Here is a 57,671-nt window from a genome sequence, read left to right as displayed (position 1 = left end):
TCCATCGACGAAAGAAGCGGCGGGCGCTCACGGTGATTGTTCCTTTACACATAATGAACGTGTGTTATTGCAAACCGAGATTGAAAAACCGGGACAGATGCAACGTATCTGGATGCGGGTTATGGGGCTGGATAATCCGGCGGCGACCGCAGTTAAATTTCAAGGATTTGCCAAGGGTGCTCGGGTTGAATTTCGTATGGCTAAAAAACTGGTCAGGGGCGGCCCTGTTTATGAAACCTATACCGGGCAGGGGGTATCTCAGAGCGATCAAACGTTTCACGATGCGCTGGCCGTGATGAAAAAGGCGTTGTCCCGATTGAATATAGAATCCCAATATCCTTTGGCTCCTATGCTAAACCAAACCGGGCATGAGATGCCGAGACGTCCAGCTTTGCATCTGTTTCGCTCTTGAAGCTTCAGGGGCAGTCCAGAAGCGGGCCTTGTCTGACTCCGTTGGCCTGATTTTGACAACGCGTTGCTTTCAAATGTTCTTCTCGTTGTTGCCTTAACTTTGCGGCTTTTTCTACCAGTTCATCCCGGCTTTGATGCTGGTTATTGATGCCGACAAAGACCTTGGTCATGTTGTCGCGGCATTTTTCTGTGCTGAGTCCCATTTTTTCCTGGGTTTGTTTCTGCTCTTCCGACAGGGTACTGTCGTTGCATATTGTTTCACGGATTTTTTTTTGCTCTTCTGATAATCCGTCGTCGCTGCACCCCGATAAAAGGGGGCCGCCTATGACCGAAAAAAGAGAGGCAATCGTCAAACGTTGCCATCCTGTCAGTTTTAAATGGTTCATCCCGTAAATCCCGATTGATTGTGCTGGTCAGTTTAAATGAACGTTTACGTTATGTCAAAATGCGGGGTTGTCGCCGGTGTAAATCCTGTAATTTCCTGTCGCATGCCGGGGAAATATGGAGTAAAACGAAACTTATGAGAGCAAAAATTCTGACATTGATGGTCTGTACGTGTTTAAGCGCCCCGGCTTGGGCGGAAGATCCGGTTTTGCCGGTTGGTCTGGGCGGGGGATCGCAGGTTACTCCGGTTGCCGATAGTGGCGGGCCGTCTCTTCCGGCGGGGCTGGGGGGTGATTCGTCCGCGTCTTTGCCGGCGGGGCTGGAGGACGACGGGCCTTCATTGCCAGATGGACTGGTTATGGATGAGGTTGCTGCGGATGGGGCCGATTCGGATTTCGATGATGAAAGCTGGATGGATGATCTGCCGTTTGAACTGTCCGGTTTTTGGGAAGTGCGTGCCGGTCACCGCCTTGGTGATGATCCGCATGAAAAAGAGGTCAGCCTTGGTGAAACCCGTCTGCAGTTACAGGCGGATAAATATTTTGGTCCTGTCGCGGGGCGTGTGACGGCTGATCTTTTATATGATCCGGTGTTGGACCGGCATGCTATTGATCTGGATAAGGGGGAAGGCTGGCTTGATCTGCGCGAAGCTTGGCTGTCTTTTAGTCCGCTCGATTTTGTCGATATGAAGGCCGGGCGCCAGATTTTAACCTGGGGGACGGGTGACCTGATTTTTATCAACGATTTGTTTCCCAAAGACTGGAATGCCTTTTTTATCGGGCGGGATACCGAGTATTTGAAGGCGCCGTCGGATGCTCTGAAGACATCGTTCTTTAGTGATTTTGCCAATCTGGATGTTGTTTATACGCCGCAATTCGACTCGGATCGCTATATCGACGGACGTCGGATTTCTTTTTATAACGGTAATCTGGGGCGGCGTTCGGGCACCGATTCTCCGGTTGTGCCGGACGGGCGTGTGGACTGGTTTAGCGAAGATGAGTGGGCTTTGCGCCTGTACCGTAATTTCGAGGCTTTTGAGGCCGCGCTTTACTATTATGACGGTTACTGGAAATCACCGAACGGCCAGACGGCTCTCGGTGTGGCGACCTTTCCCCGTTTGAGGGTGATTGGCGGTTCCATCCGCGGTCCTGTTTACAAGGGGATTATGAATGTCGAAGCAGGACATTATGAAAGCCCGGATGATCCTGACGGGACCAATCCCCTGGTTCGTAATGCGGAAGAGCGTTTTCTAGCCGGGTACGAGCAAGAGATTGCCACTGAATTGACGGCGGGCATTCAATATTATCTTGAGCGCATGAGTAATTATGACGATTACCGGGCCAACTTGCCGGCTGGCGCGTTCCAGAAGGATAAAAACCGGCACCTTTTGACGCTGCGTCTGACCAAGATGGCGATGGACCAGAATTTAACGTTGTCCTTGTTTACATTCTGGAGTCCCTCGGATGAGGACGGCTATGTGCGTCCCAAAGCCAGCTATAAGCTCACGGATGAATGGACGGTTGAAGCGGGTGGAAATATCTTTTTCGGTGACGATCAAAGAACTTTCTTCGATCAATTCGAGGAAAATTCCAATGCTTACGTGAGTGTGCGTTACAGTTTTTAATCAACAGGAGACTTGAAGCGTGGAGTTTTTGGCGCATTGTGCGGCAGCCATAAATCTGGAAGACGGACTGTATCTAAGCCTGTTTCTGGCGGGTCTGGTTGGCGGCTTCACACATTGTGCCGGGATGTGCGGCCCATTTGTTGTGGCGCAGGCTTGTGCCCGCGCAGAAAGCTGCGAATCCGATAATGAGAATCGTTCACATATAAGGCACTGGAAATATTCAGATTTTTTTATGAAACGGCTTGCGAACGGACTTTTGTTGCCGTATCATTTGGGACGAGTCACGACTTATGTTGGTCTTGCTATGATCGCCGCAGGTGTGACGAATATAGCTTTTATGTATTCACCTTATAAAGACGTTATGGCCGCTTTTTTATTGTGTATAGCCGGTTTTATGTTTGTGGTAAGTGCTTTGCCGGCGCTTGCCCGTTATACGTCTTTTAAAGGGATTTCTTTTCCGTTTTTGTCTCAAGGGCTGGCGCAACTGGCGCGGCCCTTTTTTATCGATCCGCGCGGCTGGCGTGGATATGTGATCGGTTTGCTGCTGGGCTTCCTGCCGTGTGGTCTGGTGATGGCGGCTTTGATGGCGGTGTCGGCCAGTGGTGATGTGATGACGGCGGCCGGGGCGATGGTTTTTTTTGGGCTGGGAACGATCCCGGCCCTGTTTTTGGTGGGGATGTTTAGTCAGGGAGCTTCCCGGCGATGGCCGCACGTTCTCAAACCACTATCAAGGGGCGTGATGGCCCTGAATGGAATAGGCTTGTTTGCCCTGGCGGGTAGACTGGTTTTATAGAATCTTTGTTGAAGAGAGGTTAAAAGCTATGACAACGGATGTAGCCAAGCAAAATTACAATGACGACATCATCAGGATGTTCATTATTGCCGCCGTTTTTTGGGGCGTTGTCGGGTTCGCCGCAGGGGTTTTTATTGCCCTGCAGCTGGCCTTCCCGCACCTGAATGTGGAGCCCTTTTTGAATTTCGGACGTCTTCGCCCGGTTCATACCTCGGCGGTTATCTTCGCTTTTGGCGGGAATGCGCTGCTAGGGACCAGTTATTATGTGGTCCAGCGGACCTGCGGCGTTAGGCTGTGGGGTGATGCACTGGCGAAATTTACCTTTTGGGGGTATCAGCTCTTTATCGTTCTTGCGGCGTCCGGCTATGTCATGGGGATTACGCAAGGCAAGGAATATGCCGAGCCTGAATGGTATGTTGATCTGTGGCTGACCTTGGTATGGGTGGCTTATTTCGTCGTGTTTTTGATGACTTTGGTGACCCGGAAAGAAAAGCATATCTATGTGGCAAACTGGTTCTACCTGTCTTTCATTGTGACGATTGCTGTACTGCATCTGGGGAATAACGTGATTATTCCGGTCGATCTGTTTGGCACTAAAAGTTATTCTGTAGCCTCTGGTGTTCAAAGTGCGATGATCCAGTGGTGGTATGGTCACAATGCGGTGGGCTTCTTCCTGACGGCCGGCTTTTTGGGGATGATGTACTATTTCATTCCCAAACGGGCAGAACGTCCGGTTTACTCTTACCGTTTGTCTATTTTGCACTTCTGGTCTTTGATCTTTATCTATATCTGGGCCGGTCCGCACCATTTGCACTACACGGCATTGCCTGACTGGGCACAGACGCTGGGGATGACGTTCTCCATCATTTTGTGGATGCCGAGCTGGGGCGGGATGATCAACGGGATGATGACCCTGTCCGGGGCGTGGAACAAACTGCGCGAAGACCCGGTTCTGCGGTTCATGATTATCGCTGTGGCGTTCTACGGGATGAGCACGTTCGAAGGACCGTTGATGTCTATTCGTGCGGTGAATGCCTTGTCCCACTACACAGACTGGACGGTTGGGCACGTACACTCCGGTGCGCTTGGCTGGGTTGCCTTTATCAGTTTCGGTGCTTTGTACTACCTCGTGCCGAAATTGTGGGGCAAGCAAGAGATGTATTCTCTGAAGCTTGTGAACACGCACTTGTGGCTGGCAACGATCGGGATTGTTCTCTACATCACGGCGATGTGGGTGTCCGGGATCATGCAAGGTCTGATGTGGCGTTCATACGATGAAATGGGCTTCCTGGAATATTCCTTTGTGGAAACGGTTATGGCTATGCACCCGTTCTATGTGATCCGGGCGCTGGGTGGTCTGCTGTTCCTCGCAGGGGCTCTTATCATGGTTTACAATATGGTTAAAACTGTCAAAGGGGATAGTGTTCCTGACAGTAAAGCGAAGGAGGTGCTGGCATGAGCTGGTCACAAAAACACGAAATCTTTGAGAAAAACTCCATTATCCTGACGGTCGGTATTCTGGTCGTTGTCCTGATCGGTGGTCTGGTCGAGATTGTACCGCTGTTCCGGATGGAGACGACGATCGAAAAGGTTGACGGGGTGCGTCCTTACACACCTCTGGAGCTGGCCGGGTACAATATCTATATCCGTGAAGGGTGCTATAACTGTCACTCTCAGCAGATTCGTCCTTTGCGGGATGAGGTTGCCCGTTACGGTCACTACTCTCTGGCGGCGGAAAGCATGTATGACCATCCGTTCCAGTGGGGATCCAAGCGGACCGGGCCGGATCTGGCTCGTCTGGGTGGTAAATATTCCGACGAATGGCATGTCGCGCATATGAAAAACCCGCGCGATGTTGTGCCGGAGTCGATTATGCCGACCTATGCGTTCTTATCCAAACGGGAAGCAAAGCTTTCGGATATGGATAAACACATGAAGACACTCAGAATGACGGGTGTTCCTTATACCGATGAACAAATCGAAAACGCTTACAGCGATGCCATGGCGCAGGCCGGGGCAAACGAGGACGGCGTGGACGGTTTGGCCGAACGCTATGGTGAGACGGTTAATGCCCGTAATTTTGACGGTCAGGAAGAAATTGTATCTGATCTGGATGCGCTGATCGCCTATTTGCAGGTTTTAGGAACCATGGTTGATTTTACGGACTATCGTGCCGGTAAAAGCGCGAGTGCAGAATGATTGACTGGATAGCTGAGCATGCCGGGGTAATCGGCCTTCTGTTTTTTGTGACCTTCTTTTCGGGGGTCGTTATATGGGTATTCCGTCCCGGGTCTACGGAGCAATATAAGGCGGATAGCCAGATTCCTTTGAAGGAGAATGAAGATGACAGCAAATGACAAAAAGAAAATTGATGAGACAAGCGGCGTCGAAACGACAGGCCATTCCTGGGATAATGGTAGTCTTGAAGAGCTGAACAACCCTGCACCGCGTTGGTGGGTATGGGTTTATATCCTGTGCACTATTTGGGCTATTGGCTACTGGGTGATCTACCCGGCATGGCCGGTTCCCGGCGGTCAGGAGCGTGGGGGGACTGTGGGTTCTGCCGGTTATAACCAGTATAAGGAACTTGAAAAGTCTCAGGAAGCTATTGCTGTGCGTCAGGCTGCTTATCTGGAAGATTTCCAGAAGGCGTCTTACGATCAGATCATGGCGAATGATGAGCTGTATGCTTTTGCTGTGGCTGGTGGTAAAGCTGCGTTCAAGGATAACTGCGCGACTTGCCATGGTTCCGGTGGATCCGGTGGTCCGGGCTTTCCCAACCTGAACGATGATGACTGGCTTTGGGGCGGGGCGATCGAGGATATCGAGCAAACCATTAAGTACGGGATTCGCTCTGAGCACGATGAAACGCGTTACAACATGATGAGTGCTTTTGGGAAGGACGAGATTCTGGAGCCGGAAGATATTGAAAATGTTGTGACGTACGTTATGGCGTTGTCTGAGGGGGGGATGGAAGCTGCTAATGCCAAATATCCGGCCGGCGCTGAAGTGTTTGCTGATAATTGCACAGCTTGTCACGGCGAAGATGCCAAAGGTCTGCGCGAAATGGGTGCGCCGAACCTGACCGATTCGATCTGGCTGTATGGCGGTGATAAAGACACGATCCACGAAACCGTTTACGGCGGCCGGAGCGGTGTGATGCAGGCCTGGGTTGATCGTCTGGATGAGAATACGATTCGGCAATTGGCTGTGTATGTCCACTCTCTGGGTGGCGGCGAGTAAGAATCTCTTGTAGTTGATAAAAACCGCCCCAAGTGACATTTGTTGCCGGGGCGGTTTTTTGTAAATGTAGCTAGGTATGTTAGGATAATTTAATGTATCCTGAATATCTTTAGAAAAGACGATCATGAAGGGTCAGATTAATGGCAGATTCAAGCAGTGAAGATATCCAGTTTTTCGCCAAGCGTGAGAAAATCTATCCGCGGGCGGTTAAGGGACGTTTTCGCACGCTCAAATGGAGCATCCTTACGATTTGTCTGGCGATTTACTATCTGGCCCCGTTTTTGCGCTGGGATCGCGGTGATAATGCGCCGGGGCAGGCTATTTTGATTGATCTGCCGGCGCGGCGGGCCTATTTCTTTTTCATCGAAATCTGGCCGCAGGAAGTCTATATCCTGACGGGCGTTTTGATTCTTGCGGCGGTAACGCTGTTCTTTGCGACAGCCTTGTTTGGCCGGGTGTGGTGTGGCTATTTCTGCTTTCAGACCGTTTGGACCGATTTGTTTATGCTGGTGGAGCGCCTGTTTCAGGGGGACCGGAATGCCCGCATTAAGCTTGATCAGGAAAAATGGTCGTTTAACAGGCTCTGGAGAAAAGCGGCTACTCATATTGTCTGGGTGCTTATCGGGCTGGTTACGGCGGGAACGTTTGTTTTCTATTTTACCGACGCGCCTACTTTATGGGGGCAGCTTATTCATGGTCAGGCCAGCACAACCGTTCTTGGTTTTATGGCCGGGTTGACGTTCTCGACTTATCTGATGGCCGGGATTGCGCGCGAACAGGTTTGTACCTTTATGTGCCCCTATGCCCGGTTCCAGTCGGCGATGTTTGATGAAGATTCCCTTATTATTACCTATGATCCGGATCGTGGGGAGCCGCGCGGGAAAAAGACAAAAGATCAAAATTGGGAAGATCGCGGTCACTGTATTGATTGCGAGCGTTGTGTGCAGGTATGTCCGACCGGTATTGATATTCGTGACGGTTTGCAGATCCAATGCATTGCTTGCGGCCTGTGTGTCGATGCTTGCGATGATGTGATGGACAAGCTCGGTCTGCCGCGCGGGTTGGTGCGCTATGATACAGAGCGTCATATGAAGCTCAAACGTGAAGGGCGGCATGATGAAATGTTGTCTCATCTGGCACGGCCACGGACTTACTGGTACATGCTGATTTTGGCGTTTGTTAGTGCTGTGATGATTTATGCGCTGGCCAGCCGTGTAACGACGGAACTGCACGTTTTACATGACCGTAACCCCTTGCTGGTCCAGCTCTCCGACGGTTCTATTCGTAATGGTTATAATGTTAAAATCTTGAACAAGACCCATTATGATCGTCATTTTGTTTTGACCCAAAACGGACTTGAAAATGCGGAATTGTCTCTGAAGGGGGCTGGCATGCGCCATCTGGATGATTTGCTGGTTCCTGCGGATACGGTCGGGAATTTCAAGGTTTTTGTGACGGCGCCAAAGCAAGGTGTTGCCCAAAAAGACTTTCAGTTTATTATCGATGAAGTTGATGGCGAGGCGCATGATCTTTACGAAAGCGTCTTTATCAGTGAAAAACCATAAGGAATAAAAAACAATGGCTGGTTATATAGATCCCGGTATGCGCCCTGCGGATAAACTGATCCCGTGGTACTTCGTGGCTTTTTTTGCGCTTGTTTTCGCGGTCAACGGTATTTTCATTTACGTTGCCACGACCAGCTTGCCGGGGGTGATTGAGGAAAACCACTATGAAGTCGGTTTGGCCTATGATAAGCGGATTGCCGCTCATAAAGCTCAGGAAGCACTGGGGTGGAATGCTGCCGCCGATTTTTCCGGCAAGACGCTGTCTGTTGAGCTCGCCGATCATGACGGCAAGCCGCTGAAGGGGGCGAGTATCCAGGCTACGATGGTGCGTACGGTGCAGGAAGGCCATGATTTTGACGTGTTCTTGTCTGAAATTGCCGCCGGACAATATGCGACAGATATAGATTTTCCCTTGCCGGGGCAGTGGGATGCGTACATATATGTGACATGGGACGGTCAGCCTTATCAAATCACAAAGAAGATTGTCGTGCAGAAGTGAGTACCTGCCGTCATTGCGAGCAGCCTTGTGATCCTGATCGAGGTTTTTGCTGTGAGGGCTGTGAAAGTGCTTATAACCTGAAAGCCGATCTCACCAAGGATTCCCAACCTTTGCCAATGCCTCCCGATCCGGAGGCTTCCTATGTTTTTGATGCTTTTGTGAAAACTGATGACAAGGACGTAAACAGCCTTGTTTTGGGTGTGGAAGGCGTACATTGCGCGGCGTGCATTCAGAAAATTGAATCGGCGCTTAACCGGGAGCCGGACGTTAAAACCGGGCGCTTGAATTTTTCAACCCGGCGTCTGACCGTTGAATGGATGGGGCCGCGTGCGCGGGGCAATGAACTGGCGGCGATTGTCGGGCGGCTAGGATACCGGGTGCGGCCCTTTGATCCGGCGGCGTTGCGCGAAGGGTCGGCTGCAGAGGAAAGATTCTTGCTGATTTGTCTGGCTGTGGCCGGATTTGCCGCCGGGAATATCATGATGATTTCTGTCGGGCTATGGGCCAGCAGTCAGGAAATCATGGGCATGGCGATGCGTGATTTTATGCACTGGATGGCCGCCGTGATTGCCCTGCCGGCCATCAGTTATGCGGGACAGCCGTTTTTCCGTTCGGCGTGGGGAGCCTTGAAACAGGGGCGGACCAACATGGACGTGCCGATTTCCTTGGCTGTGATTCTGGCCTGCGGGATGAGCTTGTATGAAACTATCCATCACGGGGCGCATGCTTATTTCGACTCGGCAACAATGCTGATGTTTTTTTTGTTGATCGGGCGTTATCTGGATTTCCGTGCCCGGCGTTCAGCCCGCAGCAGCGCGACCGACCTTCTGGGGATGTTGTCTGGGACGGCCACCGTGATCGAAGACGGCCAGCGCCCGCGTGTTATCCCGATCAAGGATGTGCGGGAAGATATGATCCTGCAGGTTGCCGTCGGAGAAAAAATGCCGGCTGACGGTATATTACTGGAAGGGTCGACCGAGGTTGATGCCAGCTTGATTACCGGTGAAAGTTTGCCGCAAACGGTTAAGGCCGGGGACGCTGTCTTTGCTGGGACGATGAATTTATCCGTTCCTGTACGCGTACGGGTATCGAAGGCCAGTGATGACTCCCTGCTTAGCGATATTGTGCGCCTGATGGAAAAGGCCGAGCAGGGACAGGCACAATATGTCCGGTTGGCTGATAAGGCCGCCCGGCTTTATACGCCCGTGGTCCATACGCTGGCGGCGGCGACATTTCTGGGCTGGTGGTTGCTTGGCGGGCTTGTCTGGCAGGAAGCTTTGATGATCGCGGTGACCGTTTTGATTATCACTTGTCCGTGTGCGCTGGGGCTGGCCGTTCCCGTGGTACAGGTTCTGGCAACCGGGCGTTTGATGAAGCGGGGCGTTTTGGTAAAATCGGGCGATGCGCTGGAGCGGCTTGCCGGGATTGATATGGCCTTATTTGATAAAACGGGGACATTGACGTTGGGGCGCCCAGCGCTTGAAAACTCGGATTCCTATGAAGATGAGGACTTAAAATATGCGGCGTCGCTGGCCGCTCATAGCCGTCATCCTTTGTCGAAGGCGGTTGTCTCTGCGTATGACGATGGGGCGTTTTTGGATGTGGCGGTGCAGGATTATCCCGGAAAAGGGCTTGAGAGCACATACAAGGGACAGACCATTCGTTTGGGCAGCCGGGTATGGTGCGGTGATGAAAAAGCGCCACACGACCCATCAAAGCTGGAATTATGGTTGAGTGTTAGCGGCAGAGCGCCTGTCCGGTTTTTGTTCAGCGATCCGTTACGCGCGGATGCCCGGACGGTTTTGGATGAGTTAAAGGATGAAGGGTTGTCTTTGGTTTTGTTGTCAGGTGACCGGAAAGAGGCTGTGGCGGCGGTTGCGACCGATCTGGGCATTGATAATGCCCAAGGGGGATTGTCGCCTGTCGATAAATTTGCTGCTTTGGAGACCTTGCAAAAGCAAGGGCATAAGTTGCTGATGGTCGGGGATGGGTTGAACGATGCGCCGGTTCTTGCCGGGGCGGATGTGTCGATGTCACCTTCTACGGCGATTGATATTGCCCAGAACACCGCCGATATCGTCTTTATGGGTGATAAATTATATCCGATACGTGAGGCGTGGTACGTATCTCGAAAAACCCAAAAGCTGGTGAAGCAGAATTTTGCGCTGGCCGTGCTTTATAATATGATTGCCGTGCCGTTGGCTGTGACCGGACTGGTTACCCCTTTGATTGCGGCGTTGGCCATGAGTGGTTCGTCCCTGATCGTTGTCGCCAACTCGTTCCGTTTGCATACGCGAAAAGGAGCCGTATCATGAGTGTTGTTTTATATTTGTTGCCGCTGGCATTATTGCTGGGTTTTATAGGTTTGATCGCTTTTATCTGGTCCTTGAAAAGCGGCCAATATGATGATCTGGAGGGGGCGGCCAACCGCATTTTGTTTCAAGATGACGATCATCCGATGCCGGACAAGTCCGACAAAAATCCTTCTTCCTCTTCTGACGTATAACAAACCTTTACGCGGCGCCGGAAAAGCTCTATAAAATTCCTCTCACAAAACAACGACGATATAGAGCGGATAATGAGCAAAAACATGTTCCCGGAACTGGACAAGAATATTGATACCCAAGCGGTCGAAGAGCGCTGTCTTTCGCTTTGGGAAGAGTCAAAGATTTACGATTACGATCCGGACTCTGACAAACCTCTGTTTTCCGTTGATACGCCGCCGCCTTACGTATCCGCTGCGCACCTTCATGCCGGGCATGCTGCGTCCTATACGCAGGCTGAAATCCTGATCCGTTACAAGCGGATGATGGGCCATAACATTTACTACCCGATGGGGTTTGATGATAACGGTCTGCCGACCGAACGCTATGTCGAGCAAACTCACAAGGTGAACAAAAAGAAAATATCACGCAGCGATTTCCGGGCGCTGTGTATCGCGGAAACCCAGAAAGGGGCAAAGACCTATGAGAAGCTCTGGCGTTCTCTGGGCTTGTCGGTGGACTGGAGCACGCGTTATTCGACGATTGATGACCTGTCCCGTCACACGGCACAGAAGTCGTTTCTTGATCTGTACAGCAAAGGCCTGATTTACCGGGCGAATGAGCCGGTTTTGTGGGACACCCACTTCGAAACGGCGCTGGCGCAAGCCGATCTGGAGACCATGGATCGTAAGGGCAAGATGTATGACATCCAGTTTGCCAGCGAAGATGGCCAGCCGCTGGTGATTTCAACGACGCGTCCCGAGCTGATCCCGGCTTGTGTGGCGATGTACTTCAATCCGAACGATACGCGCTATCAACATCTGGAGGGCAAGAATGCCGTTGTGCCGCTGTTCGGTCATAGCGTGCCGATTAAAACCTCTGGAGAGGTGGATATGGAATTCGGGACGGGGCTGATGCAGGTCTGTACGTTCGGGGATGGTGAAGACGTCAAGAAATGGAAAGAAGACAAGCTGGAAACGCGTCTGGCTTTGTCACCGGACGGCAAAATGACGGCGCTGGCCGGGAAGTATGAAGGGCTGGAACCTGCCGCCGCGCGTAAGCGTATTGTCGAGGATTTGACGGCGGAAGGGCTGATTGTCGGTGAGCAGGTTGTTGACCAGAGTGTATCCGTGGGCGAGCGTTCCGGTGTTCCTGTTGAATTCATCATGGAGCCGCAATGGTTCATCAATATCCTTGAGCATAAGGACCGCTTCCGCAAGCGTGCCGAGGAACTGAACTGGTTCCCGGACTGGATGAAAGTGCGGCTCGATCACTGGATTGACGGGCTGAAATATGACTGGAATATCTCGCGCCAGCGTTTTTACGGCGTGCCGTTCCCGGTCTGGTATGTTCAGGAAACCGGCGATGTGATTTTAGCGGATGAGGCCGATTTGCCGGTCGACCCGATTGAGAACGAACCGCCGCAATGGGCGAAGGATAAGTATGCCGGTATGACGATCGTGCCGGAAACCGATGTGATGGAAACGTGGATGACGTCGTCCCTGACGCCCCTGATTAACGCGAACTGGGCCGGGTGTCCGGATCGCAAAGGTTCCATGGATATTTATCCGATGGATCTGCGCGTACAGGCGTTCGAAATCATACGTACATGGCTGTTTTATACGCTGATTAAATCCGAATACCACACCGATAGCCTGCCATGGAAAAACGTGATGATTTCCGGCTGGGGGCTGAACGAGCAAGGTAAGAAAATTTCCAAACGTGATCTGGAGAAATTTACCGATAAGGACGGTTTTAACCGTTATGATCCTTATTCCCTGATCCAGAAATATGGTGCGGACGGGTTGCGCTGGTGGGCGGCGAGCGCCCAACTGGGCAAGGATTTGCGCTTCCATGAGCGTGAGGTCAAAGATGGCCGCAAGATTGTTGTTAAACTCTGGAACGTGGCGCGGATGGCGTTCATGTATATGGAGGATTTCGATCCGGCGGCGCCGCGCGTTCCCTATAATGAGCGCCCGATCGAAGATCAATGGCTTTTGAATGAGCTGAACGACGTTGCCAAAAAAGCCAAGGCGTCCTTCGAGGTTTACGATTACGCCACGGCGCGCGAAGCGCTGCATAAGTTCTTCTGGATGACCTATTGTGATGATTATCTGGAACTGGTGAAAACCCGGTTCTGGGAAAATTCCAACTGGAGCGAGCAAGACCGGAAAGCGGCGCAGGCGACCCTTTTCGAATCGCTGCGGACGTTGCTGGGCTTGCTGGCCCCGTACTTGCCGTTTGTGACGGAAGAGCTTTATACGCAGGCCGGGAAATTTGGCGAAGATTACGTCTCCTTGCATGTCAGCTCATGGCCGGAAGCCGATGGAAACCTGAACTTCGAACATGCCCGCGAGATGGAAATTATCCGCTCGACTCTCTATGGCGTTCGGAAACTGCGTTCCGAGCGGCAAATCGGGCAAGGGAAAAATCTGGAAAAACTGGTTTTACATGTCGACCCGGCGAACGATGCCTTGGTCAATACGGTCAAAACACTGGAAAATTCCTTGCAGAGCGCGGCGCGGGCTGATGCGGTTCAATATGCGCAGGCTGATAACGAAACAGGCGTTGAGGGATTGATGCTTGATATCGTGGCCGGTCTGGCGGAGTAATCCGCATACGCAGGCATTCTTTGGCTTGCTTTCATGCCGTAAAAGCAGTTTATTTGATGTGATGTATTTCAAAAGTAAAAAAGCGGGGGTGCCTGATGGATTATAATGCGTTTTATGCCGAGAAACTGCAAGATCTGAAGGATGAAGGCCGCTACCGCATTTTTGCGACGATGGAACCTCTGGTCGGAAAATTCCCGCAGGCCCTTTATCATGCACAGGATGGCACCAGCCGGGAAGTTACGGTCTGGTGTTCGAATAACTATCTGGGCATGGGCCAAAACCTGAAAGTTCTGGCGGCGATGAAAGCGGCTGTTGATCGCTCAGGCGCCGGGGCGGGCGGGACGCGTAATATTTCCGGGACCACGATTTATCATACGCAGCTTGAAGCCACTATGGCGCGTCTGCACCAGAAGGAAGCGGCGCTGGTCTTTTCATCGGGCTATGTTGCGAATGAAGGAGCGCTGAGTACTTTGGCGAAGCTGTTGCCGGAATGCCATATTTTTTCGGACGAGCTTAACCATGCCTCTATGATTCACGGGATGCGGGGATCGCGCCGGGAAAAACACGTTTATCGTCATCTGGATATGGAGCAGCTTGAATCGATGCTTCGTGCAGCGCCGGTGAATGTGCCCAAAATCATTGCGACTGAGTCGGTGTACTCTATGGAGGGCGATATTGCGCCTCTGGATGTGATTTGTGATTTGGCCGAAAAATACGGCGCAATGACGTACGTTGATGAAGTACATGCTGTCGGCATGTATGGCGCGCATGGCGCGGGCGTGGCCGAACGAATGGGTCTGATGGACCGGATTGATATCATCGAGGGTACGTTTGGAAAGGCGTACGGTCTGATGGGCGGGTATATTGCCGGCAGCGCGGCTATGATTGACGCTGTACGTTCGTACGCTCCCGGATTTATTTTTACCACGGCCATGCCACCGGCGGTGCTGGCAGGGTGTAAGGCCAGTGTTGAGCATTTAATGGAATCGCGTGTTGAGCGCGAACAGCAACGCCGGAACGTGGCTTATCTGAAGGCGCGTCTCGATGCTGAAGGGATGCCGTGGATGCCGGGCGAAAGCCACATTGTGCCGCTGGTGGTCGGCGAGGCAACGTGCTGTAAGCAGGTTAGCGATATTTTGATGGATCAATACGATATCTATGTTCAGCCGATTAATTACCCGACGGTTCCCCGCGGAACCGAGCGTTTGCGCCTGACGGCAACCGGGGCACATTCCATTGCGCAAATTGATGCGCTGTGCGATGCGTTGGGTGAATTGTGGCGCGAGCATCAGGTTTTCCAGCACGCCGTTGCATAAAGGCTTGAAAAGCGCTTCCGGGAACGCCATATTGCGCGGTATGAATTTTCCCGCTGGCATATCTCTCACAAGAGTCCTCAAATTTGCGTCCCGTACGGACGTTTTTTCCTATGCCTTGATGTGGTTGATGGTGTTGCTGGTGATCGGAACGGTCAGTCAGAAATATATCGGCCTTTATCAGGCGCAGGAAAAATACTTCGGTTCCTGGTTTGTCTGGGTTGGGGGAATGGTGCCGTTGCCCGGCGGCGCTTTTGTCCTGACGGTTATTTTTATCGGTCTGGTTTCCAAACTGGCGATACAGACATGGACAAAAGAAAAGATCGGGACTTTGATCGTTCACCTCGGGGCTGTTTTGTTGCTGTTTGGCGGGTTTTTGACGGCGCAGTTCAGTTATGAAGGCAATATGATGGTCGCCGAGGGGCAGGAAATAAATTTTGTTTCTGACTATCACGAATCCGAGCTGGCCGTAGTAGAAGTGGTTGATGGTGTTGAAAAAGAAGCTGTTCTTTTTCCGCAATCGGCTTTGCAAAGCGGCGCTGTTTTAAAGGATGCGTCTTTGCCGTTTTCTATCAAGTTGCTGACATATTGCTATAACTGCGAAATTGTCCGGCTGGATGAATCACGGGAAAAAGGTGATGCGCACGGGATGGCTTTGAACTTTGATCTGGTGGACAAACCGCGCGATAAACAGGATGAGAGCAATCGCACCGGTGTGACGTTTGAACTGCAGGGGGCGGGGGAAGCGGATGGCCGTTATTCTCTTTTTAAATTCATGCCCATTCGGCAAAGCCTGACGGTTGGGGATCGCCATTTCTTTGTCGATATACGCGCCCGGCGGACGTATCTGCCGTTTTCAATTTACCTGATTGATTTCAAAAAGGATGTCCATCCCGGAACGATGATGGCGCGCAGCTATCAAGCTGAGGTGAATTTGCGGGATGGTGATCTGGAGTGGCATAGTCTGATCGAGATGAACCAGCCGCTACGCTACAAGGGCTATACATTTTATCAGTCTTCATTCATGTCCGGTCCGGCGGGTGAGGAAGAGGTGACGGTTTTGGCCGTGGTGAAGAATGCCGGGCGAATGTTCCCCTATATCTCCAGCATTATTATCTGTATCGGGTTGCTGATCCATTTGTTTATGCGTTTGCCGCCGATGTTCGCCCGGAAAGAGGAACGTCCATGAGGTTTATGGCTTTGATATTGCTGTTTCTTGTGGCGTTGCCGGTGACGGCACGGGCGCAGGAACCGTTGGCTTTGCCGCCGGTCTTTGATTACGAAGATTTTGTCCGCCTGCCGATTTTGCATGAAGGCCGGATTAAACCACTGGATACTTTCGCCCGCGTTATGCTGACAGGGTTCTACGGTAAAGATTCTATGCCGGATATAAGCGCTGCGGCGTGGCTGGCTGAGATGTTATTCAATCAATCACAGGCTTATCAGCGGCCGGTATTTAATATTGCCAATCCGGATGTTTTGAATGCGATTGGCCTGACATACCGCCTCCACCACCGTTATTCCTTTGTCGAGGTGTCTCAGGCGCTGGCACCGCATATTGCTATGATCCGAGCTTTGCGGACGCGTGACGAGAAAGATTTGTCGGTGGCGCAAAGCCAGCTTTTGGAGCTGTATGCCAAAACCATGTGGTACTTCGAAATCAGCCGTTCACTCTCTCTGGTGTTGCCCAAGTTGTCCGTCGATGATCCGGGGCTGGCTGAAAAAATGGGTATCGCGCCGGGCGCAGAGCTGACCTATTTTGAAATGATGGCGCATCGCCCGGCTTTTCTGGAGCTTGCCGAAAAAGCTGTTGCAAAAGATCCGGTGGATATGACGGCAGCGGATGAGGAAATTCTGCGGATCGGGCATGGGCTGCAAAGGCTGACGCAGGATCAGCAAAGCCGTATCTTGCGGATCGTGCCGCCGCAATGGGCAGAAGACGGCGATGAGTGGTTTGCACCGTGGGCTGTGCTGGAAAGCGGCAAGGGATCGCCTGAAACGGCGACCTTCTTCGGACAGTTAACCGCTTTGGCGCAGGCCTATCTGGACCGCGATAGCGCAGAGTGGGGCCGTCTCAGCAAGGACATCCATGAAGCTTCATTGGCTATGGCTGACGGGCACATCAAAAAAACCGCCGTGGCTCTGGAATATGGCTATAACCAGCTTGATCTGTTTCGCTACAGCCTGATGGCTTATATAGCGGCGTTGGTGACGTTAATGGCCGGCGGGCTGGGGTTGCGCCGCTTTATGCGCCGGGGGGCGCTGGTGTTGCTGTCGGGCGGGGCGTTGATGCATCTGGCGGGGCTATGTGCGCGTATGTACATTATGGGGCGGCCACCGGTTGCGACCTTGTACGAGTCTATAATCTTTGTCGGGCTGGTGACGGTGGTTTTTGCTCTTGTGCTGGAATGGCGGCAGCGCCGGGGGCTTGGCATTTTGATCGGGGCGGCTACCGGGTCGATCCTCCAGTTTATAGGCATGAAATACGCGGTTGACGGCGATTCAATGGGTATGCTGGTTGCCGTTCTGGATACGAATTTCTGGCTGGCGACGCATGTGGTGACGATCACGATTGCCTATGGCTGTTGTCTGGTGGCGGGATTGTTGGGGCATCTGTATCTGCTGGTTAGTGTTTTTCATCCCGGTCAGTCTGAACGTTTAAACGAACTGGGACGGAATATGCTGGGCGTTGTGCTGGTGGCTTTATTCTTTGCGACGCTGGGCACCATTCTGGGCGGTATCTGGGCGGATCAATCCTGGGGCCGGTTCTGGGGCTGGGATCCGAAGGAAAACGGGGCGATGCTGATTGGCTTGTGGCTGGCGTGGATGCTCCATGCGCGATTGGCCGGGATACTGAGTTCGCAGGGCTTTGCCATGGCCGCGGTGCTGACGACGGTTGTTGTGGCTTTGGCATGGTTTGGGGTTAATCTCCTTAATGTCGGTTTGCACTCCTATGGGTTTACCAAAGGCATTGCCACTAATCTGGGGCTGTTCTGCGGCTTTGAGATTCTGTTTGTCGGGCTTTGTGCTCTCTATCTAAAAACCCGCCGTGAGGTTGCATCGTGAGTTCGTTACAGATCAAACTTATGACATTGACGGCGGCCATTATCATAGCGGTCGCGGCGGTGATGTATGATGCGGGGCGCATGCCGGGAAATCTTGTATCGGCAGATTCCAAAACGGACAAGCCTTCTGAATTTCCAGCCGCGCCGGATTTTACGTTCACAACGCTGGCGGGAAAGGCCATGACGTTGTCATCGGTTCCGGAATCGGGTGTTCTCCTGCATTTCTGGGCAGCGTGGTGTACGGTGTGTATGGCCGAATTCCCGTCTTTGCTCAAGGCCGTGGCGGCGCAAGAAGGACGCGTGGCTTTAATTGCCGTGTCGACCGATGATTCCCGTGAAAAGATGGACAGGGCATTGGCCGCGCTCCGCAGTAAGAACGACGCCATTATGGATTCTCCGTATATCTACTGGGTGTGGGATGACGACAAAGACTTGTCTTTAAAGCAATTCAGCGTTGCCCGCGTTCCGGAAACATTTTTTATCGACTCGGAACAGCGGCTCGTACACAAGGCTGTCGGTGAGGCTGATTGGGTCGGAGAGGACATGGCCGACAAACTTTTTCGCCTTTCTACGTCCTCTCTTTGAAGAACTGTTTTCCAGTCATAAAGGGCCGGTGATTAACGGGTTTCAGGAAAGACAAAGTCACTGATGCTGTCTTTACGGGCCTGACTGAAGGCTCTGTAATGCTCCCCGGCGATTACGGCTTCTTCTGAATCGCATCCGTTTTCTTTGCTATAGGTATCGTCCAGTAGCCGCTGGATATGTTCCCGTCGTTCCAGAACCCGGCTGACAACAAGATCCGGCGGCCATTTCAGAGTGTGAATGCATTCATCGAACAACATGTCCGATGTGGCCTTGAAATTATCCAGGAACACTTCGCTCATGGGTTCGGTTTCCTGAAGACAGTGTTGCTGGTAAGCAAAGGCCCGTTCGTTCAGATCACTCAGCTTCAGCATGTTGTCGAGCGTTTTTTGGCTGGCATAGGTTGTTTCCGGCGGCGCTTGTTTGTTTAGGGATACGCAGGCGCTCAGAGCTGTAAGGAGCATCAGGGAGGAAAAGGTGAGGGCTGCCTTTCGCAGGCAGCCCGAAAGCGTTGATTTAAAGGATGCTACAAACATTTGATGGTTCTTTCTGTTGTGAATATTCTTTAAATCCCTGGATAATATATAGAGGGTTTTCAGGCCGCTCTTTTTTGTGGCGTTCTATTTTTAAAACGTTTTTTTCCGGCTTTCCAGTTTCTCGATTTGTTTCCTGATTTATTTCCGGGTTTTGTGCCGGAAGGCTTTCTGTTTGCTGCCGCTTCCGGGTTCAGGAGCTGTTCAATGGCATTCCATTTCCGGCTGTCTTGCGGTGAAATAAAGCACAAAGCCGAACCTTCGGCGCCGGCGCGGGCGGTACGGCCCATGCGGTGGATATAATCTTCGGCAACCTGTGGCAAATCGTAATTGATTACATGTTCGATATGCGGAACGTCCAGACCGCGGGCGGCGATATCGGTAGCCACCAGAATCCGGAATTTTTTATTACGGAAGCTGTTCATGACGCTGGTCCGTTTGTTCTGGCGCAGGTCACCATGCAGGGCATCGGCTTCATGGCCATCCCGGCGCAGGCTCTTTGCCATTTTTTCACTGCCGTATTTGGTTTTAACAAATACGATCACCGAGCCGTTACGCTCGTCGAGCTGGCTGGTTAGCTCTTTGTATTTTTTGTCCTGTTCGATGCGCATAATGTCTTGCTTGATGTTGTGAGCGACGACATTGGTGGCGCCGATGGATATACGTTCGGGGTTGCTCAGATATTTGCTCGACAGGCGGATGATGGCATCCGGCATGGTGGCGGAGAACATCAATGTCTGGCGTTGTTCCGGCAGGAACTTGACAATCCGGTCAAGCTGGACGCCAAATCCCATGTCCAGCATCCGGTCGGTTTCATCCAGAACCAGAAATCCTGTGTTATTAAGTTTAAGGGAACCGCGTTCCAGATGATCGTTAATCCGGCCCGGCGTGCCGACGATAATCCGCGGCTGCGCTTTTAGCTGGGCAAATTGTTTGCCCATAGGCTCGCCGCCAATGATAAAGGCGGTTTTAATCGGACTTTTGTGACCGAGAAGTTGATGGATAACATCCAGAACCTGTTTGGCCAGTTCCCGTGTCGGGGTCAGAACCAGAGCGTTTCCCTGTGGGGCGCGCAGTAGCGTTTCGACCAACGGGATGCTGAAAGCGGCGGTTTTGCCGGTTCCGGTCTGGGCCGAGCCCAGAATGTCCCGTCCCTGCAGGGCCAAAGGTATGGCTTTTTCCTGAATAGGGGTCGGGTTTGTATATTTCATTTTCTGCAGGGATTGGTGCAGGTTTTCGGAGAGGCCGAAGCCTTCAAAATTTTTCATGATATTTTCTTTCTTATATAAAATAGTTCAGCAAAAGTTATGGCCCTGTGCACTATGCGCGGGATTTGGGCTGCTATAGGCCCGTTTTTCTATAAACATGAACTTTGCGGAAAAAGGTGAGGTTTTAAGACGTTGTTCGTCTTGCAGGTTCACGTATCCTTATATTTGCGGATACTTTTTTCTGTAAGCTCTTATCTCATAGAGAGCAGTAATTAACTCTGGCGCAGTTGTGACAGGTTTCGGGCCGCCTGTCAAACTTTCATGGTTTATCGCTGATTAATCAACGAATTGCCTGCTTGTGAGTTACACGCCATTTCGCGAGCGTTTCTCTGGTTTGCCGCATCGAAGCATATTTTGAAGAGCCTTCAGGTTCACTTCAGGTTAGAGCGGCATACTTGAAATAATCAGAAGTCTTGTTCTCTTATCTTACAAATTGAGGAAAAATTTTGCTTAAGCTTCGTTTGCACGAAAATGACCTGAATACAGGCAATCTGTACCTTCATCAAGGACGATTAAAGCGCCTTAGCCGTCTTTTGCCGTCCGTGATTGATATTACCGGTCGCTTTGAACCCGACCGGGAACGGGTCGAGGATTTTATCAAAGGGATTTATGCCCAGTCTTACGGTGCGGATATCAGTGTTGAATATCCTATGCTGATGAGTGTTCGGGACGAAGATGGCCGGATTCTGGCCGCTGTTGGTTTTCGCTATGCTGCTTGTGAGTCGCTGTTCCTAGAGCAATATACGGGTGCGCCCATTGAATCGATTTTGGATGCACCGCGCGCGCAAATCGTTGAAATCGGAAATCTGGCTTCTGCCGGTAGCGGCGCTTCGATTTTTCTTTATGCCGCTCTGGCGTCCTATCTGGATTTCAAGGGTATCCGCTATGCTACGGTGACGGGGACGGATTTCCTTCACCGTTCGTTTGAGAAACTGGGGCTGGAGCCCCAAAGAATTTGTGCGGCAGATGTGACAGCTTTGCACAAAGGTGGTCAGAACTGGGGTACTTATTACAACGCTAATCCGCGAGTTTTGGCCGGATCGGTTGATAAAAGTGTCATAAAGCTGAAAAAAGCGTTGGGTGCGGAATTTAAAGAATGCCGGCCACGTTTGTTTCCGCGTTTGCATTATAACACAAGCTCATGAGTATACTTTTAGACAGTTTGAAAAAGCATGCTGAACGCATGCCGGATCGCCCCGCGTTGATCGGGGATGATAGTATATTGTCATACGGTGATCTGAGCGCGGCGATTAACGAAAAAGAAACGGCGTTGAAGACTGACGCTTGCCGGGTTGTCGGTTTGCAGATGGATAACGGGATTGAATGGGTATTGTGGGATCTGGCGGCGATAAAAACCGGGATCGTCTGTGTGCCCATGCCGCCGTTTTTTACAAAAGAGCAAATACAGCACGTTATTAAAAGCACCGGGATTGACCATGTTATTACGCCGGAAGGTATAACGGCGACGGGGACCATTTCCGTTGATGCTGTTTTGCCCGGCACAGCCAAGATCACCTTTACGTCCGGCACGACGGGGACGCCCAAGGGTGTTTGTCTTTCCCAAACGGGGTTGGAAAAGGTTGTCGCCAGTATTGTTGAAATGTTGGGGCCGGATTATGCCGGGGATCATTTATCGGTGATGCCGCTATCAATTTTGCTGGAAAACGTGGCCGGCGTATATGCGGCTTTGATGGCTGGCGCGGCATGTCATCTCTACAGCTTGCAAACGACCGGGATGGCTAATCCGTTTGAACCAGATTTTGCGCAGTTGAATACGGTTTTACGAACAAAAAACATATCTTCGGCTATTTTGGTGCCGGAATTGCTGCGCGGTTTGATGGGGGCTGTTGTCCATGCCAAGACCGCATTCCCCGCTATGAAATTTATGGCGGTCGGGGGGGCGAAAGTGGCGCCGGAACTGGTGGTGCAGGCCCGTACGATCGGTTTGCCGGTTTATGAGGGCTATGGCCTGAGTGAATGCGGTTCCGTTGTGGCGATGAATACACCTGCCCATGATAAGCCGGGAACAACCGGGCGGCTTTTATCTCATATTGATGCCGGGATTGTGGATGGTGAAATCGTCATTCATAACCCTGTTTTTCTCGGTTATATCGGCCAATCGCATGACGGGTCGTTTTCGACCGGTGATCTTGGCACTTTTGACGAAGACGGCTTTTTAAGCATTGAGGGTCGGAAAAAGAATGTTCTGATTACGTCTCACGGGCGGAACATTTCGCCGGAGTGGGTGGAGAGTGCCTTGCTGGCACAGCCGGAGATTATGCAGGCTGTTGTCTACGGTGATGCCCTCCCTTATCCCGGAGCTTTAATTACGCTTACAAGTCATGACGTTGATGTCATTGATACGATCCACCGGGCGAATGAATCTTTGCCGGCCTACGCGCAAGTGAAAACGTTTCATGTCGTTCGACCCTTTACGGTGCAGGAAGGGACGCTGACCGGGACGGGGCGCCCGCGCCGGCAGACTATTTTTCAAAAATATCAATCACTACTGGAAGAGGATCGCGATTATGAGCTTTTACGATCGGCTGGTTAAGGAAACGGAAAGCGCGCGGCAGGAACTTTACACCGTGCCGCAACTCACGGATGGGCTGGCGGGGAACATTTCCCGTGAGACATATATTGCCTATCTGACGCAGGCCTATCATCACGTCAAGCATACGGTGCCTTTCCTGATGACGATGGGGGCCCAGATGCCGGAGGCGAAACACTGGTTGCACAAACCGATTGTTGAATATCTCAAGGAAGAAATCGGTCATGAAGAATGGATCTTGAACGATATTGCCGCCGCCGGGGGCGATAAGGATGCCGCGCGGGCCAGCAAGCCCAATCTCGCGACGGAAGTGTTGGTGGACTATAACTATACGTACCTGACCCGCAAGAATCCGGTTGGCTTTTTAGGGATGGTCTTCATGCTGGAGAGCACCAGTATGCAAATTGCCACTCATGGTGCGGACGCCGTGAAAAAAAGTCTGGAATTGCCGCAGAGCGCGTTTACTTACCTGTTTTCTCACGGTTCTCTGGATATTGAACATATGGATTTCTTCAAGACGCTGGTTAACAGGATTGACGATCCAGACGATCAGGCGGCGATTATCGAGGTGGCAAAGGATACGTTTCATTTGTTTGCCGATGTGATGCGGTCTATCCCTCATGACAAAGCGGAGGTGCAAAATGCAGCTTAAAGGTAAACATGTGGTTCTGACCGGGGCGACCGGCGGTATCGGTTGTGAGTTGCTGGAGCGGGTGAAGCAGGCCGGTGCGCGTGTCACAACAGTAGGGCGCAAGAGCGATAATGATATTCAGGCCGATTTATCCGATCCGGCCGGGTTGAGCGATCTTTGCGCGAAACTGGCGAAAATGGATGTTGACGTCTTGCTTAATAATGCCGGGTTGATCTATTTCGGGACAACGACGGATCAACAGGCGGGGAATGTCGAGGCGCTGTTGCGCGTTAATCTGGAAGCCCCGATCCGGCTGGCGCAAGCTGTTATTCCCGGTATGATCCGGCGGGGCGGTGGGCAAATTGTCAATATCGGTTCGATTGTTGGTTCGTTGGCGATGCCGCATTTTACAGTGTATTCGGCGACGAAAGCGGGCCTGAAAAACTTTAGCGAGGGTTTGCGCCGCGAATATGACGGCAAGGGGCTGAGCGTTACCTATATCGCGCCGCGCGCCGTCGATACGGCGATGAGCGGCGGGATTGTCGATGATTTCCACAAGCGCGTTCATATTACGCATGACAGTCCGGAAAAGGTTGCCGATATCATTGTCGATGCGATCCTGAAAGATAAAAAGGATGTCTATATAGGATTTCCTGAATCGCTGTTTGCCCGGATTAATGCTCTGTTGCCGCGTGTGATTGATAGCGGTTTGCTGGAAAAACGCGATGTTGCCGATGAAATGTTGAAATCACAAAAAGCTTCATAGAAAAAGAGGAGAGAAAACCATGAAACAGATACTTACCTTGGCCCTTGTGGTGTTTATGAGCACGCCGGCCCTTGCCCAGCAAGCAGAGCCGGTGGCCATGAATGCGCAACAAACGCAATTACAGATGGGGGATTATATCGCCCGGATTCAAAAGGAATGGGCGCGGATCAAATACCAAGTGCCGGACAAGGACACGAAACTGGCGGATATTGCCAAGCTGGAGAAATACGCTGAGCAGGTCAGCGCCTCTTTCCCGCAAAATCCGGAACCTAAAATCTGGGAAGGGATTGTGTTGTCGACCGATGCCGGGATTACCAAAAGTATGTCCGGGTTGCCAAAAGTAAAGAAGGCCAAAGCTTTGCTGGAATCGGCGCTGGCGATAAACGACCGGGCGCTGGATGGGTCGGCTTATACGAGTCTGGGATCGTTGTATTATCAGGTGCCGGGTTGGCCGATTTCCTTTGGCGATGACGAGGAAGCCGAAAAGAACCTGAAAAAGGCGCTGGCAATTAATCCGACAGGTATTGACCCGAATTTCTTTTACGGTGATTTCCTGTTGAAAGACGGGCGCTATGAGGAAGCAATCCCTGTTTTGCAGCGGGCTCTGCAGGCTGCCCCCAGACCGGACCGTCCTTTGGCCGATGCCGGTCGCCGTCAGGAAATTCAGGCCGCTCTTGTGCAAGCGCAGGAAAAGATGAAAGATGTAAAAGAAGAAGTATATAACTGAGGCAAGATCACGAACAGATGAAAGCACTTCTAGAGCACCAGACCCGGCGGGAGGAGTTTTTTAAATTTCTCCTCCTTCTTCTGGTTTTTGTGTCTTATTTTCTTTATTTGAGCTGGAAATACGGCATGGCTACGGGCGGGATGGTATCGGGATTGACCTGGAGCTTTTTTGTTCTCTGTACGCCGGTGGCGGATGCCGGTTTTTTGATCGACTTTCCGGTCAGGCTGATTACAGGGGTGCGCATGTTCATTCTGGAGGTGTTTGTCTGGATTGTTGCTATTACGCTCAACGTTGTTTCATTATCTTTTTTCCCGGATGTTTACGATAAAACAGTGCTGACATCGCTGTTCCATAAAATTCTGATTACGCCATGGCCTTATTGGAGCATCATCGGTCTTTGTGCTGTGGGGACGTTTTTATCCATTCGTTTTGGTGACGAGATGCTGGACGTGATTTCACACAAGGACCGGGTTTATCATCACAAGCACGGCTTTAAACACAAGGTTATTGTAACGGTGGCCGTTTTTGTTCTGATTGTGTGGGTTTATTATCATTTACTTGAAACACTGGGTGTTCAGGTGCCGGTGGAATAGCAAAGACAGGATATCCCGAATGCGCGTGTTATTGGTTGAAGATGATGAAATGCTGGGGAAAGCTACGGCGGCCGGTTTGAAAACGGCCTATGCCGTGGATTGGTGCTGTAATGCCGAAGATGCGCAGGTCGCTTTGGAAACCACCCCTTATGATTTGATTGTCCTTGATATTAATTTACCGGGACAGTCCGGACTCTCTTTTTTGCAGCAGATCAGGGCGGAAGGTGACGAGCGCCCGGTTTTGTTTTTGACGGCTCGCGATGCTGTTCACCACAGGATTGAAGGGCTGAATGCCGGAGCTGATGATTATCTGGTTAAACCGTTTGACCTTGATGAATTAATTGCGCGGTGCGGCGCTTTGATCCGCCGCTCACAGGGCCGGGCATCCCCGGTCATCACATGGGATGGCCTTGTGTTTGATCCGGTGGGGAAACAGGTCAACAGGGACGGCAAGCCCGTCAAACTATCCGGGCGCGAACTGGCTGTTCTTGAGATCCTGATGTCTCACATGGGGAGGGTCGTCAGTAAAAACCAGATCGAAGAGCATGTTTATGACTGGAATAGCGGGGACATCGAAAGCAATACGGTCGAAGTCCATATTTCGGCTTTGCGGCGAAAGCTGGGCAAGGATTTAATCAAGACAGTACGTGGCGTAGGATATATGGTACCCCCATGGATGGAAAACAATACTCACTAAGGTTACGGATTTTGGCTCTGATCGCTGTTCCGCTGGTTATTACCGGGGCGGCGGTGGGCAGTTTTGCGTTGTTGAATGCCTGGTATGAAATCGAAGAGGTATACGACGCGGAATTGGCCCATGCCGCCAAGTTGCTTTTGCAGTTGACCGAGCACGAACTGGACGAGCACAAAAAAGATGAAATCGAGCTGGGAATTGAAGACAGCAAGGCAACACACCCCTACGAGAAGAATATCGCTTTTAGAATATGGGAAGATAATTTGCTGGTTACCCAGTCGGTTAGTGCCCACGGTTTTGACTCTTTCCGGGCGCCGCCGGGATTTTCCAACCATACGCTGAACGGTGAGCGCTGGCGGTTTTTTGTTTATTTCGGCGAGCATTCGAACATAACGGTCGAAGTTGCCGAGAAGCAGGACGTGCGTATGGATATTACCCTCGATCTTGCGGAAAGCCTCATCGTTCCTTTTAGCCTGTTTGTGCCCATTTTGTTGTTTTTGATCTGGCTGGGGACAACCAAAAGCCTGCAGCCTCTTTCCTTGCTTTCGGTGGCTGTTGACCGGCGGGATATTGATGATCTCTCGCCTTTGCGCGCGCCGTTAATCCCCCGCGAGATTACGCCTCTGGTGGGGGCGCTGAATAAATTGTTTGTCCGGATGGAAGAGAGCATCCGGCGCGAGCGTGAGTTCACAGACAACGCCGCCCATGAATTGCGCACGCCGTTGGCGGCGATGAAAACGCAGGCACAAGTTCTTCTGAAAAAAACAACGGAAAACGCAGAGAAAGAGGGACTTGAGAACCTTGTCGCTTCTATTGACCGGGCTGTTCGTCTGGTCGAACAGCTCTTGTCCTTTGCGCGTTTGCAAAGTAAGGATATGCCCTTTGCCGTGGTCGATTTTTCAACCCTTGTCGATGAGGTCGTGACGGAGTTCTCACCGCTAGCCAAAGCAAAAGGGCAGGCCTTGACGGCGGACGTCCCCCGCGGGATCAGGCTGAAAGGCAATAAAGACGCCCTGCAAATCATGCTTCGAAACCTGATTGACAACGCCATCAAATTTACGCCGGACAAGGGCGATATACGGGTTTCACTGGCCATGCATAACGGGCAGGTGATTCTGGATGTTTCCGATACGGGGCCGGGCGTATCCGACGATCAGAAGGATAAGATTTTCGATCGTTTCTACCGGGTGAGCAAAAGCAAAACCCAAGGCAGCGGTCTGGGGCTGGCGATGGTTAAATGGATTTGTGACTCCCATAAGGCACGGATCGAGATCCGGAATAACACCCCCGCCGGGCTGTCTATACAGGTGTTTGGGTTTCCGCAATGAGCCGTGGTTTCATGTTTAAGAAGGAAATAGTGCCGCTGGGGTGATTTGAACACCCGACCCACGCACTGCGATTTTTTTGAACCTTTTAGCGGGCTTTTTGGAGACCTTCCAAGCCATATTAGGACGGTTCAGCGTTTTAGGAGGGCCAAATGAATATACTCCCAATAGTGGCCAATAGTACAATCAAGAAAAAGTCGAAGGCCGTTTTCCATTCACGGGGAGCAACTCGTAAATTCAAGTAATAGTGCAGGACAAAAGATGATTTGAATACGGCAATCACCGCCAGCACCACAAGCCATAGGGCACTGAGGGAAATGTGCTCTGTAACCTGTCCGGCAAACATAGTTCCGAGCGTCAGAATCATCATGGCTGCCCAAGCTAGTAGCAAAATTCGCACCGAGGGATAGTTATTCATATGTCTCACCTCATCAGATAAATAACCGGGAACAGGATAATCCAGATCAAATCCACCATATGCCAGAAGGTGGCCCCGGTCTCGATATTTTCAAGACTGTTTTTCCACGCGACAATGGTGAGGATAACAATTCCGAAAATGACATGCAGGGAATGAAACCCTGTCAGGAGAAAATAGAGCGTATAGAAATTGTTCGTTTCGATACCGATGCCATGCGTGATCTTATCAGCATATTCGATCCATTTCACACCAAGAAAGACAACGCCTAAAAGAGATGCCCCGCCTAGCCACAGACGCGCCCGCGCCGTTTTTTTGCGTTCTTGCATGTTCACCGCCAAAGCCGCACATAAGCCGCTGGTAATCAGTACCATCGTGTTTAGCGCGCCATAAAGGCGGTTCAAAGTATCCTGTGAAGTTGTAAATGTTTCCGGATCCAATTTAAAGGCGACGGCAAACCCTAAGAACCCGGCTCCGAAAACCAACAGTTCGCTCCAGATTAAAAGCCACATCATCGGGTTGCCGGGCAGGGTTGAGAGCGGTCCCCATCCCTCATTTTTATTTTGTATTGTGCGTTCGTCCATATCACCTCTCAAGCGACAAGGTGCCGGTAGAGCTGCGGCAGGTTCTGGGTCAGTTTATCCGGGTGGGAGATAATCGCATAGGCTCCTGTCCCGAAAATATGAGGAAAGTAATTTTGCGCCTTGGCATCAATGGTAATGCCAAAAACCGACAGACCCTTACGCCGAACTTCCCGGATGGCCTCGGTTGTATCCTCGATGCCGTAGCGTCCTTCGTAATGATCCAGATCGTTGGGCTTGCCGTCGGTGATAACCAGTAACAGGCGATACGCATTGGGCCGCGTTTCCAGTTCGCTTGCCACATGCCGGATCGCGCCACCGAGCCGCGTGTAAAAGCTCGGCTTAATCGCGCCAATGCGGGAAAGAATACGCGGGCCGGAGGGCTCGTCAAATCCCTTGATTGTCGAGACAAACACCCGCTCGCGCTTCAGGGATGAAAAGCTGTAAATCGCGTGTTCGTCACCGCAGGCTGCCAACCCTTGGGTCAGGGCAACCAGCGCCTCGCGCTCAATATCAATCACCTGCCGCCCCTCGATCCAGCTTTCGGTCGAACGCGAAACGTCAATCAGAACACTGACAGCCAGATCTCGGGTCTGGTTTTGGGGGCGTAGGTAAATACGGTCCGAACCTTCGCCTTTAGCCTGTAGATCACAGCGCGCACGGATCAGGGCATCCATATCGAATTCCGTACCGTCAAGCTGGCCACGCAAAATTTCCCTCCGGGGACGCAGGGCTTCAAATTGCCTCTGGACGGCCCGGATTCGTTTTTGCGAGGCAGCGTCCGGTTTCCAGCCTTCCTCTCCCTCCGGCGCCGTATGGGCCAGAACACGGCAATAATCCTTGTAATGGTCCTTCTTCCGGTAATCCCATTCGGGATAGAGATGCTCACCAGACAAGCGTTCGGTATCGATATCTTCCGGCGCCATATTCAGATCGAAACTCAGCCGAGTCGACGGTACCTTGGAAATATCAGACAGAGCGATTTCATCCTGATCCTCCAAAGCCTTTTGCGCCTGATCGGGATCGTCGTCTTCGACTTTACGGTTGATGTTCAGCATATCGGCAAAGGACATCAGGGCGCTGAACGGATAGAGCAAAATGGAATCTTTGCGTTCTATTTGATCGGAATCCCGGCGGCGGGCTTTGACGGTTTTATTCAGGCGGATTTCGTCTTGCGGCGTCGCGCCTTCTGTTTCATCTTCTTCCTCGCGCCGGATGGCCTGCCGCTCTGGTTGGGGCAGTGTAACCCCCCACAGGGACACCGGCATATGCGGCTTGTAATTTTTATCCGCCGTCCAGTTTTTAAGGGGAAGCACGGGATCCAGCAGATCGACGCTTTCCGTTTCCGGCCCACCGAGCAAATGGATAAGGGCAGCTTCAACAGCCTCTTCCTGCGGAGGGAGTTTGCGCCGGGGCCGCGTTTCGAGAAAAGCCTGCCGCAAATCATGGTAGCGTTCTTCCAATCCCGAAAAGTGCGTCAGTGTTTCCTGTGTTATCGCGTTTACATGGCGCAGGTAGGCGATATCTCTTTGCAAGGGATCATCACCCGTATATTCAGGCAGGCGTTCTCCCGCTGTGGCAGCCCACGCACTCAGCCAGAAATAAAGTTCTTGGTTCAGGTCGGCATCGGGCAGGGCATCGAGTTTTTCCGGTAAAAACAGCGTATCCCCGTCAAAGCGGGCTTGTGCGATATAGCCTGTATCGTTACCGAGCCGCTCCCGGAATTTCATACGGAACGATGTAGCTTCGGGCGAAGAGGCCTTGATGTCTACGCCGGAATCTCCGCCGAGTGCGCGGTAGAAAACACCTATTTTCCTGCCGACATTTTCAAATGAAATGCCCGCAGATGGAAAAGTCGGAGGACCCGGATGCCGACCGACCAGATTGTGCCAGATAAAGCCTACGGTTTCTTCCGGTTCGAACAGGTTGTATTTCATAAGGGCACCCTAGCCGTAAATCGCCCGGACAACCTCACGCAGGCCGTCTTTGACATCGGGATCGTCGCTTAAGGGTTCGATCAGTGCTGCCTCGACGGCGTGTTCGATCGGCATGCCGGAGGCGATCAGGCTGGCCGCATAGACAATAAGGCGGGTGGAAGCGCCTTCCTCCAGATCGGTGCCTTTCAGGCGGCGCAGGCGATTCGCCAGCCGAACCAGCGTCAGGCATTTATCACGGTCTAATCCGCTTTCCTGAGCGACAATTCCGGCCTCAACCTCCGCTGGGGGAAAATCAAAATCCAGCGCGATAAAACGCTGGCGGGTCGAAGGTTTCAGGGATTTTAAGATATTCTGATAGCCGGGGTTATAAGAGACAACCAGCATAAAATTATCCGGAGCCTGCAGGGTTTCGCCGGTGCGCTCCAGCGGTAAAATCCGACGGTCATCGGTTAGAGCATGCAGAATAACGGTTACATCTTTGCGAGCTTCAACAACCTCATCAAGATAGCAAATCCCTCCTTCGCGGACGGCTCGGGTTAGCGGGCCATCAACCCAGACCGTTTCCCCGCCTTTGAGCAGATAGCGCCCGGTCAGGTCGGAGGCCGTTAAATCGTCATGACAGGAGACCGTCTGGAGCGGCAGACCCAGCCGCGCCGCCATATGGGCGACAAACCGTGTTTTGCCGCATCCCGTTGGTCCCTTCAGCAGGACAGGCAATTTCAGGTTATAAGCCTTTTCGAAAACGGGAATCTCATTTCCTGTCTCCTGATAAAAAGGCAGGGCGGCCTCGTTTTGTGAAGGGCCTCCCTGCTTTATAGTCTTTAACTTAGACAATGATTGATCCTCTTACTTATCGCGGGAAATCAGTTCTTTCTCACGGGGGACGTAAACAGAGTACAAATATACCAGAGCCCCGAGAACAAAGACAACGCCTGCTCCAAAACGTAAGAGGAAGAAAAATTCCATTCCATCCTGAACGTCCATGTAGCTTTCGCCGATCACGCGTTCCATATGGGTCTGGATCGCCCCGGCAAAGGTCAGGGTGAATGTCATGAAGGCCATCGCGCCGCCCATAACCCAGAAGCTGAACATGTTCAAAACCTGATTGTAAGGTTCACGGTTTAGTAGGTTCGGCATGGCATAGACAATCATGGCAAGGTTCAGGGACACATAGGCACCGTAGAATGCTAAATGACCATGAGCTGCCGTGATCTGTGTGCCATGTGTGTAGAAGTTGACAGGTGCCAACGTATGCATAAAGCCCCACACCCCAGCGCCAAAGAACGCCAGAGTCGAACAGCCCAGCGCCCACAGGATTGCCGCTTTATTCGGGTGGTTACGCCCGCCTTTCCAGACCATGGCAAAGGTAAACAGAACCATGGCGAAGAACGGCGCAACTTCAAGCGTAGAGAAGATCGAACCGATCCATTGCCAGTAACCCGGTGTTCCGATCCAATAATAATGGTGACCAGTTCCAAGCAAACCTGTAAACAAGGCCAGTGCTGCGATGGAATAGACCCATTTTTCGATGATCTCGCGGTCAACTCCGGTTAATTTCAGCATCAGGAAAGCCAGAATTGAGGCCATCACCAGCTCCCATACACCTTCCACCCACAAATGAACAACCCACCACCAGTACATTTTATCCAATGCCAGGTTGGTCGGGTTATAGAAAGCGAACAGGAAGAACAGTGCAATCCCCCAAAGTCCCAAAAGCAAGACGTTTGAGATTGCCGTTTTTCGGCCTTTTAAGACTGTCATCGTGATGTTGTACAGGAAGATCAGGGCCGCAACGACAATGCCTGCTTTTACCCACATCGGCTGTTCGAGGAATTCCCTACCTTCTTTCCCCAGAATCGGGTGACCGTGGAAAAGATCAAACACGTATGTTACGACCGCGCCCAACGTGCCCAGCACCAGAATAGCAAGCTGGATATATGCCAGTTTCGGGCTTTCGATTTCCCGTTCAGCTTCTTCGGGGATCAGATAATAAGCCGATCCAAAGAAACCGAGAACCAGCCATACAATCAGTGAGTTCGTATGCAGCATCCGCATAATGTTAAAGGGAAGAATCTCCGATAGGAAATTCGGTTCAACGTAAACAAAGCCGGCCAAAACCCCGCCCAGTATTTGCACTGCAAACAGGGCCATGGCGACACCAAAGTACCATATGGCAATTTTTTGAGATTCGTATTTCATTGTTTTCATCCTAACCTGTTTGAATTATTCCTGTGATCCGCGTGGTGGCCAGCCTTTTGTATCAATTGTTCCTGCCCAACAAAGGAAATTTGCGATATCTACGAGTTCATCTTCGGAGAGATTGAAGTTCGGCATTTGCCGACGGCCTTCTATTCCAGAAGGTTGAGCGGCGATAAAAGCCGCTATGCTTTCAGCCCCGCCGTAATCTGCTCCACCAAAGCGTTTACAGACATCACCTAGCTCGGGGGCAAAATATGCTCCTTCCCCTAAAAGCGTATGGCAGTTAATGCAGGCATTATCTTCCCAGATACGCTTTCCCCGCTCGACAGAAGCTGTCAGGGTAGTCGAGTCGGTTGACTCATTTATTATATATAGGTGGCTATGCACCACCAAACCGATCAAGATCACCAGGAAAAAGACCGATCCCCCGTAAAATATGTTCCGGGCGGCTGATTTCGTTTGCATATGAGCGCTCCTTATTTACAATAGGCGATGGAAAAAAATCCACATCTGAGGATTTTATGGAAGAAAGGCAAGGGAATATTTGATCTAGATCAATTGACCTGATCTTTCTCCCCCTTATTCTTCTGAGAAGAGAAACAAAAGAAGACGTACAAGGCGGTATCATAAATGCAATCCGGGCATCCTTTCTTGGCGAGGGGCTTTCGGCCTTTCTTTTTGTGCGGCGCGCTCTATGCCGCTGTCGGCATCATTCTATGGGTATTGCACCAGCAAAATATCTTGGCTCCGACCGTTCCCTGGGATGATTTAATGCTCTGGCATGGCCATGAAATGATTTACGGTTTTGTCATGGCCATTGTATCCGGTTTCCTGCTGACGGCTGTGGCCAATTGGACCAGCAGTGTTCCGGTACGCCGTTTCCATCTGGCCAGCCTTTGTTTTTTATGGCTCGCCGGGCGTATTGCCATGAATACGCAAGGACTGATTCCCAGCTGGCTGATCATTACGCTGGACACCGCCTTGATCCCGGCTCTTGCGATCAGCCTTTCTTTTCCTCTGTTGCGCAGCCGAAACAAAAGAAATTTCATCTTTCTCGGTATGCTTATGGCGCTATTCGTCTGTAACCTGTTCATTCATTTCGGGGAAAGTTTGAATGCCCTTTACATAGCTCTGTTCCTTATTTTGATGATGATCTCACTGATCGGTGGGCGGATTATCCCGTCTTTTACTGTTGCGGCCCTTCGTCAAAGAGGTATGAACCTGTTCCAGACCGACCAGATTCCCGCCGACCTCCTGGCCCTATTATCGCTGATCCTTATAATGGTCAGTATCTTGTCTGAAGGTCTTTCATCATGGCCTACCGGCGTTCTGTCTCTTTTTTCTGCGGGCATTCATGTTTGGCGTATGCGGGTATGGCATACGAAACACACTCTGAATGATCCGCTGCTGTGGATCCTCCATGTCGGTTATGGTTGGCTGGTCGCCGGTCTGGTTTTAACGGCACTGGCTGGGTTTGGCTTTCTACCGGTCTTCTCAGCCCTGCATGCCTTAACGGTTGGCGCCATCGGTAGCATGACGATCGGTATGATGTGCCGGGTGGCACAAGGCCATACTGGTCGTCTTCTTGTTGCGGGAAAAATTGCAACAGCGTGTTTTATCCTGATGCAGATGGCGGCGGTGATCCGTGTTTTGGGACCAGTGCTCTTTCCGGCTTTCTCTTCTTTGTGGATCAGCCTGTCAGGGCTTTTATGGAGCGGTATTTTCCTGACTTATGCTGTAGTCTATTTCCCGATTCTCTGGGGGCCACGCCCTGATGGTAGGCCGGCCTGATATGAATCAACAGGCGGTTTCCAGCCAGTCATATTCACAGAACTCGGCAAGCTTTTGCGGGGCTTCTATATGGACAGTTCGTCCCTTGGCGTGAACACCGTAATCTTCGAGTTTGGCTAACGCCCGCGAAAAAGTCTCTGGCTTGATATTCAGACGGGCGGAAATCAGTGATTTGTCATACGGCAAGGCAATGTTTAACTCTTTCTTTCCACCAGAGCGGCCCGACAGGCGCAGCAGGAAGCAGCCGATCCGCTGTGGGGCGCTCCGCCCCGTCAGTTGCTCAATCTGCTGCACAAGATAGCGCTGCCGTTGCGAAATGCTTCCTAAAAGCATCAAGGCAAAATCACTGTCATCCCTGATTTTCTCAATAAAGCGGGCGGCGGATATTTCAAGAACGGTGGTTTTTTCGACGGCTTGCGCACTGACCGGGAAATGGCGGGCATGCTTGCCAAAAACGGCAGCCTCAGCAAAGGTTTCCCCCGGCGCAATCACTGCGATAACAACTTCGTCCCCATCGCGGGATAGCCGATAGAGTTTGATCCATCCCTCAACCACGTAAAAAAAACGGTCGGCCGGGTCCCCTGCAGAAAAAAGGTCTTCGCCTTTTTCACAGGTTTTCAGTCGCGGTGGTTCAATGAAGTCACGGATGGTTTCACAAGGCGTGCCGGCAAATAACGGCGTTTCTTTCAGCTTTTCACAGAGGGTGTTCATGGCTGCCTTTTTGATAATGAGAATAATTTATATAACCATCTCCATGGTAAATAACAATAATTAGGTTGTGCGTGAAAAGCGAGAAGGGAAAGCAATACAGTTTCAAGCAATTAATTTGTAGCTATTCGACGGCTTTTTCTGTACCTCACAAGCTTAATTAAGACCTCTCTGCGTTTTTATAGCCTTTTTACCGTATACACATCATATGTCTGTCAAACTTGTGTTGACGCTTTCTTACCCCTGCTCAGGCGAGCATGCTGCCATTTCAGAATCCACAAGCGCCGTATCAAGTATAGCCATAGCGGTGTAATAATCAGGCTAAGCGCAATCACCGAAATAACATAGTTATAGGCCTCAGGCAGGATAGAAGCTGTAGACAATCCCAGTGCTGCCAAAACAAACGAAAATTCTCCAATTTGTCCTAATATCGCTCCCATCACAAAAGCGCTTCTTTTAGAATATCCAAGAGCACGCAAAATAAACACATTGATAACCGTTTTGAGAACCATAATCACGCCGAGCAAAGCCAGAACGCGCCAGATTTTTTCAATCAGAAAATCAAGATCGATCAACAATCCGACTGAGAGGAAAAAGACCATCATCAGCACATCAAAAATGGGGGCAATATGCTCCTCATACATATGACGCTCGGCGGTATTGCCGATAATCAGCCCTGCCAGAAACGCACCGTAGGCTGCAGAAAGACCCAGTAAACCTGCCAAGGCAGCTGCTGAAAAACATAGCGCGAGGGCGGTCACAGCTGTTTGGCTTGACGCGGGAATGCATGATATAAGATAGGAAAGCCGCTCCGGTTTTTTGTTAAGAATTAGAACAACAGTGACCAAAAAAGTGATAGCCAAAACAATTTTTAGAAATTCCAGAGGATGAATCGTACCCCCGCTCATCGCGCCTATAATCAACAGCATAGGAATAACGGCAATATCCTGTGCGATTAAAATACCGATAGCTGAACGCCCCAAATCCGTATTGAGTTTTCCGCTTTCTTGGAGCAGTTTGATCGCAACAGCTGTACTGCTGAGCGAAACGGCAAATCCCAGCAATAAAACACGGGCAAGCGGCCAATCAAAAAGCGAACCCAAAGCAAACGCAGAACCTAGCGCGAAAACAATCTGGGCCAATGTCGTGATGATGGCGGCTTTATAAACTGGCGCAAATTTTTTGAGATCAAGTTCCATTCCCACGACAAACAAGAGCAGTAAAATACCGAGCTCTGCGAGTGTTTCAATTTGGTGTTTGTCGTGTACCAGCCCTAAAACAGACGGCCCCAACAAAAAACCAACAAGGATATAGCCGACCAAAACGGGCTGGTGGAGTCGTTGTAGTATGGCCCCTCCGGCAAAAGCAGTTGCAAGAATAAGGGCCAGTTCGGTTAAATTACTCGCGTGAGCTTCCATCAGCTTTTTTCTTTTCTGCTCTTGGCTTTGTATACATAGGACAGAAAATCACGCGTTATGTTCGCCGCTTGCTGTGTAGGCACAAAAAACCGCACAGTACAGATATTGTGGCCAATATCTGATGTTCTGAAGAAAAACTGCGGGTCATCCTGTACAGCATTGTTAATGGTATGTTCTAATTCTTCTTCCATGCTTTTTTGTCTCCAAATGCACTTTCATATTAAATAATTTACCGAGTCAATCATTCGATAATAATTTATCTGTCTTCAAAATAATCATGCTTCCAGAACAATATCGGACAAGCATATCTTTAAGGTTTTAACCCCGTTAGATCTTTATAGAACATCTCTCCTTTTTTGCTCTTTTTTGCTTCATACATTAGTGAGTCGGCCTCGGCTATAGCGTCCTCAATATTCGTCTCCGTGCTATTGAAGCCACAGGTTCCCACACTAAAGCCGACAGGCCAATGATTATCGGTAACCATTGCTTCCAGTTTTTCTTTTAGCCCTTCCATCACGATTTTAGCTTGATCCAGCCCCGTGTCTGGTAAAAAAATAACAAATTCATCTCCTCCCAGTCGGCAGGCAAGATCGCTAGCACGTAGTGAATTCTTCATAATTTTTGCAACGCTTCTTAAAACCTTATCGCCTTCGGCATGGCCATAACTGTCATTAACTTTTTTGAAGTCGTCCAAGTCAACAAAAGCAATGCTGTAGGGGTTCTTTTCTCTTCTGATGAGAAGAAATAAGGTTGCGGCTCTCTCTCTAAAACCCCTACCGTTCAATAGGCTGGTTAAACTATCGAAATCCGCATTTAGTTCTTCTAAAATGAGTTTATCTTTGATGTTTGTCAGGGCATAAACAACAAAACTAAAAAAGCTTATCCGTACCAGACCATTCCAATACGGTACCAGAAGATGAGAGTATTGCCGTCCAGAGTAATGATCGACGAAGAACCAGATCAGAGCACAAATTACCGTAAATAGTAGTCCTGCTTTCCAAGTTCTGTACCATGTCATAAATCCAATGGGGATAGCATAAAAAATAAAAAAGTTGATTTCATATCCTGTTAGGTAATCAAAAACCGCGATGAACAGAACTGAAACCATGCCGACAACGGTTACCCCGACGGCAGGTGTGTTCATCAGTAATTTATCTATATTCACAGAAAATATCCTTTTTTTAATTAGCCTAATAATCATGCTTCCAGTTTATGCCGATTGAACTTTCGCCAAGGGCACCAGTCGTTGTCTCCACGTCAATCTCATCAGTCACCTCGATTTCTGTCCTGATGGCTGAACTTTCCGGCGTCGTACCCTGATCGACCCCGACATAAACGCGGTCATTGATGTATTTCCCGACCGATAAGGTAGCGCCTTTTTCTTCATCCAGTCCAACATTAAGCGTATCAATACCAATCATCCGACGGATTTTGTTAAGCGGATCAAACCCGGCTTCCTTGCGGCCTGAGAGATAGGCCATGAGCTGAGCAATCCGAAGCGCCTGCACGGGACTGATTTGGCTAATTGACTTTCCGAACAAGGTTTTGGCCAAGACTTCATCTTCAGGCAAAGGGGGATCAGAAGCCACAGAAACTTGCGGCTTTTGCGCTTCTCCGCCGATCTTCAGGATAGCATCCATCTCGCGCCCTTTAATCGTTCCGGCGACATCAATAATAGGATTGGCCGGATCGGGATTGACAAAACTTACTGCGCCCTTGGACAAAGTTACCGGTGTGTCCAGAAGCTGAAAATTTCCCCGGATCAAATTCATTTTGCCGCTCAAGGCAGGATATTTGGTTGTGCCGGACACAGTCAGATTACCGCTCCATTCTGTTTCCAGATCGGGACCGCGCACAAAAACGTTGTTATGAGCCTCAATATTAACGGCCAGAGTGATTTCCGGTCCTTCCATTGGCTTTTCCGATGTGTCGTTCGTCGTCTCAGTGCCGTTGACTTCGACGATTTCAAAACTGTCTAGAGAACTGGTGCCGATGATTTTCCCGATATAATATTCCGCCGCATTGACTATTATACTGCCCTTGATGCGGGCCTGATCCTTATCTCCGGAACTCTTTAAATTGCCACTGGCGGTTAAGCCCATACGGTCGAGATTAACAAGTTGCAGATGGTCTGTGTCCAGTGAAAAATCATAGATTGGATTCTGGATATCTCTAAGTTCAACATGGCCGGAACCGCTAAAACGACCGCCGTTGGCGTCCTTTCCTTCAAGGCTTGTCAAGATCAAGCGGTTTGTATCGGCGCTGATATCCGCGCTAATATCCTTGAGCATCGTTCCCAACAAAAGATTATCGTATGTACCATTTCGTAAAGTGCCAACGCCTTTTATGATAGGTTTGTCAAAAGTTCCAGACAGGGTTATGTCCAGTGTTGAGTGTCCTGTAATACGCTGTTCATCAAATCCGAGCAGGATCGTCAAGGCCCGCAAATCAACACGGCTTTTCAATGTTGCCTGAACAGGCTTTTCAAAAGGAATAGAGAGGGGAACAATGGTTAAGGGCAGATTGCCATCTGCATTAAACTGCAAACCCGTCGGACCTTGTAAATCGGTATGCGCCTGTAGGATGTTATCTTTGTAACGCGCCTTTACCGTACCATCCACATAACGGTCTTGCGTATCTTCGATACCAGGGATGGCGATGCGTTTAAGCGTGAGCTGCGCTTTTCCTTCCGGGTTTTTATACGAACCAGACAGAGCGATAGCGCCCTCTATGCGTCCGTTAAAAAGAAAGGGAAATATTTCAAGATCGGCCGGGATGTTCTCAGCGATAATATCGGCATTGAAATTCTGCGGTCCAAACGAGCCCGTTGCTGTAAATGTTCCATCATTCAAGCCGATGATCATGCTTGTGATGGCCACTCCATTATCTGTAAACGCAATATCTGCCGGGTTTTTCAGGTTGATTTTATTCGGGCCGTAAGCACCCGCGAAACTGTTTACCCTTACTCCTATTTTCTGGAGTGCACCTTCAAAATCAAATCTGTAAGGGAAAGCGCCTTCACCTTCTAAAGTACCTTTGCCGGTGAGATGATCCACTGGCCCGAACAAGGCAAGAGAAACTGCCGTCTTTTCATCGGATTTTAGAGCCAGTGATGCTTGCAGATTGTTTCGGGCAATATCGTATGCAGCTTTTCCGCTGATCGTGCCGACAGGCCCTTGCGCGCTAACATCTTGGAAAGTAATGATATCTTCCTTGATACTCAGGTTCGTTTTCAAGTCATTATCCAGATAATGCGTTGCTAAAATCAGGTCCGTTTGGTTGTTTTTGAACGTGCCGGAAAATGTAAGTGTTTGGTCATTTGCGCCTGTTAAAATGCCATCTGCAATAGTCAAACTTTCATTCCTGTATGATAGCTTAGCTTTTAGATGAGGCTTCGTTCCCAGAAGGGCGTCAGCATCAGACTGAGACATAGAAAACTCTGTCGTGTTGATTTCTACCGGAGCTTCCAGCGCTAATGGTTCATAGGTACCTATGAAGGACATGCGGCCTTGGGCCGCTCCCTTTAAATCAGGAACAAAATGCGCTAAAGCAGAAACGTTGCCCTGCACAGTCAGGTTTAAAGCTCGTTTGCCCATATCAATACTGCCCTGCGCCGAAGCTTCAAAAAGCGATGTTTGAAGGGTGCTTTTTCCTATGCTGATTTTATCTTTCAGAATTTTTGCCGTGCCTTCAAAAACAGCCTGCTTCAGAACGCTAAGCTCCTTGCCCGTTTCATTCAGAATAACCGTGTTCGTTTTCCCGGCTACAAAAAGGGTTTTGTCTTCTTCAATACGTGTTTCCGCCTGCAAATTTTTCAGGGTTACACCTGGTGTTTGCAGCGTTCCCGAAAAAGAGATAAGCGCCTGTTTCTTTTTGGTGTCTAAGGTGAGACGTGCATCGCCGTCTGCTATAAGCTCCCCATAACGCGTTTTTCCTTTAACTTTAATAACGGGCGTTTTCCCGGTTAAGTCAATCGCAACACTGCTTTTGCTTTCCAGCACATCACCCAGATCCGCGGTGAATTCACCCGCCCACTCTCTGGCCGTTCCGCTGCCGTCCAGATCAATATTCACGGCAGGCATGCCGCTCAGGCGAGCAATGATGCCATTGCTTTTATCCGCTATATGAGAGCGTAAAGACAGCGTTTCCCTATCTTTCAAATTAAGCAGGATATCCGCCAGTTTTTCGCCCGCAATTTTATCCAGAAGGCTGATTTCAAGAATGCTACCGGTGATAGAAGGCGAAAGGGATAGCCCCCCTTCCAGAGACAATTTTTCTTCCCGCCCGGTAAAATCTTGATTCAACGTAATCGTTTGTGCATGAAAATGGCCAATACGAAGATCGGGTATCTCCGGCAAATAAAATTTAGGACTGTCCGTTTTTTGTTCGGCAGGCAACCGGTAAATGAAAACTTCTCCAACATCCAGATCATTGATATGAACGCCGCCTGTCAAAAAGGCTTCGGCCATATAGTCAATGCGAATATCTTTGAAGGTGGCCAGAACACCATTTTTGTCGCTCAACGTAATGGTGCCGAGCACGATCTTCCTGTTATTTAGAGTCCTGATATCATCAAGTCCTACCCTGTAATTATCGTTGCTGGCGCGCTGTTCCACCTGCTGTGCAATCCACTCGCGGCCCGGAGCGCTACCCAACCACGACAGAGTGAGCGCAAAAGTCGTAACAGCCAAAACGGCCAGCGACAAAACTACCCCTGTAATCCATGCCAGTATTCTCAAAGCGTGTTTTTTCATCTAAAAAGCCTGCCCCAAGCTGATATAGAACTGGAAAGCATCATCTGGCTTCCGTTTATCCAAAGGTACCGCCAAATCTACGCGTAGCGGACCGATGGGAGTGTGATAACGCACGCCGCTGCCTGTCCCCCAAAGGAAATCCGCATTACTGTTAAGTTCCGAATCTTCGCTGACCCGCCCGCCCTCAAGGAAAGCCACACCTTCTATCGTTTCTGTGATTTTAAAACGCCCTTCGGTCCCCACCTCGAAAGCCATGCGTCCGCCGGTCGGGTTGTTGTTTTCATCCAGCGGTCCCAAAAGCTGATATCCATAGCCACGTACGGAACCTCCTCCTCCGGCATAAAGTCGCTTGTCTGCCGGAACATCTTCCAGCGTCTGCCCTTGGACCACAGCCGCTCTTACCCGATTGGCCCAAACGAAGCGTTTCCCTACAGGCAAATAATGGCTAAGCCCGGCATCCACTTTGATAAAACTGTTTTGTTCATTCAATACCTGATAGGGCGTGACGCCGATATTGGCGCGGATGCCCTCACGCGGATCAAGCAAGTCGTCTGTGCCGTCATAGCGATACGTCAACGGCAGAGCCAGAAGGGTGAAAATCTGTTCGGGATTACCTTCTTCTTTAATCCGGCTGCGTTCAATCGTAACGCCGCTCGAAACGGCGGATGTGGCAGAATATTTGTAATTCAGAGCTGTGCTGAGTGAAGCCGTATCCTTATCATAGGCTTCGAGAAATTCCTGCCGGAACTCGGCTGAATTTTGCCAACTCAGATTGGTGTTGCCAAACATATCGGGTTTGTTTAAATCGGCTCCTAGCGCATATGTTGCGGTACCACCTTCCGCTTTCACTCTTAGTTTTTCAGCTTGTCCGAACAGGTTACGGTGCTCCCAAAATACATTGCCAACCAGTTCAAGTGTTGTAGAATAGGCTGCACCCGCGCCGATACTACGATGTTTGCTCTCCCTGATATCTAGAGTAACCGGTACTTGTCCGTCTTGTGCAATTTCGCCGTACTGAATGTCAGCACTTGACACAACACCACTTCGCGTTAAAGCCTTGCGCGTACTGGCGATTTTTTGAATGTTGAAAACCTCACCTTCCTGCCATCTGATCCGCCTTTCGACAAAAGCCTCTTTTACGCGCTTGAGCCCTGTGATCTGGAAAGGTCCAAAGCGTGCTATCATGCCGGGATCAAGGAACAGCTCCGCCGACACGCTTTTTTTTGTATGATTGACGGACAGCTTTCTGCCGCTTGTTTGCGGGAAAGGGAAGCCGTTTTGCATCAGGGTGGTCAGGATCGTTTGTTCCGTATCCAGAATGGTGCCGGGTAGTGCAGGTTCGCCGACAGGGAGCTTTAACGCGGACAATACTTCAACATCTGCTGGCTCGCCGTCCGGCCAACGCAAGATAAATTCGGTGATCGTATAAATTTGCCCCGGATCGATTGTGAGGATAATATGTTTTCTGTTGTTTTCCTCTTGAAGTGTGTAATCCAATACTGCGCCATAATATCCGTTTTCTTCCATTACGGCTTTAAAGGTCTTCAGGTCGTTTTTGATCCGTCGATTAAGCGCTGCTGCCGTTTCCGGCTTTTTGTCGGCCAGTTTAAAAAGAAAAGCTTTTTCCTTCAGGCTGTTTTCCAACCCGTTGTCTTCGATGCCGCTGATAGATACCGTATAATCAATACCTTCCGCCCATGCAGAAGTCACTCCATGCAAGAGGAACAAAATAGCTATAATGAAAGCTCTTAAACAATTCATGATTGCTAACACATAACCTTTAGTCTCATGAAATCATAGCAATATAGTTAATGTTTTTGGTTTAGGCTTCGAGTTTCTCTCTTTAAAATCATAAATAATTTTATCGTCTTTGGTAGAGTTGACAACTCACGGTAAGACAGCACAAATAGTTTTTAGCGCCTCCAAAAACGCTTGAGGCGTAATAAGGTCTAATAAGGCGGGGTGAATTTTAAAAAAATGGCGGGAAATGGTGCCGCTGGGGTGATTTGAACACCCGACCCACGCATTACGAATGCGTTGCTCTACCACTGAGCTACAGCGGCTTGCCACGAGGAAGCCGAAAGGCAATGGTGTTGATAATGCTTTTTCGGGGGTTTTGCAAGCATTGATGCGGGGCTGATTTACGACATTTTTGATTTTTTTATCAAAATCCTAAAATTTTAACTAAATTTTATCCTTTCAGGATTTATATAGCCTTGTCTTTGACGTTCACTTTTTTCCTCTCAGGAGGGTTCCCATGATTATTCTGTTTTCTCAATTACTTGATTTAGTGTGTGTTGTTGGCGTTTTGACGGCGATGGGGCTGCAACTCTTTTAGAGCCGCGTGCCATAACGCTTGCATTTCTGTGTCATAGTGGCTATATCCTCTATCCGGAAGGTCGGCGCGGGCGGTGTCTCGCCGAACCCGGTCAGGACCGAGAGGTAGCAGCCGCAAGTGAATTTCATCGGGTCGTGTCCGATCTTCCACTTTCCCTTTTTATGACATAAAAAAGTTGCCTTGTGGGTGAGAATCTTCTTGCCCCTCCCGCTCCTTTTTCTGTAAATAGCCCTTAAAAAGAAACTTTGTTAAGGGAGCACCACGGGGATGATTTTTACGGCCACGCCAGATCCTCTGTACAAGGCGAAATCGGCTTTTATTTCTGACGTTCATCTGGGGTCCAATATTTCGTCGGCGGAGTATCTGTATGAGATGCTTCTTCATACGGATGCGGAAGAACTCTACATCGTTGGGGATTTTTTCGGGGGCTGGGAAATGGAAGCCGCCAAGGAAAAGGCTTTTGATGAAATGCAAAAGCGCGTTATCGCGCTTATTCTGGCCAAAGCATCCAATAACACCAAGGTTACTTTTATTCCCGGAAACCATGATGAAAAGTGGCGTCTCGATCAACTTTTCGGACGCCAATGGAAACAAAAGTGGATGCAAAACATCACGGTTGCCGAAGATGCGCTTTACACGACGCCGGGTGATATGTCCCAAACATATCTCGTTGGGCATGGCGATAATTATTCTTCCCGTCAGAAAAATATGGCCGAAAAGGCTTTGGAAGTGCTGGTTGCTCGCCCGGTCAGTCAATTCGGGAGTTTGGTGTACGATCTCTTTGTCTCGACCGGGAAGCTGATCTCCAATTCGTCCTATCGGTTGTTGGGTGTGCATGTATCGCCTGTTGCGGCGGTTAAGAAAGGGATTAAAAAGGTCATCGATTTTGCTTTTGATGTTGGTGAAAGCACCCGCCTTTTGCGCAATGAGTTGTGGCAAAAGGCTATCGAGAAAAATGTCGATGGCATTATTTTCGGTCATACGCATACGGCGGGGGAATCGGATAAAACCAAAAGCATCCTTCCGATCTGGAAGGCGTGGCAGTCCGATTACCGGAAACCGGAGAATTCAAAGACGCTGCATTTACTTAACGATGGCGACTGGGTTGAAAGCTGCACGTTCCTGATGTTCAAGGAAAACGGAGAGCATAAAATCGTTGATTACCGCATTGACCGGGAAAAGAAGGGAATGACAGAGCTGCCGGAAGCCGACGATCCTTTGCCGGATGATCTGAAACCTTTTATGCGCTATGCCAATATTATCATTCGTCATGCCCACAGAACGTGGCCGGGAAAACAGGAGCGCTCCTTGGCATGGCCTTTTGAAAAGCGGAATGTCGTGCGCGCAGAGTATCAGGCCCGGCAAAAGAAAATGGACCGACATTTGCGGAGTCACAAACGGCTGAATTCTGTGATGCGAAAACTGGAAAAAAATGATCCTTTGAGTGAACGGCAGCAGAAATTTCTTACCTCGCACTTTGACAAGATCGGGGATGACAAGGAAGATGAACGCACGGGTGGATGGATGGCTTCATTATTTCGTGATGTTGTACGCCCCAGAGACAGTCGTCAGGCGCGATTGCACGATATCTTTCAAAACCACGCAAACGGTTCTCCCCTTAACCCGGACGAGACTTTGTTTGTTCGGACCGTGGTGCGCCAGATTGGCCAGAGCACGGAGAGAAAAATCATTAAACAGGCCAGAGAACTTGAAAAATTGGCACGTAAAATGGATATGCCGGTTGCTCGCAAGTGGGCGCGGCTGGCGGCATAAGTTTGACGGCCAGACTTTTGATCAAAGCATAAAGAAGATAAGGCTATACACTGACAAGAAGCAGCCTTGAAAGACGTGGAAGAGCGCCGTCTTAACCAGAAAGCTCGTTGCGATCAGGCGGGAATCACGCTAGACAGGGTTTATGTCTGATTCTGAAACAAAGCAATCAACAGCGTATCGCGTTTTGGCGCGCAAGTACCGGCCCCAGAATTTTGGGCAGCTGGTTGGTCAGGATGCGTTAGTACGGACTTTGACCAATGCGATTGAAAGTGGCCGGATTGCGCATGCTTTCATGCTGACGGGGATTCGCGGGACGGGTAAGACCACGACGGCGCGGATCATTGCCAAGGCGCTGAACTATACCGGGCCGGACGGCAAAGCCGGCCCCACGACCGGGCCGACCGATGACTGCGAGATTTGCCAGGCCATTTCTGCCGACCGGCATCCGGATGTGATCGAAATGGATGCGGCGTCGCGTACCGGGGTAGACGATATTCGTGAGATTCTCGATGGTGTGCGTTATGCCCCGACATCGGCGCGCTATAAGGTCTATATCATTGACGAGGTGCATATGCTCTCCAAGGCGGCGTTTAACGCGCTGCTGAAAACGCTGGAAGAACCGCCGGAGCACGTCAAATTTATTTTCGCGACCACGGAAATTCGCAAGGTGCCTGTGACGGTGCTGTCGCGGTGCCAGCGCTTTGATTTGCGCCGGATTGATGCGGAAACGCTGGCGGCTTATTACAAAACGATTGCCGCGCAAGAAGGGGTGAGCGTTGATGACGATGCGCTGGCCTTGATTTCCCGCGCGGCGGATGGTTCGGCGCGTGATGGTTTGTCTTTGCTGGATCAGGCGATTTCCCTGTCCGACGGGGCGGTGAGCGCACAGCAGGTTCAGGATATGCTGGGGCTGGCTGATCGGGCGCGGGTGATGGATGTTCTTGAGCACGCCGTAAAGGGCCAGTGTAAAGAAGCGCTGAATATTGCCGAGGAGCTATATCGCAGTGGCGGCGACCCGTCGGTGTTGATGAGTGATCTTCTGGATTTCACGCATCTCCTGACTAAATTGCGGGCGGTGCCGGATATGCAGGAAACCCATGCGGCGGTGGCGCCCGACACTCTGGCGCGGGCCAAAGATCTGGCTTCGCAGCTTTCGATGCCGACGCTGGGGCGGGCATGGCAGATTTTGCTCAAGGGTGTGAACGAGGTAAACACAGCGCCCAATCCGCAGGCTGCCGCCGAGATGATTTTGATCCGGCTGGCCTATGCTTCGGATTTGCCGGATCCCTCTGATTTGCTGAAAAAGCTGAAAGACCAGCCAGCGGATAGTGGCGCGCCTGTCGTTCCGCGGGCGACGCAGGCGGAGCGGACACTGGAGCCGGTGGCGATGGCGGTTGGCGGCGGTGTTGTTAGTGCCTCGCAAGTTCAGCCTGCCCCTGTCGAGAAACTGGAAACCCTGGCCGATGTGGTGGCGTTGCTGGAGCAAAACCGGGAGATGATTCTGGCCGGTCATGTTTTCCACTATGCGCATTTGGTCAAAATGAAAGAGGGCATGATCGAGATGCGGGTCGAGCCGCAGGCTGATCCCAAACTGGCCCAGAACCTTCGTAATGCCCTGATTTCTTTGACCGGAAACCAGTGGATGGTGTCGATTTCAAGCGCGCCGGGCGCGGCGACCTTGGCAGAGATCAAGGCACAGGAAGACGCGGCGCTGATGGCGGAAATCATGGAAACCCCGGTGGTGGCGGAAATATTCAGGGCGTTTCCGGATACGAAGATCAAACTCAATTCCAAACAATAAACAATAAAAGAGGACACTATGAACCTACAGCAGATGATGAAACAGGCCAAAGTCATGCAGGAGCGCATGGAGCAAATGCAGGCAGAGCTGGCGCAGCAGGAAGTAACGGGCAGTTCTGGCGGCGGTATGGTTAATGTGACGATGACCTGCAAGGGCGAAGTCCGCAAGATTGATATTTCCCCGGATGTTATTAACCCGGCGGATAAGGAAACGCTGGAAGATCTGATTATGGCGGCGATGAATACGGCCCGCGCCAATGCAGATTCCCGTCTGGGTGAAGAGACCCAAAAAATGATGAGTGAGCTGGGGTTGCCGGCGGGTATGGATTTGCCGTTTTAGGGTTTTGCCGTTTCCGGTTAAGCGGAGAATTTCTCAGAATCTGCCGGGAACTTAAAACTGATCCATTTTTATATTCCGCTTCGTATAGGTTTGTGTGAACGAAATAACGCCAAAGTCCGGTTTAAGCCGCTATATCGATCGTCGGGAATGGAAGGCGGCGTTATGGTTTTTGTTGCTGATCGTTTCTTTTGCGGCGCCCGAGGCCACCCGAAACGCGGTACAGGGCGCTCTGTCGGATGCCTATATCCAGGTCAGTTCTTTTGTCGGGATGACCCTGATTATTTTCTATTATCTCGAACATTATTTACGGCTGGACGTGGCGCATGCCTTGAAACGCCATGAGCGTTGGCAGGTGCCGCTTGCCGCGCTGGTAGGTGCGTTGCCGGGGTGTGGCGGGGCGATTATCGTGATTACCCAGTATGTGCTGGGGCGGATCGGGTTTGGCTCTATGGTTGCGGTTTTGACCGCGACGATGGGCGATGCTGCTTTTTTGTTACTGGCGCGTGCGCCGGGCACGGCATTGCTGGTGATGGCGGTAAGCGTTGTGGCCGGTACGGCCACCGGATTAATCGTTGAGAAAATTCATGGGCGGAATTTCCTGCGAACGAAATTACAAGATTTTCCGGATTTCCGTATTCGTTGCGGTGCGCTGGTTAATTATAAAGCCGTAACCTTGAGGAGCTGGTACGGGCTGCTGGTCCCCGGCATTGTTCTGGGGGGTGGCGCCGCGTTTCAGGTGAATACGGATTTATGGTTTGGGCCTCTGGCGGGGCTGGCGCCGACACACTGGATAGGGTTTATCGGCGGCCTTTATTGTTTGTGGATATGGGTGATGTTGCCGGATAAAGGGTTTTCGATTGTTAATCTGGCGGCGCATCCGGCGTGCCGTACGTTTGTAAAAAATCGCAACCGGATTATCTTTGAAACCAGCTTTGTGACGACGTGGGTGATTGTGGCCTTTATGGCCTTTGAATTGACGATGCTATGGAGCGGGCTGGATCTGGCGAAAATGTTCGATACGGCTTCTGCCTTTGTACCGTTGCTGGGGGTTTTAGTGGGTTTTATTCCCGGTTGTGGGCCGCAGATTATTGTCACAACGCTTTATCTGGGCGGATTGATCCCGTTTTCCGCCCAGATTGGCAATGCCATCAGTAATGACGGGGATGCCCTGTTCCCGGCGATTGCTCTGGCCCCGAAAACGGCGGTTCTTGCAACGCTTTATACGGCGATTCCGGCCCTGATTTTGGCGTATGCCCTGTATTTTGCCGGTTATTGACGAGAGGAGATCGTTTTTGCGAATTTTAACATGGAATATCAATTCGGTGCGGTTGCGGATTGATTTACTGAAGAGGGTTATAAAGGAATGCGACCCCGATGTTATTTGTTTACAGGAAACCAAAACTCCGGATGAACATTTTCCGTTGATGGATGTTGTGGGGGCTGGGTATCCGCATACGCATATTCATGGCATGAAAAGTTATAACGGGGTGGCGATTCTTTCCAAGATCCCCTTTGATACGACCGAGATTTATCACCGGGTGGGTAAGGAAGATTGCCGCCACGTGGCCGTTAAGCTGGATGTTGGATCGTTTTCAAAGCCTTTGGAAATCCACTGTCTTTATATTCCGGCCGGCGGGGATGAACCCGATCCGGCGATCAACGACAAGTTTGCGCACAAACTTGGCTTTGTCGACGAAATGACGGGCTGGTTTAAGGCGAATTACAAGCCCGATGATCCGCTGGTGGTGCTGGGGGATTTCAATATTGCGCCGCTGGAGCATGATGTCTGGTCGCACAAGCAGCTTTTGAAAGTGGTTTCCCATACGCCGATTGAGGTTGAAAAACTTGCGAAGATGCAAAAATCTTTGGCGTGGCATGATGCGATCCGCCATTTCGTGCCGGAGGAAGAAAAAAGCTATAGCTGGTGGTCATATCGTAATCGTGACTGGAAAAAGTCGAGCCGGGGACGGCGACTGGACCATATCTGGGTGACCGGGCCTCTGGTTTCTTACCTTAAAAGCCATGACATTTTGACCGAAGCGCGGGACTGGGATAAGCCTTCCGATCATGTGCCGGTGATGATTGATCTGGATGTTTTTTAAATAATTTCTTTTGAAAAACAAACTATTAGTAATTATATTAAATTCATACCATGAGATACGTATCTCATATAATTTAAGCCATAAAGTGTCATTGGCGGGGGAACAATGCGTTCGGGGCGGACGGTTCTTTGAGCACGACCATGGTTTTTCCCATTTTTGTTTCCAGAGCAACCGTGATAAAATCACATGGTTTTTTACCAAGCGTCCTTCTTTTACAAGAGGTTGCCCATGTTTGATTTTTCGCTGCCCTATCACTCTTACTGTGAAATTGCATCCGGTCCGATTGCCGAACCGTTTAATGCCCTGAGTTGTCTGGCCTTCTGGATTGCCGCCATCGCGATCTGGCTTCAGCGCGATGACGAGAGTTCTGACTTTCATCAGGTGGCGGCGGTGGTCCTGTTTGTTCTGGGGGTATCGGGCATGATGTGGCACGGTACGCTGGACCGTCTGGCTTTCGGATTTGATATTATTGCTATTTATATGTTGATGGCTCTGGTTGTTACGATGCTGTGTAACAATATATTGAAATGGCCGCTCTGGGCTTCGCTCATCACCGTGACAGCTTTGATATTTTTTAGCGCCTGGCTGCGCGATTCAGCTGTTCCCTGGTTGCCCCAGCAGGGCGGCGCTTTCTTGCCGGCTTTGTTGTTTCTGTCCTTGGTGGCTTTGGCCATCCAGCCACGTTACGAACAGGCGACCGTTTATTTGCTGGCCGGGGCGTATGCCTTGTTCTTCGGGCTGGCTTTCCGGAGTGTCGATCTTTATTTGTGTTTACAGCTTCCAATCGGGACGCATTTCCTGTGGCATATTTTCGTAGCGATTTTCGTGATTTACGTGACCAAAGCGCTGGCCGCGACCAAGGTGCATAAATCTGTTTTGCCCTCGATCGCGGATACGGCGTCCTAGCTGATATTGTGTTTTTTCAGGCAGCCGACGGCAAATCCGCCGCCGAGTACTAAAAACCCACCTAAAATCAGCAAGGCGTAGGTTATGCCATAGTTATCGGCTATGCCGCCGACAATGAAGCTCAGCGGGATAAAAATCATCCGGGCCGACAAATTGGCGGTCGAGATGATTGTTGCGCGCCGGGCGCTGGCGACACGACGGTTGATGGCGTCCTGAATGATCGGGAACGTTAACCCGTACGAAATCGACGAGCAGAACAGCAAGGCAATCGCATGATAGCCCAACGCTATACCGCTTATCAGATAACAGGATGCAACCGTTAGCCAGATCAACGGCAGAATTCTACCGTTTTTGGTTTTGCGTTCCAGAACATGGCCGAAATGTCCGGCCATGCCGCTCAGGGCAAAGCCGATGGCTGTGAATACGCCAAACCACGCTTCGCTGAGCCCCAGCGCGATGTAGTAAGGCTGCTGGGTCCACATGCCAACATTTGTCGCGCCAAACAAGATCGCCATGAACAGGATAATGCAGGCGACCTCTTTATGACCGTGAAGCGCGTATTTCAGCGTTTTTGCCATGTCAATCAGAGCGTTGCCCCGGATTTCCTCCTTGATCCGGCGTGGTTCGATGACCAGCAAGGCGCAGAGAACAGCCAGCAGGCAACTGGCGATATCAAAGATAAACGGCAGATGCGGATCGATCTGATACAGGAAACCGCCGACCAGCGAAGCGCCGCCGACCGCGTACATGCCCAGCCCGTGCCGCAGGCCTTCCAGCCTGCGGAACGTGCCCTGCATACGGTATTCCGCCAGCGAGTCATAGAGCAAGGCCGAAACCGTACCGGTACACAGGCTCAGGCCCAGCCCCATCACGCCCTGTGCCAGAACTGTCATCCAGAAACTGTCGGCGATCATCAGCAAATATAAGGCAAAGGCGTCGATAATTACGCCCAGCGCAATCGTGTGCTTGCGGCGCCAGATATCGGCGATCCAGCCCGAGGGAACCTCCATCAAGACCATGACGGTGGCAAAGACGGCTTCCCCGATCAGGAATTGCTGGAACGTCAGTCCAATATGATTGTAGTACGGCACGATGATCGGCAGTACGAACACCGCGTTACGCAATACTGCAAAAGTATTGAGCAGCATGACATTGCGCCGGACCGGGTGGGCGTCGACGAATTGGCCATGATAATTTTTTATCGTTTGTACGGCGTTCATAGTTTCTCCTCACCCCATCGGACGCTCAAATCCGGCAGGTTTTCTGTGTTCGTACGGGCATAAATGTGTGTATCGCACATGGTGCCATCGGCAACTATGTGGGCATTGGTCAGTACGCCTTCGTGGCTAAAGCCGAGTTTTTCTATTATGGCTTTTGAGCGCGGGTTGTCGGCGCTATGGGTTATTTTGACTCGCCGAGCCTGCAAGACTTCAAACGCATAACGGGTCAGGGCGTTGGTTGCCTCGGTGGCATAGCCTTTGCCCTGCATGCTGGCAGGCACCCAGAACCCGATTTCAAATTCACGGCGATGCCAGTCATTGCGGACGAGACCTGTCATGATTGCAAGGCGATTGCCGCTTCGTTCGAAACCGCTCATTTCCAGATCTTCGCGCCGGATAAATTTTGCATACATTTCCCTTGCTCGTTGCTCGCATTCTTCGATCGTCGGGATTTTGGTGGCCCAGATCATGGTTTTGTGGAGCTGGTCAAAGGTCTCCTTTACCGCTTGTGCGCGCGCGGCGCCGTCACCCGGCATCACGGGCCGGATCATAAGCCGCGGCGTTATGATCGGCAGGGGCAGATCAATCAGGATCGGGTTTTCAAAGTTTATAGCGGCGGTCATGAGATTCTCCTTTTCTCAGTTCGTTTAAATCCAGCTCATATTTCATTTCTTCTTCCTGTTTTCCGTCCGGCCAGTTTTTCAGGGCGGATCCGGTATATTTGAATCCGAAAGCCTGGTTGGCGCGGCGGGAAACCTCGTTGCTTTTGCGGTGGGAAATAACCAGCCTGTCCCATTGCCGATATTGCCGAGCCCAATCCAGTCTTGCTTCGTACAGGAGGCGAGACAGGCCATAGCCGCGATATTCTTTTTCGATGTAGCTGGCGGCCATAATGCCCGTGCGGCCGGATTGATCTTCGCGCCGGGTAAAAACTCCGGTCAAACCGATCATGCGCTTACCATCAAACAGGCCAAAGACGCGCTTTCCTTCCGCAAACCATGATTTCCAGTCGTTCTCGTCATTGTCTTTTTCCTGTTCATAGGTGCTGGAAAACACAGCGCTATCGGTTTGCAGGGCTTTCAGCCGCAAATCGCGGAATATTTGCCAGTCACCTTCGCCCAAGGCGCGGATGGATATGTTTTCTTTTTTCATCGTTTTGTTTCCTGTTTGTAATAAGCCACAGCGATCAAGGCACCGGTATAGGCGGTGCCCTGGTGGCTATAGCCCGTATATCGGACATCTTCGTCATCGTTCAGCAGGGCTTGCAGAGCCTTGCCTTCCAGCGTGCAGCGCACGCCTGTTTCCCCGGCGTTTTTCTCGGTAAAGCCGAGGCGCATGTAAAAAGCGCGCGCCGTCCAGTTGTCTTTCATGACGCCCAGCTTGATTTTTTCAGCACCCTGATGCACGGCTTCGGCGGCGGTAGCTTTCATCAGCTTTCGTCCGTGGCCGCGGCGGCGGTTCTGGAAGCGCATCATAAAATTCTGGATTTCAAACCCTTGGCGGCCATGCTGGAATTCAACTGTCCGGTGGCCCGCGGAAAAACCCAGCAGGTTTCCCGTCTCGTCTTCTATGACCAGTACGGTGCAAAGTTTCTGCTTTTCATCCAGTAGTCTTTCCAGACGTTGTTGATCCGCCATGGCCCGGTCGCCATGATGAGCGGCAAGTTCCCGCGCCAGGTCCAGTAATGCTCCTGCGTCTTTATGTTCGGCCTTTCGTATATGCCATCGTCGTTTGTTCATTTGTTTTCTCCAAAAATTAAGGGGGTTAGCTTTCCAGCGCGCCGATCAGGGCGAGCAATTCGATTTCCTCCGGATCCAATGATCCGGAAGACGGGGCCGGTAACGGCTCGAAATAATCGAATGAATAGTCCATCGTCTTTCTCCTTTCTTCGTTTTGAAAGGCGGACAATGCGACTCTGAAATATTTTTGGAGAGTTTTGCCTGTCAGCCCTTCGGATTGTGGGGCTGACAGTTTTGTTTGAAACCTAGGAAGTCAGCCCTTTTCTACCGTTAAATGGTTTATAGTTGCCGTTATTGGCCTTAAAACCGACGCACGGGAGCATACGTCCGGAACGGTTGGTTCCGGTCGTCGTGGAGTGGCAAATCTGCATCCATGCACTGCGCATTGGTTTGACTTCCTTGTAAGTTTCGAACTTTCAGGAAAACATGAATAATCCGGGGATGGCAAGAAAAAAATTTTGCAGTGCAAAAGTTTTTGTGTGAAGGCAATGCGCGTGGACAGGGCGTTGTAGCCTCCGTATCCTTGGGGCATGGATATTTTTTTGCCGGCTTTGGTAACGATTTTTGTGGTGGTTGATCCCTTGGGGACGGCGGCCGTTTTTTCTGCGCTTTTGAGTGGGCAGGATGTATCAACGGCGCGCAAGACGGCGTTCCGGGCGTCGATAACGGCGGCGGGGTTGCTGGTGGCTTTCGGGTTGATGGGGGATGCGCTCTTGCATCATCTGGGGATTTCAATCGGGGCGTTCCGGATTGCCGGGGGGCTGCTCTTGTTCGTGACGGCGTTTCGGATGTTGATGGGGTTTCATGATCCCGATCAACTGGAATCCGAAGAAACAGCCTATAGCGACCGGACGGACGTTGCTATTTTTCCGCTTTCGATTCCCTTGCTGGCCGGTCCGGGGGCGATGACGGCGTCTATATTGCATATGACGGCGGTGCATACGATCGAGGGTAAGGTTCTGGTGATTATCGCGATTGTCGCTGTACAGTTGATTGCTCTGTTTTCGATGCTGGGGGCGGATCGGTTGGTGCGTTTGTTCGGGCCGTCAGGCAGTAGTCTTCTGGCCCGGATTATGGGTGTTCTCATGGCGGCCATGGCCGTGCAGTTCATGATTGATGGCGCGGCGCAGACGTTCAATTTTTAAGCGGCATTTAGAAATCGACGCACTTGCCGCTTTTTTCCCAATCCCCGTAACGTGTTGGCTCCGGTCCCGGCGGTCCGCCGATTTCTCTGTTTTCAGGTGTGTTGGTTTCTTTGGATTTTTCCGGTTGCTTTTTTGTGTCCGGTTGTGGCTTTTCTTTTGTCATGCGGCTAATATGGCAGCGCTAAACAAATAAGAAAAGAGCGAAAATGGAAGTTCTAAAACCTTATCGTGACCGGATTGATGATCTGGATGACCGGATTGTCGATTTGTTGGCCGAGCGTTATGCAATCATTCGCGAGGTCGGACATTTCAAGGCAGGGGAAGATATTCCCCCGATTTTAGAGGATCGTGTGGAAGAGGTCCGGGAGCGCGCGGCGCGGCGGGCGGCGGACAAGGGACTGGACCCCGATTTTGTCCGGCAGCTTTATACGCTGATGATTGATTACGCGCATGATATCGAAAAAGAGATTATAAAGGCGGCCTGATGGTGATTTCTGCAGCGGATGGACAGGGGGCGGAGAGCCACGCGGAAGGTCTGGGGACACGGAAAGTGGCCTTGCATCTTCTCTCTCAGGTTCTTGACCGGAAACAGCCGCTGGATCAGTTGCTGGAAGGTGACGCTGCGTTTCATTCGCTTGTGACCCGCGACCGGGCCTTTGTCCGGATGATGGTGGCGACGACCCTGCGGCGACTGGGGCAAATCGACAACCTGATTGCCCGTGCGACCGACCGGCCGGAACCTCCCCAGCCCCCTTCTCTTTACAATCTTTTGCGGCTGGGCGTTGTCCAGATCGTTTTTATGGCGGTGCCGGATTATGCCGTGGTCGATACTTGTGTTGAACTGGCCGGGCAAACCGGGATGAGCCGCCAGAAGGGGCTGGTTAACGCTGTCCTTCGTCGCGTTACAAAAGACGCTCAGGAATGGCTTTCCAAACAGGATGAAACCCGGCTGAATACCCCGGACTGGCTGATGGCGCAGTGGGTTGCCGATTACGGTTTGCGAACGGCGGCAGAGATCGGGCTGGCGCATCTCAGTGAAGCGCCGCTGGATATTTCGATTAAAAACCCCGGTATGCGCGAATACTGGGCCGGGACGCTGGGGGCCAGTCTGTTGCCGACCGGGACGCTGCGTATGCCGGCCAAGGGCATGGTTTACGAATTGCCCGGTTATGATGACGGCATGTGGTGGGTACAGGATGCCTCGGCAGCGTTGCCGGCGAAATTATTCGGTGATGTGACGGATAAGAGCGTGATTGATTTGTGTGCCGCGCCCGGCGGAAAGACAGCGCAGCTGGCCGCGATGGGGGCACACGTCACGGCGCTGGACCGTTCGGTCAATCGTCTGAAGCGTTTGCATGAAAACATGCGCCGTTTGCGGCTGGAGGATCATGTTACGGTTGAGGCTGCGGATGGCGCGGTCTGGCAGCCGCGGGAGAAAGCTGATTTCGTGTTGCTGGATGCGCCGTGTACGGCGACAGGGACGATCCGTCGTCATCCTGATGTCCTGCATTTGAAAGCGCCGTCTGATATGGATCGTTTGTGCGAAACGCAGGCCCGGATTCTTGAAAACGCCGTTTCCATGCTGGCGCCGGGCGGGATTTTGGTTTACTGCACGTGTTCCCTGCAAAAGGCCGAAGGCGAAGCGCAGATTGAACGGCTTTTGGCGTCCGGGGCGCCGGTACGGCGGAAGCCTGTTGCGCCTGCAGAAATCGGGGATATCGAAGCCCTGATTACCGCAGAAGGCGATGTGCGAGTCCTGCCGTTTCATTTAGCGCCGCACGGGGGCATGGATGGGTTTTACATTTGCCGTCTGATTCGTGTATAATCGAATTATCTTATAAATGGTCGTCTGGCCGTTTCTTTCTTACATTGCTGATATAGATTGATCTTAAAGGGGTACAAACGCATGTCCGGGATTAAAATCGCGCCCTCTATCCTGTCCGCTGACTTCGCCGATCTGGGCGCGGAAGTCCGGGCGATTGATGCCGCCGGGGCGGATTATATCCATGTTGATGTGATGGACGGGCATTTTGTCCCGAACATTACGATCGGGCCGGCGATTGTCAAAGCTTTGCGTCCGCATACCGCCAAGGTCATGGATGTGCACTTGATGATTGATCCGGTCGATCCCTATATCGAGGAATTTGCTGCTGCGGGGGCCGATATTATCACCGCCCATGTGGAGGCCGGCGCCCATATTCACCGGACCTTGCAAGCCATCAAGGCGACCGGGAAGAAGACGGGTGTATCGCTTAACCCGGCGACACCGGCGGATTCTATCCGCCACGTTATGGATATGGTTGATCTGGTTTTGGTGATGACGGTGAATCCTGGTTTTGGCGGGCAGGCCTATATTCCGCTGGAAAACAAAATCCGCGATATTCGCGCTATGATCGACAGTACGGGCCGCGCCATTGATTTGGAGGTTGATGGTGGGATCAAGCCGGGGACGGCTAAAAAGGTGATCGAGGCCGGGGCTAATGTCCTGGTGGCCGGGTCGGCTGTGTTCAAGGGGAACCCGGCCGAGTATGCGGCTCATATCAAAGCACTGCGGGAGGATGCATAGGTTTATGTTGCAAGACCTTCCCCGCCATATTGCCCATCAGGCGCTTGCCCGCATTCGGGAGCGCGCAGGCAGCTTTGCCTGCAACAGTCCGCTTTATAACTGGTCTTTAGGGGGCGGCGTACCGGAGGGATTTATCTATACCCTTGCCGATGTAATGCCGGGCGATGCCGAAGCCGGGCGGGTTTTGTGCAGCGGGATGTTTTCCCTGAACGGTGAATGTTTGGAGATCCGCGGGCAGTGCTGGGAGCCTGTCGGTGCCAGTGATAATTTTCTGGCC

The 57,671-nt window shown here is 51.1% G+C and carries 57 protein-coding genes, 1 tRNA gene and 1 other RNA gene (2 of these 59 cut by a window edge); 38 read left to right on the top strand and 21 right to left on the bottom strand.

Annotated elements, in window-relative coordinates; all coding sequences use genetic code 11:
* Nucleotides 1-412 carry the 3' portion of a hypothetical protein gene (locus H6868_00875; protein MCB9987866.1) on the top strand. 20 nt of this gene lie to the left of the window's left edge, so 412 of the gene's 432 nt are visible here — the last part of the coding sequence; its start codon lies off the left edge, out of view; it ends in the stop codon at nt 410-412.
* A gap of 4 nt (nt 413-416) precedes the next feature.
* Here H6868_00875 and H6868_00870 read toward each other — a convergent pair whose 3' ends face one another.
* Nucleotides 417-797 (bottom strand): hypothetical protein, encoded by a 381-nt coding sequence (locus H6868_00870; GenBank protein MCB9987865.1) that lies wholly within the window; start codon nt 795-797, stop codon nt 417-419.
* 410 nt (nt 798-1,207) lie between these two features.
* Between H6868_00870 and H6868_00865 the strand changes: the two genes are divergently transcribed.
* The 15 genes from H6868_00865 (at nt 1,208) to H6868_00795 (ending at nt 18,577) form a co-directional block, all read left to right on the top strand.
* A complete protein-coding gene (locus H6868_00865) occupies nt 1,208-2,419 on the top strand; it encodes a hypothetical protein (protein MCB9987864.1) in 1,212 nt (403 codons plus the stop codon).
* 19 nt (nt 2,420-2,438) lie between these two features.
* The gene (locus H6868_00860) at nt 2,439-3,212 is read left to right on the top strand and encodes a sulfite exporter TauE/SafE family protein (GenBank protein ID MCB9987863.1); all 774 of its coding nucleotides are present in this window, start codon (nt 2,439-2,441) and stop codon (nt 3,210-3,212) included.
* A gap of 28 nt (nt 3,213-3,240) precedes the next feature.
* Nucleotides 3,241-4,671 (top strand): cytochrome-c oxidase, cbb3-type subunit I, encoded by a 1,431-nt coding sequence (ccoN, locus tag H6868_00855; GenBank protein MCB9987862.1) that lies wholly within the window; start codon nt 3,241-3,243, stop codon nt 4,669-4,671.
* Nucleotides 4,668-5,411, top strand: a complete 744-nt coding sequence (ccoO, locus tag H6868_00850; GenBank protein MCB9987861.1) for a cytochrome-c oxidase, cbb3-type subunit II — start codon at nt 4,668-4,670, stop codon at nt 5,409-5,411. Before ccoN ends, ccoO begins: the two co-directional genes overlap by 4 nt.
* Nucleotides 5,408-5,569 (top strand): cbb3-type cytochrome c oxidase subunit 3, encoded by a 162-nt coding sequence (locus tag H6868_00845; GenBank protein ID MCB9987860.1) that lies wholly within the window; start codon nt 5,408-5,410, stop codon nt 5,567-5,569. The genes ccoO and H6868_00845 overlap by 4 nt, the downstream gene beginning before the upstream one ends.
* Nucleotides 5,556-6,455: a cytochrome-c oxidase, cbb3-type subunit III gene (gene ccoP / locus H6868_00840; protein ID MCB9987859.1), complete on the top strand. Its 900-nt coding sequence runs from the start codon at nt 5,556-5,558 to the stop codon at nt 6,453-6,455. The genes H6868_00845 and ccoP overlap by 14 nt, the downstream gene beginning before the upstream one ends.
* Nucleotides 6,456-6,595: 140 nt before the next feature.
* On the top strand, nt 6,596-8,020 hold the full coding sequence (gene ccoG / locus H6868_00835; protein MCB9987858.1) for a cytochrome c oxidase accessory protein CcoG: 1,425 nt from the start codon (nt 6,596-6,598) through the stop codon (nt 8,018-8,020).
* 13 nt (nt 8,021-8,033) lie between these two features.
* A complete protein-coding gene (locus H6868_00830) occupies nt 8,034-8,519 on the top strand; it encodes a FixH family protein (GenBank protein MCB9987857.1) in 486 nt (161 codons plus the stop codon).
* Nucleotides 8,468-10,834, top strand: a complete 2,367-nt coding sequence (cadA, locus tag H6868_00825) for a cadmium-translocating P-type ATPase (protein ID MCB9987856.1) — start codon at nt 8,468-8,470, stop codon at nt 10,832-10,834. The genes H6868_00830 and cadA overlap by 52 nt, the downstream gene beginning before the upstream one ends.
* A complete protein-coding gene (gene ccoS, locus H6868_00820; protein ID MCB9987855.1) occupies nt 10,831-11,025 on the top strand; it encodes a cbb3-type cytochrome oxidase assembly protein CcoS in 195 nt (64 codons plus the stop codon). The genes cadA and ccoS overlap by 4 nt, the downstream gene beginning before the upstream one ends.
* Before the next feature lie 72 nt (nt 11,026-11,097).
* Nucleotides 11,098-13,614, top strand: a complete 2,517-nt coding sequence (locus tag H6868_00815) for a valine--tRNA ligase (GenBank protein MCB9987854.1) — start codon at nt 11,098-11,100, stop codon at nt 13,612-13,614.
* 95 nt (nt 13,615-13,709) lie between these two features.
* On the top strand, nt 13,710-14,930 hold the full coding sequence (gene hemA, locus H6868_00810) for a 5-aminolevulinate synthase (GenBank protein MCB9987853.1): 1,221 nt from the start codon (nt 13,710-13,712) through the stop codon (nt 14,928-14,930).
* Between the two features lie 40 nt (nt 14,931-14,970).
* The gene (locus tag H6868_00805; GenBank protein ID MCB9987852.1) at nt 14,971-16,116 is read left to right on the top strand and encodes a cytochrome c biogenesis protein ResB; all 1,146 of its coding nucleotides are present in this window, start codon (nt 14,971-14,973) and stop codon (nt 16,114-16,116) included.
* A gap of 5 nt (nt 16,117-16,121) precedes the next feature.
* A complete protein-coding gene (gene ccsA / locus H6868_00800) occupies nt 16,122-17,993 on the top strand; it encodes a cytochrome c biogenesis protein CcsA (GenBank protein ID MCB9987851.1) in 1,872 nt (623 codons plus the stop codon).
* The gene (locus tag H6868_00795) at nt 17,990-18,577 is read left to right on the top strand and encodes a TlpA family protein disulfide reductase (protein ID MCB9987850.1); all 588 of its coding nucleotides are present in this window, start codon (nt 17,990-17,992) and stop codon (nt 18,575-18,577) included. The genes ccsA and H6868_00795 overlap by 4 nt, the downstream gene beginning before the upstream one ends.
* 32 nt (nt 18,578-18,609) lie before the next feature.
* Here the strand turns inward: H6868_00795 and H6868_00790 are convergent, their stop codons facing one another.
* Together H6868_00790 and H6868_00785 are read right to left on the bottom strand one after the other, a co-directional pair.
* Nucleotides 18,610-19,110, bottom strand: a complete 501-nt coding sequence (locus tag H6868_00790) for a hypothetical protein (GenBank protein MCB9987849.1) — start codon at nt 19,108-19,110, stop codon at nt 18,610-18,612.
* Between the two features lie 59 nt (nt 19,111-19,169).
* A complete protein-coding gene (locus H6868_00785) occupies nt 19,170-20,375 on the bottom strand; it encodes a DEAD/DEAH box helicase (protein MCB9987848.1) in 1,206 nt (401 codons plus the stop codon).
* Nucleotides 20,376-20,821: 446 nt separating this feature from the next.
* Here H6868_00785 and H6868_00780 point away from each other — a divergent pair, with 446 nt between their 5' ends.
* Genes H6868_00780 through H6868_00745 form a run of 8 tightly spaced genes read left to right on the top strand, consistent with a single transcriptional unit; the run spans nt 20,822 to nt 27,665 of the window.
* Entirely contained in the window at nt 20,822-21,520 is a 699-nt protein-coding gene (locus tag H6868_00780) for a thermostable hemolysin (protein ID MCB9987847.1), read from the top strand.
* Nucleotides 21,517-22,929: an AMP-binding protein gene (locus H6868_00775; GenBank protein ID MCB9987846.1), complete on the top strand. Its 1,413-nt coding sequence runs from the start codon at nt 21,517-21,519 to the stop codon at nt 22,927-22,929. The genes H6868_00780 and H6868_00775 overlap by 4 nt, the downstream gene beginning before the upstream one ends.
* A complete protein-coding gene (locus tag H6868_00770) occupies nt 22,904-23,578 on the top strand; it encodes an iron-containing redox enzyme family protein (GenBank protein MCB9987845.1) in 675 nt (224 codons plus the stop codon). Before H6868_00775 ends, H6868_00770 begins: the two co-directional genes overlap by 26 nt.
* Complete coding sequence (locus tag H6868_00765; GenBank protein ID MCB9987844.1) at nt 23,568-24,323, top strand: SDR family NAD(P)-dependent oxidoreductase; 756 nt, start codon at nt 23,568-23,570, stop codon at nt 24,321-24,323. Before H6868_00770 ends, H6868_00765 begins: the two co-directional genes overlap by 11 nt.
* Nucleotides 24,324-24,342: 19 nt before the next feature.
* Nucleotides 24,343-25,050 carry a hypothetical protein gene (locus tag H6868_00760; GenBank protein MCB9987843.1) on the top strand — a complete coding sequence of 236 codons (708 nt, stop codon included), beginning with the start codon at nt 24,343-24,345 and terminating at the stop codon, nt 25,048-25,050.
* 17 nt (nt 25,051-25,067) lie between these two features.
* Nucleotides 25,068-25,643: a hypothetical protein gene (locus H6868_00755; protein MCB9987842.1), complete on the top strand. Its 576-nt coding sequence runs from the start codon at nt 25,068-25,070 to the stop codon at nt 25,641-25,643.
* A gap of 19 nt (nt 25,644-25,662) precedes the next feature.
* The gene (locus H6868_00750; GenBank protein MCB9987841.1) at nt 25,663-26,340 is read left to right on the top strand and encodes a response regulator transcription factor; all 678 of its coding nucleotides are present in this window, start codon (nt 25,663-25,665) and stop codon (nt 26,338-26,340) included.
* Complete coding sequence (locus H6868_00745; protein MCB9987840.1) at nt 26,316-27,665, top strand: sensor histidine kinase N-terminal domain-containing protein; 1,350 nt, start codon at nt 26,316-26,318, stop codon at nt 27,663-27,665. Before H6868_00750 ends, H6868_00745 begins: the two co-directional genes overlap by 25 nt.
* 136 nt (nt 27,666-27,801) lie before the next feature.
* Here the strand turns inward: H6868_00745 and H6868_00740 are convergent, their stop codons facing one another.
* The 6 genes from H6868_00740 to H6868_00715 all read right to left on the bottom strand — a co-directional run bounded on the left by H6868_00740 (nt 27,802) and on the right by H6868_00715 (nt 33,259).
* Entirely contained in the window at nt 27,802-28,080 is a 279-nt protein-coding gene (locus H6868_00740; GenBank protein MCB9987839.1) for a cytochrome C oxidase subunit IV family protein, read from the bottom strand.
* A 5-nt stretch (nt 28,081-28,085) separates the two neighbouring features.
* On the bottom strand, nt 28,086-28,589 hold the full coding sequence (locus H6868_00735; GenBank protein ID MCB9987838.1) for a cytochrome c oxidase subunit 3 family protein: 504 nt from the start codon (nt 28,587-28,589) through the stop codon (nt 28,086-28,088).
* Nucleotides 28,590-28,669: 80 nt separating this feature from the next.
* Complete coding sequence (locus H6868_00730; GenBank protein ID MCB9987837.1) at nt 28,670-30,595, bottom strand: VWA domain-containing protein; 1,926 nt, start codon at nt 30,593-30,595, stop codon at nt 28,670-28,672.
* A 9-nt stretch (nt 30,596-30,604) separates the two neighbouring features.
* On the bottom strand, nt 30,605-31,411 hold the full coding sequence (locus H6868_00725; protein ID MCB9987836.1) for a CbbQ/NirQ/NorQ/GpvN family protein: 807 nt from the start codon (nt 31,409-31,411) through the stop codon (nt 30,605-30,607).
* Between the two features lie 30 nt (nt 31,412-31,441).
* Nucleotides 31,442-32,794 carry a cbb3-type cytochrome c oxidase subunit I gene (locus tag H6868_00720; GenBank protein MCB9987835.1) on the bottom strand — a complete coding sequence of 451 codons (1,353 nt, stop codon included), beginning with the start codon at nt 32,792-32,794 and terminating at the stop codon, nt 31,442-31,444.
* A 24-nt stretch (nt 32,795-32,818) separates the two neighbouring features.
* Complete coding sequence (locus H6868_00715; protein MCB9987834.1) at nt 32,819-33,259, bottom strand: cytochrome c; 441 nt, start codon at nt 33,257-33,259, stop codon at nt 32,819-32,821.
* A gap of 165 nt (nt 33,260-33,424) precedes the next feature.
* Between H6868_00715 and H6868_00710 the strand changes: the two genes are divergently transcribed.
* Nucleotides 33,425-34,585, top strand: a complete 1,161-nt coding sequence (locus tag H6868_00710) for an NnrS family protein (protein MCB9987833.1) — start codon at nt 33,425-33,427, stop codon at nt 34,583-34,585.
* A gap of 6 nt (nt 34,586-34,591) precedes the next feature.
* Here the strand turns inward: H6868_00710 and H6868_00705 are convergent, their stop codons facing one another.
* From H6868_00705 to H6868_00685, 5 genes are all read right to left on the bottom strand, one after another.
* Nucleotides 34,592-35,296 carry a Crp/Fnr family transcriptional regulator gene (locus H6868_00705; GenBank protein ID MCB9987832.1) on the bottom strand — a complete coding sequence of 235 codons (705 nt, stop codon included), beginning with the start codon at nt 35,294-35,296 and terminating at the stop codon, nt 34,592-34,594.
* A 212-nt stretch (nt 35,297-35,508) separates the two neighbouring features.
* Nucleotides 35,509-36,711, bottom strand: a complete 1,203-nt coding sequence (locus H6868_00700; protein MCB9987831.1) for a cation:proton antiporter — start codon at nt 36,709-36,711, stop codon at nt 35,509-35,511.
* Nucleotides 36,711-36,902: a hypothetical protein gene (locus H6868_00695; protein MCB9987830.1), complete on the bottom strand. Its 192-nt coding sequence runs from the start codon at nt 36,900-36,902 to the stop codon at nt 36,711-36,713. The genes H6868_00700 and H6868_00695 overlap by 1 nt, the downstream gene beginning before the upstream one ends.
* A 119-nt stretch (nt 36,903-37,021) precedes the next feature.
* Nucleotides 37,022-37,876: a GGDEF domain-containing protein gene (locus H6868_00690; protein ID MCB9987829.1), complete on the bottom strand. Its 855-nt coding sequence runs from the start codon at nt 37,874-37,876 to the stop codon at nt 37,022-37,024.
* Nucleotides 37,877-37,901: 25 nt separating this feature from the next.
* Nucleotides 37,902-40,784: a translocation/assembly module TamB gene (locus H6868_00685; GenBank protein MCB9987828.1), complete on the bottom strand. Its 2,883-nt coding sequence runs from the start codon at nt 40,782-40,784 to the stop codon at nt 37,902-37,904.
* Nucleotides 40,785-41,036: 252 nt separating this feature from the next.
* Here H6868_00685 and H6868_00680 point away from each other — a divergent pair, with 252 nt between their 5' ends.
* Nucleotides 41,037-41,270, top strand: coding sequence for a hypothetical protein (locus tag H6868_00680; protein ID MCB9987827.1), 234 nt, complete (start codon nt 41,037-41,039; stop codon nt 41,268-41,270).
* A 195-nt stretch (nt 41,271-41,465) separates the two neighbouring features.
* On the opposite strand, the gene H6868_00675 is transcribed toward H6868_00680, so the two are convergent.
* Together H6868_00675 and H6868_00670 are read right to left on the bottom strand one after the other, a co-directional pair.
* Complete coding sequence (locus H6868_00675) at nt 41,466-43,238, bottom strand: BamA/TamA family outer membrane protein (GenBank protein ID MCB9987826.1); 1,773 nt, start codon at nt 43,236-43,238, stop codon at nt 41,466-41,468.
* A gap of 215 nt (nt 43,239-43,453) precedes the next feature.
* Nucleotides 43,454-43,528: transfer RNA gene (locus H6868_00670), tRNA-Thr, on the bottom strand.
* Nucleotides 43,529-43,858: 330 nt separating this feature from the next.
* On the opposite strand from H6868_00670, the gene ffs reads away from it, so the two are divergent.
* The 7 genes from ffs (at nt 43,859) to H6868_00635 (ending at nt 50,724) form a co-directional block, all read left to right on the top strand.
* Nucleotides 43,859-43,954: signal recognition particle sRNA small type (gene ffs / locus H6868_00665), an RNA gene on the top strand.
* Between the two features lie 116 nt (nt 43,955-44,070).
* Nucleotides 44,071-45,576, top strand: coding sequence for a UDP-2,3-diacylglucosamine diphosphatase (locus H6868_00660; protein ID MCB9987825.1), 1,506 nt, complete (start codon nt 44,071-44,073; stop codon nt 45,574-45,576).
* Between the two features lie 142 nt (nt 45,577-45,718).
* Complete coding sequence (locus H6868_00655) at nt 45,719-47,377, top strand: DNA polymerase III subunit gamma/tau (protein ID MCB9987824.1); 1,659 nt, start codon at nt 45,719-45,721, stop codon at nt 47,375-47,377.
* Between the two features lie 18 nt (nt 47,378-47,395).
* Nucleotides 47,396-47,716 (top strand): YbaB/EbfC family nucleoid-associated protein, encoded by a 321-nt coding sequence (locus tag H6868_00650; protein ID MCB9987823.1) that lies wholly within the window; start codon nt 47,396-47,398, stop codon nt 47,714-47,716.
* 94 nt (nt 47,717-47,810) lie between these two features.
* Nucleotides 47,811-48,992, top strand: a complete 1,182-nt coding sequence (locus tag H6868_00645; GenBank protein ID MCB9987822.1) for an arsenic efflux protein — start codon at nt 47,811-47,813, stop codon at nt 48,990-48,992.
* Nucleotides 48,993-49,008: 16 nt separating this feature from the next.
* A complete protein-coding gene (locus H6868_00640) occupies nt 49,009-49,818 on the top strand; it encodes an exodeoxyribonuclease III (GenBank protein MCB9987821.1) in 810 nt (269 codons plus the stop codon).
* 228 nt (nt 49,819-50,046) lie between these two features.
* On the top strand, nt 50,047-50,724 hold the full coding sequence (locus H6868_00635; protein MCB9987820.1) for a ceramidase domain-containing protein: 678 nt from the start codon (nt 50,047-50,049) through the stop codon (nt 50,722-50,724).
* Here the strand turns inward: H6868_00635 and H6868_00630 are convergent.
* From H6868_00630 to H6868_00615, 4 genes are read right to left on the bottom strand one after another with little or no spacing between them, the layout of a single operon-like run.
* Complete coding sequence (locus H6868_00630) at nt 50,721-51,944, bottom strand: MFS transporter (protein ID MCB9987819.1); 1,224 nt, start codon at nt 51,942-51,944, stop codon at nt 50,721-50,723. The genes H6868_00635 and H6868_00630 overlap by 4 nt on opposite strands.
* On the bottom strand, nt 51,941-52,567 hold the full coding sequence (locus H6868_00625) for a GNAT family N-acetyltransferase (GenBank protein MCB9987818.1): 627 nt from the start codon (nt 52,565-52,567) through the stop codon (nt 51,941-51,943). The genes H6868_00630 and H6868_00625 overlap by 4 nt, the downstream gene beginning before the upstream one ends.
* Complete coding sequence (locus H6868_00620) at nt 52,545-53,096, bottom strand: GNAT family N-acetyltransferase (protein ID MCB9987817.1); 552 nt, start codon at nt 53,094-53,096, stop codon at nt 52,545-52,547. The genes H6868_00625 and H6868_00620 overlap by 23 nt, the downstream gene beginning before the upstream one ends.
* On the bottom strand, nt 53,093-53,683 hold the full coding sequence (locus tag H6868_00615; protein MCB9987816.1) for a GNAT family N-acetyltransferase: 591 nt from the start codon (nt 53,681-53,683) through the stop codon (nt 53,093-53,095). Before H6868_00615 ends, H6868_00620 begins: the two co-directional genes overlap by 4 nt.
* A gap of 530 nt (nt 53,684-54,213) precedes the next feature.
* Here H6868_00615 and H6868_00610 point away from each other — a divergent pair.
* Complete coding sequence (locus H6868_00610) at nt 54,214-54,828, top strand: MarC family protein (GenBank protein MCB9987815.1); 615 nt, start codon at nt 54,214-54,216, stop codon at nt 54,826-54,828.
* A 7-nt stretch (nt 54,829-54,835) separates the two neighbouring features.
* On the opposite strand, the gene H6868_00605 is transcribed toward H6868_00610, so the two are convergent.
* Complete coding sequence (locus H6868_00605) at nt 54,836-54,991, bottom strand: DUF1674 domain-containing protein (protein MCB9987814.1); 156 nt, start codon at nt 54,989-54,991, stop codon at nt 54,836-54,838.
* Nucleotides 54,992-55,034: 43 nt separating this feature from the next.
* Here H6868_00605 and H6868_00600 point away from each other — a divergent pair, with 43 nt between their 5' ends.
* From H6868_00600 to H6868_00585, 4 genes are all read left to right on the top strand, one after another.
* Nucleotides 55,035-55,313: a chorismate mutase gene (locus tag H6868_00600; protein ID MCB9987813.1), complete on the top strand. Its 279-nt coding sequence runs from the start codon at nt 55,035-55,037 to the stop codon at nt 55,311-55,313.
* Entirely contained in the window at nt 55,313-56,653 is a 1,341-nt protein-coding gene (locus H6868_00595) for a methyltransferase domain-containing protein (GenBank protein MCB9987812.1), read from the top strand. Before H6868_00600 ends, H6868_00595 begins: the two co-directional genes overlap by 1 nt.
* 81 nt (nt 56,654-56,734) lie before the next feature.
* Nucleotides 56,735-57,394, top strand: a complete 660-nt coding sequence (locus H6868_00590; GenBank protein MCB9987811.1) for a ribulose-phosphate 3-epimerase — start codon at nt 56,735-56,737, stop codon at nt 57,392-57,394.
* Nucleotides 57,395-57,398: 4 nt separating this feature from the next.
* On the top strand, nt 57,399-57,671 hold the beginning of the coding sequence (locus H6868_00585; GenBank protein MCB9987810.1) for a heparinase II/III family protein. Its footprint extends 1,386 nt past the window's final position; the window shows 273 of its 1,659 coding nt (coding positions 1-273); it begins with the start codon at nt 57,399-57,401; its stop codon lies off the right edge, out of view.

The organism is Rhodospirillales bacterium, from assembly GCA_020638175.1.
In the GTDB taxonomy this organism is placed as follows: Bacteria; Pseudomonadota; Alphaproteobacteria; order Micavibrionales; family Micavibrionaceae; genus JACKJA01.
The sequence above is the reverse complement of the archived record's forward strand: the minus strand, read 5'-3'. Positions and strand labels throughout refer to the sequence as shown.

Coding starts and splice junctions, on each gene's coding strand:
- H6868_00870 (MCB9987865.1), bottom strand. CDS start 797: ATGAACCATTTAAAACTGACAGGATGGCAACGTTTGACGATTGCCTCT.
- H6868_00865 (MCB9987864.1), top strand. CDS start 1,208: ATGGATGATCTGCCGTTTGAACTGTCCGGTTTTTGGGAAGTGCGTGCC.
- ccoN (MCB9987862.1), top strand. CDS start 3,241: ATGACAACGGATGTAGCCAAGCAAAATTACAATGACGACATCATCAGG.
- ccoO (MCB9987861.1), top strand. CDS start 4,668: ATGAGCTGGTCACAAAAACACGAAATCTTTGAGAAAAACTCCATTATC.
- H6868_00845 (MCB9987860.1), top strand. CDS start 5,408: ATGATTGACTGGATAGCTGAGCATGCCGGGGTAATCGGCCTTCTGTTT.
- ccoP (MCB9987859.1), top strand. CDS start 5,556: ATGACAGCAAATGACAAAAAGAAAATTGATGAGACAAGCGGCGTCGAA.
- ccoG (MCB9987858.1), top strand. CDS start 6,596: ATGGCAGATTCAAGCAGTGAAGATATCCAGTTTTTCGCCAAGCGTGAG.
- H6868_00830 (MCB9987857.1), top strand. CDS start 8,034: ATGGCTGGTTATATAGATCCCGGTATGCGCCCTGCGGATAAACTGATC.
- cadA (MCB9987856.1), top strand. CDS start 8,468: ATGGGACGGTCAGCCTTATCAAATCACAAAGAAGATTGTCGTGCAGAA.
- ccoS (MCB9987855.1), top strand. CDS start 10,831: ATGAGTGTTGTTTTATATTTGTTGCCGCTGGCATTATTGCTGGGTTTT.
- H6868_00815 (MCB9987854.1), top strand. CDS start 11,098: ATGAGCAAAAACATGTTCCCGGAACTGGACAAGAATATTGATACCCAA.
- hemA (MCB9987853.1), top strand. CDS start 13,710: ATGGATTATAATGCGTTTTATGCCGAGAAACTGCAAGATCTGAAGGAT.
- H6868_00805 (MCB9987852.1), top strand. CDS start 14,971: ATGAATTTTCCCGCTGGCATATCTCTCACAAGAGTCCTCAAATTTGCG.
- ccsA (MCB9987851.1), top strand. CDS start 16,122: ATGGCTTTGATATTGCTGTTTCTTGTGGCGTTGCCGGTGACGGCACGG.
- H6868_00790 (MCB9987849.1), bottom strand. CDS start 19,110: ATGTTTGTAGCATCCTTTAAATCAACGCTTTCGGGCTGCCTGCGAAAG.
- H6868_00785 (MCB9987848.1), bottom strand. CDS start 20,375: ATGAAAAATTTTGAAGGCTTCGGCCTCTCCGAAAACCTGCACCAATCC.
- H6868_00775 (MCB9987846.1), top strand. CDS start 21,517: ATGAGTATACTTTTAGACAGTTTGAAAAAGCATGCTGAACGCATGCCG.
- H6868_00770 (MCB9987845.1), top strand. CDS start 22,904: ATGAGCTTTTACGATCGGCTGGTTAAGGAAACGGAAAGCGCGCGGCAG.
- H6868_00765 (MCB9987844.1), top strand. CDS start 23,568: ATGCAGCTTAAAGGTAAACATGTGGTTCTGACCGGGGCGACCGGCGGT.
- H6868_00760 (MCB9987843.1), top strand. CDS start 24,343: ATGAAACAGATACTTACCTTGGCCCTTGTGGTGTTTATGAGCACGCCG.
- H6868_00755 (MCB9987842.1), top strand. CDS start 25,068: ATGAAAGCACTTCTAGAGCACCAGACCCGGCGGGAGGAGTTTTTTAAA.
- H6868_00750 (MCB9987841.1), top strand. CDS start 25,663: ATGCGCGTGTTATTGGTTGAAGATGATGAAATGCTGGGGAAAGCTACG.
- H6868_00745 (MCB9987840.1), top strand. CDS start 26,316: ATGGATGGAAAACAATACTCACTAAGGTTACGGATTTTGGCTCTGATC.
- H6868_00740 (MCB9987839.1), bottom strand. CDS start 28,080: ATGAATAACTATCCCTCGGTGCGAATTTTGCTACTAGCTTGGGCAGCC.
- H6868_00735 (MCB9987838.1), bottom strand. CDS start 28,589: ATGTGGCTTTTAATCTGGAGCGAACTGTTGGTTTTCGGAGCCGGGTTC.
- H6868_00730 (MCB9987837.1), bottom strand. CDS start 30,595: ATGAAATACAACCTGTTCGAACCGGAAGAAACCGTAGGCTTTATCTGG.
- H6868_00720 (MCB9987835.1), bottom strand. CDS start 32,794: ATGAAATACGAATCTCAAAAAATTGCCATATGGTACTTTGGTGTCGCC.
- H6868_00715 (MCB9987834.1), bottom strand. CDS start 33,259: ATGCAAACGAAATCAGCCGCCCGGAACATATTTTACGGGGGATCGGTC.
- H6868_00710 (MCB9987833.1), top strand. CDS start 33,425: ATGCAATCCGGGCATCCTTTCTTGGCGAGGGGCTTTCGGCCTTTCTTT.
- H6868_00705 (MCB9987832.1), bottom strand. CDS start 35,296: ATGAACACCCTCTGTGAAAAGCTGAAAGAAACGCCGTTATTTGCCGGC.
- H6868_00700 (MCB9987831.1), bottom strand. CDS start 36,711: ATGGAAGCTCACGCGAGTAATTTAACCGAACTGGCCCTTATTCTTGCA.
- H6868_00695 (MCB9987830.1), bottom strand. CDS start 36,902: ATGGAAGAAGAATTAGAACATACCATTAACAATGCTGTACAGGATGAC.
- H6868_00680 (MCB9987827.1), top strand. CDS start 41,037: ATGGCCAATACGAAGATCGGGTATCTCCGGCAAATAAAATTTAGGACT.
- H6868_00660 (MCB9987825.1), top strand. CDS start 44,071: ATGATTTTTACGGCCACGCCAGATCCTCTGTACAAGGCGAAATCGGCT.
- H6868_00655 (MCB9987824.1), top strand. CDS start 45,719: ATGTCTGATTCTGAAACAAAGCAATCAACAGCGTATCGCGTTTTGGCG.
- H6868_00650 (MCB9987823.1), top strand. CDS start 47,396: ATGAACCTACAGCAGATGATGAAACAGGCCAAAGTCATGCAGGAGCGC.
- H6868_00635 (MCB9987820.1), top strand. CDS start 50,047: ATGTTTGATTTTTCGCTGCCCTATCACTCTTACTGTGAAATTGCATCC.
- H6868_00630 (MCB9987819.1), bottom strand. CDS start 51,944: ATGAACGCCGTACAAACGATAAAAAATTATCATGGCCAATTCGTCGAC.
- H6868_00625 (MCB9987818.1), bottom strand. CDS start 52,567: ATGACCGCCGCTATAAACTTTGAAAACCCGATCCTGATTGATCTGCCC.
- H6868_00620 (MCB9987817.1), bottom strand. CDS start 53,096: ATGAAAAAAGAAAACATATCCATCCGCGCCTTGGGCGAAGGTGACTGG.
- H6868_00615 (MCB9987816.1), bottom strand. CDS start 53,683: ATGAACAAACGACGATGGCATATACGAAAGGCCGAACATAAAGACGCA.
- H6868_00610 (MCB9987815.1), top strand. CDS start 54,214: ATGGATATTTTTTTGCCGGCTTTGGTAACGATTTTTGTGGTGGTTGAT.
- H6868_00605 (MCB9987814.1), bottom strand. CDS start 54,991: ATGACAAAAGAAAAGCCACAACCGGACACAAAAAAGCAACCGGAAAAA.
- H6868_00600 (MCB9987813.1), top strand. CDS start 55,035: ATGGAAGTTCTAAAACCTTATCGTGACCGGATTGATGATCTGGATGAC.
- H6868_00595 (MCB9987812.1), top strand. CDS start 55,313: ATGGTGATTTCTGCAGCGGATGGACAGGGGGCGGAGAGCCACGCGGAA.
- H6868_00590 (MCB9987811.1), top strand. CDS start 56,735: ATGTCCGGGATTAAAATCGCGCCCTCTATCCTGTCCGCTGACTTCGCC.